The 57,671-nt window shown below is 43.5% G+C and carries 54 protein-coding genes and 3 pseudogenes (1 of these 57 running past the window's edge); 36 read left to right on the top strand and 21 right to left on the bottom strand.

What is annotated here, in order from left to right; all coding sequences use genetic code 11:
• Nucleotides 1–993, top strand: the 3' portion of a protein-coding gene (locus BN1765_RS00785; protein ID WP_050613426.1) for an IS110 family RNA-guided transposase. Its footprint begins 243 nt before the window's first position; the window shows 993 of its 1,236 coding nt (coding positions 244–1,236); its start codon lies off the left edge, out of view; its stop codon occupies nucleotides 991–993.
• A gap of 160 nt (nucleotides 994–1,153) precedes the next feature.
• Here the strand turns inward: BN1765_RS00785 and BN1765_RS00780 are convergent, their stop codons facing one another.
• A complete protein-coding gene (locus tag BN1765_RS00780) occupies nucleotides 1,154–1,630 on the bottom strand; it encodes a GNAT family N-acetyltransferase (RefSeq protein WP_050613425.1) in 477 nt (158 codons plus the stop codon).
• Between the two features lie 200 nt (nucleotides 1,631–1,830).
• On the opposite strand from BN1765_RS00780, the gene BN1765_RS00775 reads away from it, so the two are divergent.
• Both BN1765_RS00775 and BN1765_RS00770 read left to right on the top strand, forming a co-directional pair.
• The gene (locus tag BN1765_RS00775) at nucleotides 1,831–2,541 is read left to right on the top strand and encodes a CPBP family intramembrane glutamic endopeptidase (protein ID WP_050613424.1); all 711 of its coding nucleotides are present in this window, start codon (nucleotides 1,831–1,833) and stop codon (nucleotides 2,539–2,541) included.
• Nucleotides 2,542–2,782: 241 nt separating this feature from the next.
• Nucleotides 2,783–3,745 carry a DNA/RNA non-specific endonuclease gene (locus BN1765_RS00770; RefSeq protein ID WP_050613423.1) on the top strand — a complete coding sequence of 321 codons (963 nt, stop codon included), beginning with the start codon at nucleotides 2,783–2,785 and terminating at the stop codon, nucleotides 3,743–3,745.
• Nucleotides 3,746–3,956: 211 nt separating this feature from the next.
• Here BN1765_RS00770 and BN1765_RS00765 read toward each other — a convergent pair whose 3' ends face one another.
• On the bottom strand, nucleotides 3,957–4,394 hold the full coding sequence (locus tag BN1765_RS00765; protein WP_050613422.1) for a GNAT family N-acetyltransferase: 438 nt from the start codon (nucleotides 4,392–4,394) through the stop codon (nucleotides 3,957–3,959).
• A gap of 394 nt (nucleotides 4,395–4,788) precedes the next feature.
• Between BN1765_RS00765 and BN1765_RS00760 the strand changes: the two genes are divergently transcribed.
• A complete protein-coding gene (locus BN1765_RS00760) occupies nucleotides 4,789–7,299 on the top strand; it encodes an NEW3 domain-containing protein (RefSeq protein WP_050613421.1) in 2,511 nt (836 codons plus the stop codon).
• 49 nt (nucleotides 7,300–7,348) lie between these two features.
• Here the strand turns inward: BN1765_RS00760 and BN1765_RS00755 are convergent, their stop codons facing one another.
• Both BN1765_RS00755 and BN1765_RS00750 read right to left on the bottom strand, forming a co-directional pair.
• Nucleotides 7,349–9,013, bottom strand: coding sequence for a glutamine--tRNA ligase/YqeY domain fusion protein (locus BN1765_RS00755; RefSeq protein ID WP_050613420.1), 1,665 nt, complete (start codon nucleotides 9,011–9,013; stop codon nucleotides 7,349–7,351).
• 302 nt (nucleotides 9,014–9,315) lie between these two features.
• Nucleotides 9,316–10,164, bottom strand: a complete 849-nt coding sequence (locus BN1765_RS00750) for a DegV family protein (RefSeq protein WP_050613419.1) — start codon at nucleotides 10,162–10,164, stop codon at nucleotides 9,316–9,318.
• A 410-nt stretch (nucleotides 10,165–10,574) separates the two neighbouring features.
• Between BN1765_RS00750 and purU the strand changes: the two genes are divergently transcribed.
• On the top strand, nucleotides 10,575–11,474 hold the full coding sequence (gene purU, locus BN1765_RS00745; RefSeq protein ID WP_050613418.1) for a formyltetrahydrofolate deformylase: 900 nt from the start codon (nucleotides 10,575–10,577) through the stop codon (nucleotides 11,472–11,474).
• Nucleotides 11,475–11,499: 25 nt separating this feature from the next.
• Entirely contained in the window at nucleotides 11,500–12,090 is a 591-nt protein-coding gene (locus BN1765_RS00740) for a histidine phosphatase family protein (protein ID WP_069203054.1), read from the top strand.
• A 550-nt stretch (nucleotides 12,091–12,640) separates the two neighbouring features.
• Here BN1765_RS00740 and BN1765_RS00735 read toward each other — a convergent pair.
• Nucleotides 12,641–13,102 (bottom strand): hypothetical protein, encoded by a 462-nt coding sequence (locus tag BN1765_RS00735; protein ID WP_147554129.1) that lies wholly within the window; start codon nucleotides 13,100–13,102, stop codon nucleotides 12,641–12,643.
• Nucleotides 13,103–13,304: 202 nt separating this feature from the next.
• Between BN1765_RS00735 and BN1765_RS00730 the strand changes: the two genes are divergently transcribed.
• From BN1765_RS00730 to BN1765_RS00705, 6 genes are all read left to right on the top strand, one after another.
• Nucleotides 13,305–13,655, top strand: a complete 351-nt coding sequence (locus tag BN1765_RS00730; protein ID WP_050613415.1) for a lmo0954 family membrane protein — start codon at nucleotides 13,305–13,307, stop codon at nucleotides 13,653–13,655.
• A 397-nt stretch (nucleotides 13,656–14,052) separates the two neighbouring features.
• The gene (locus tag BN1765_RS00725; protein WP_050613414.1) at nucleotides 14,053–14,700 is read left to right on the top strand and encodes a PspA/IM30 family protein; all 648 of its coding nucleotides are present in this window, start codon (nucleotides 14,053–14,055) and stop codon (nucleotides 14,698–14,700) included.
• Nucleotides 14,701–14,830: 130 nt separating this feature from the next.
• Nucleotides 14,831–15,562, top strand: a complete 732-nt coding sequence (liaF, locus tag BN1765_RS00720; RefSeq protein ID WP_050613413.1) for a cell wall-active antibiotics response protein LiaF — start codon at nucleotides 14,831–14,833, stop codon at nucleotides 15,560–15,562.
• Nucleotides 15,559–16,596: a sensor histidine kinase gene (locus tag BN1765_RS00715; RefSeq protein WP_050613412.1), complete on the top strand. Its 1,038-nt coding sequence runs from the start codon at nucleotides 15,559–15,561 to the stop codon at nucleotides 16,594–16,596. The genes liaF and BN1765_RS00715 overlap by 4 nt, the downstream gene beginning before the upstream one ends.
• A complete protein-coding gene (locus BN1765_RS00710; RefSeq protein WP_050616639.1) occupies nucleotides 16,586–17,221 on the top strand; it encodes a response regulator in 636 nt (211 codons plus the stop codon). The genes BN1765_RS00715 and BN1765_RS00710 overlap by 11 nt, the downstream gene beginning before the upstream one ends.
• Before the next feature lie 88 nt (nucleotides 17,222–17,309).
• Nucleotides 17,310–18,491, top strand: coding sequence for a class I SAM-dependent methyltransferase (locus BN1765_RS00705; RefSeq protein ID WP_230199489.1), 1,182 nt, complete (start codon nucleotides 17,310–17,312; stop codon nucleotides 18,489–18,491).
• A gap of 36 nt (nucleotides 18,492–18,527) precedes the next feature.
• On the opposite strand, the gene BN1765_RS00700 is transcribed toward BN1765_RS00705, so the two are convergent.
• Nucleotides 18,528–19,574, bottom strand: a complete 1,047-nt coding sequence (locus BN1765_RS00700) for a lactonase family protein (RefSeq protein WP_050613411.1) — start codon at nucleotides 19,572–19,574, stop codon at nucleotides 18,528–18,530.
• A 152-nt stretch (nucleotides 19,575–19,726) separates the two neighbouring features.
• Between BN1765_RS00700 and BN1765_RS00695 the strand changes: the two genes are divergently transcribed.
• From BN1765_RS00695 to BN1765_RS19735, 8 genes are all read left to right on the top strand, one after another.
• Nucleotides 19,727–20,446, top strand: a complete 720-nt coding sequence (locus BN1765_RS00695; protein ID WP_230199488.1) for a CBS domain-containing protein — start codon at nucleotides 19,727–19,729, stop codon at nucleotides 20,444–20,446.
• A gap of 434 nt (nucleotides 20,447–20,880) precedes the next feature.
• Nucleotides 20,881–22,176, top strand: a complete 1,296-nt coding sequence (locus BN1765_RS00690) for an ABC transporter substrate-binding protein (RefSeq protein WP_050613409.1) — start codon at nucleotides 20,881–20,883, stop codon at nucleotides 22,174–22,176.
• Between the two features lie 99 nt (nucleotides 22,177–22,275).
• Nucleotides 22,276–23,136 (top strand): carbohydrate ABC transporter permease, encoded by an 861-nt coding sequence (locus BN1765_RS00685; protein WP_050613408.1) that lies wholly within the window; start codon nucleotides 22,276–22,278, stop codon nucleotides 23,134–23,136.
• Nucleotides 23,136–23,951, top strand: a complete 816-nt coding sequence (locus BN1765_RS00680) for a carbohydrate ABC transporter permease (RefSeq protein ID WP_050613407.1) — start codon at nucleotides 23,136–23,138, stop codon at nucleotides 23,949–23,951. The genes BN1765_RS00685 and BN1765_RS00680 overlap by 1 nt, the downstream gene beginning before the upstream one ends.
• Nucleotides 23,952–23,990: 39 nt before the next feature.
• Complete coding sequence (locus tag BN1765_RS00675; protein ID WP_050613406.1) at nucleotides 23,991–25,019, top strand: LacI family DNA-binding transcriptional regulator; 1,029 nt, start codon at nucleotides 23,991–23,993, stop codon at nucleotides 25,017–25,019.
• Nucleotides 25,020–25,131: 112 nt separating this feature from the next.
• A complete protein-coding gene (locus tag BN1765_RS00670; RefSeq protein WP_050613405.1) occupies nucleotides 25,132–25,596 on the top strand; it encodes a CBS domain-containing protein in 465 nt (154 codons plus the stop codon).
• 203 nt (nucleotides 25,597–25,799) lie between these two features.
• Complete coding sequence (locus tag BN1765_RS00665) at nucleotides 25,800–26,186, top strand: MarR family winged helix-turn-helix transcriptional regulator (RefSeq protein WP_050616637.1); 387 nt, start codon at nucleotides 25,800–25,802, stop codon at nucleotides 26,184–26,186.
• Between the two features lie 527 nt (nucleotides 26,187–26,713).
• Nucleotides 26,714–28,284 (top strand): IS3 family transposase gene (locus BN1765_RS19735; protein WP_147554128.1). Its coding sequence is split into 2 segments (ribosomal slippage): nucleotides 26,714–27,356 and nucleotides 27,356–28,284, totalling 1,572 coding nucleotides; the frame shifts between segments, so codons are not numbered across the junction.
• Between the two features lie 225 nt (nucleotides 28,285–28,509).
• On the opposite strand, the gene BN1765_RS00650 is transcribed toward BN1765_RS19735, so the two are convergent.
• The gene (locus tag BN1765_RS00650) at nucleotides 28,510–30,057 is read right to left on the bottom strand and encodes an ABC-F family ATP-binding cassette domain-containing protein (protein WP_050613403.1); all 1,548 of its coding nucleotides are present in this window, start codon (nucleotides 30,055–30,057) and stop codon (nucleotides 28,510–28,512) included.
• Nucleotides 30,058–30,374: 317 nt separating this feature from the next.
• On the opposite strand from BN1765_RS00650, the gene BN1765_RS00645 reads away from it, so the two are divergent.
• Complete coding sequence (locus BN1765_RS00645; RefSeq protein WP_050613402.1) at nucleotides 30,375–32,543, top strand: DNA topoisomerase III; 2,169 nt, start codon at nucleotides 30,375–30,377, stop codon at nucleotides 32,541–32,543.
• A gap of 14 nt (nucleotides 32,544–32,557) precedes the next feature.
• Nucleotides 32,558–33,034, top strand: coding sequence for a Cys-tRNA(Pro) deacylase (gene ybaK, locus BN1765_RS00640; protein WP_050613401.1), 477 nt, complete (start codon nucleotides 32,558–32,560; stop codon nucleotides 33,032–33,034).
• Nucleotides 33,035–33,249: 215 nt separating this feature from the next.
• On the opposite strand, the pseudogene gsiB reads toward ybaK, so the two are convergent.
• Both gsiB and BN1765_RS00630 read right to left on the bottom strand, forming a co-directional pair.
• Nucleotides 33,250–33,498 (bottom strand): annotated as a pseudogene (gsiB, locus tag BN1765_RS00635) (glucose starvation-inducible protein GsiB); the annotation flags it as partial.
• A 449-nt stretch (nucleotides 33,499–33,947) separates the two neighbouring features.
• Nucleotides 33,948–34,772, bottom strand: a complete 825-nt coding sequence (locus BN1765_RS00630; RefSeq protein ID WP_050613399.1) for a YitT family protein — start codon at nucleotides 34,770–34,772, stop codon at nucleotides 33,948–33,950.
• A gap of 177 nt (nucleotides 34,773–34,949) precedes the next feature.
• On the opposite strand from BN1765_RS00630, the gene BN1765_RS00625 reads away from it, so the two are divergent.
• Nucleotides 34,950–36,044: a PRK06851 family protein gene (locus BN1765_RS00625; RefSeq protein WP_050613398.1), complete on the top strand. Its 1,095-nt coding sequence runs from the start codon at nucleotides 34,950–34,952 to the stop codon at nucleotides 36,042–36,044.
• Nucleotides 36,045–36,143: 99 nt separating this feature from the next.
• Nucleotides 36,144–36,477, top strand: a pseudogene (locus tag BN1765_RS00620) (DUF6176 family protein).
• Between the two features lie 31 nt (nucleotides 36,478–36,508).
• Here the strand turns inward: BN1765_RS00620 and BN1765_RS00615 are convergent.
• Nucleotides 36,509–37,867, bottom strand: a complete 1,359-nt coding sequence (locus BN1765_RS00615; protein WP_050613397.1) for a YjiH family protein — start codon at nucleotides 37,865–37,867, stop codon at nucleotides 36,509–36,511.
• 255 nt (nucleotides 37,868–38,122) lie between these two features.
• On the opposite strand from BN1765_RS00615, the gene BN1765_RS00610 reads away from it, so the two are divergent.
• From BN1765_RS00610 to BN1765_RS00600, 3 genes are all read left to right on the top strand, one after another.
• Nucleotides 38,123–39,019: an aldo/keto reductase gene (locus tag BN1765_RS00610; RefSeq protein WP_050613396.1), complete on the top strand. Its 897-nt coding sequence runs from the start codon at nucleotides 38,123–38,125 to the stop codon at nucleotides 39,017–39,019.
• 43 nt (nucleotides 39,020–39,062) lie between these two features.
• Nucleotides 39,063–39,926 (top strand): Cof-type HAD-IIB family hydrolase, encoded by an 864-nt coding sequence (locus tag BN1765_RS00605; RefSeq protein WP_050613395.1) that lies wholly within the window; start codon nucleotides 39,063–39,065, stop codon nucleotides 39,924–39,926.
• A 79-nt stretch (nucleotides 39,927–40,005) separates the two neighbouring features.
• On the top strand, nucleotides 40,006–41,058 hold the full coding sequence (locus tag BN1765_RS00600) for a PQQ-dependent sugar dehydrogenase (RefSeq protein WP_050613394.1): 1,053 nt from the start codon (nucleotides 40,006–40,008) through the stop codon (nucleotides 41,056–41,058).
• 206 nt (nucleotides 41,059–41,264) lie between these two features.
• On the opposite strand, the gene bshB2 is transcribed toward BN1765_RS00600, so the two are convergent.
• The 4 genes from bshB2 to BN1765_RS00580 all read right to left on the bottom strand — a co-directional run bounded on the left by bshB2 (nucleotide 41,265) and on the right by BN1765_RS00580 (nucleotide 43,860).
• A complete protein-coding gene (gene bshB2 / locus BN1765_RS00595; RefSeq protein WP_050613393.1) occupies nucleotides 41,265–41,936 on the bottom strand; it encodes a bacillithiol biosynthesis deacetylase BshB2 in 672 nt (223 codons plus the stop codon).
• Between the two features lie 26 nt (nucleotides 41,937–41,962).
• Nucleotides 41,963–42,310, bottom strand: a complete 348-nt coding sequence (locus BN1765_RS00590) for a YojF family protein (RefSeq protein WP_050613392.1) — start codon at nucleotides 42,308–42,310, stop codon at nucleotides 41,963–41,965.
• 169 nt (nucleotides 42,311–42,479) lie between these two features.
• A complete protein-coding gene (gene pdxK, locus BN1765_RS00585; RefSeq protein WP_050613391.1) occupies nucleotides 42,480–43,292 on the bottom strand; it encodes a pyridoxine/pyridoxal/pyridoxamine kinase in 813 nt (270 codons plus the stop codon).
• A 247-nt stretch (nucleotides 43,293–43,539) separates the two neighbouring features.
• Nucleotides 43,540–43,860 (bottom strand): YflT domain-containing protein, encoded by a 321-nt coding sequence (locus BN1765_RS00580; protein ID WP_050613390.1) that lies wholly within the window; start codon nucleotides 43,858–43,860, stop codon nucleotides 43,540–43,542.
• A gap of 286 nt (nucleotides 43,861–44,146) precedes the next feature.
• Here BN1765_RS00580 and BN1765_RS00575 point away from each other — a divergent pair, with 286 nt between their 5' ends.
• The 3 genes from BN1765_RS00575 (at nucleotide 44,147) to BN1765_RS00560 (ending at nucleotide 45,969) form a co-directional block, all read left to right on the top strand.
• Nucleotides 44,147–44,860 (top strand): uracil-DNA glycosylase, encoded by a 714-nt coding sequence (locus tag BN1765_RS00575; RefSeq protein ID WP_050613389.1) that lies wholly within the window; start codon nucleotides 44,147–44,149, stop codon nucleotides 44,858–44,860.
• A 269-nt stretch (nucleotides 44,861–45,129) separates the two neighbouring features.
• On the top strand, nucleotides 45,130–45,411 hold the full coding sequence (locus BN1765_RS00565; protein ID WP_050613387.1) for a YwdI family protein: 282 nt from the start codon (nucleotides 45,130–45,132) through the stop codon (nucleotides 45,409–45,411).
• Between the two features lie 183 nt (nucleotides 45,412–45,594).
• On the top strand, nucleotides 45,595–45,969 hold the full coding sequence (locus tag BN1765_RS00560; RefSeq protein ID WP_050613386.1) for a DUF423 domain-containing protein: 375 nt from the start codon (nucleotides 45,595–45,597) through the stop codon (nucleotides 45,967–45,969).
• Nucleotides 45,970–46,078: 109 nt separating this feature from the next.
• Here the strand turns inward: BN1765_RS00560 and gerQ are convergent, their stop codons facing one another.
• The 3 genes from gerQ to hemQ form a co-directional block, all read right to left on the bottom strand.
• A complete protein-coding gene (gene gerQ / locus BN1765_RS00555) occupies nucleotides 46,079–46,618 on the bottom strand; it encodes a spore coat protein GerQ (RefSeq protein ID WP_050613385.1) in 540 nt (179 codons plus the stop codon).
• 182 nt (nucleotides 46,619–46,800) lie between these two features.
• Nucleotides 46,801–47,232 (bottom strand): cell wall hydrolase, encoded by a 432-nt coding sequence (locus BN1765_RS00550; RefSeq protein WP_050613384.1) that lies wholly within the window; start codon nucleotides 47,230–47,232, stop codon nucleotides 46,801–46,803.
• 186 nt (nucleotides 47,233–47,418) lie between these two features.
• Complete coding sequence (gene hemQ / locus BN1765_RS00545; protein WP_050613383.1) at nucleotides 47,419–48,168, bottom strand: hydrogen peroxide-dependent heme synthase; 750 nt, start codon at nucleotides 48,166–48,168, stop codon at nucleotides 47,419–47,421.
• Between the two features lie 329 nt (nucleotides 48,169–48,497).
• On the opposite strand from hemQ, the gene pta reads away from it, so the two are divergent.
• Together pta and BN1765_RS00535 are read left to right on the top strand one after the other, a co-directional pair.
• Nucleotides 48,498–49,475: a phosphate acetyltransferase gene (gene pta, locus BN1765_RS00540; RefSeq protein ID WP_050613382.1), complete on the top strand. Its 978-nt coding sequence runs from the start codon at nucleotides 48,498–48,500 to the stop codon at nucleotides 49,473–49,475.
• A 313-nt stretch (nucleotides 49,476–49,788) separates the two neighbouring features.
• Complete coding sequence (locus BN1765_RS00535; RefSeq protein ID WP_050613381.1) at nucleotides 49,789–50,625, top strand: octanoyl-[GcvH]:protein N-octanoyltransferase; 837 nt, start codon at nucleotides 49,789–49,791, stop codon at nucleotides 50,623–50,625.
• A gap of 106 nt (nucleotides 50,626–50,731) precedes the next feature.
• Here the strand turns inward: BN1765_RS00535 and BN1765_RS00530 are convergent, their stop codons facing one another.
• Nucleotides 50,732–51,490 (bottom strand): RsfA family transcriptional regulator, encoded by a 759-nt coding sequence (locus tag BN1765_RS00530; RefSeq protein WP_050613380.1) that lies wholly within the window; start codon nucleotides 51,488–51,490, stop codon nucleotides 50,732–50,734.
• 383 nt (nucleotides 51,491–51,873) lie between these two features.
• On the opposite strand from BN1765_RS00530, the gene BN1765_RS00525 reads away from it, so the two are divergent.
• The 4 genes and pseudogenes from BN1765_RS00525 to BN1765_RS00510 all read left to right on the top strand — a co-directional run.
• A complete protein-coding gene (locus BN1765_RS00525; RefSeq protein WP_050613379.1) occupies nucleotides 51,874–52,095 on the top strand; it encodes a YuzB family protein in 222 nt (73 codons plus the stop codon).
• A gap of 139 nt (nucleotides 52,096–52,234) precedes the next feature.
• On the top strand, nucleotides 52,235–53,536 hold the full coding sequence (locus tag BN1765_RS00520) for an HD domain-containing protein (RefSeq protein WP_050613378.1): 1,302 nt from the start codon (nucleotides 52,235–52,237) through the stop codon (nucleotides 53,534–53,536).
• 152 nt (nucleotides 53,537–53,688) lie between these two features.
• Entirely contained in the window at nucleotides 53,689–54,198 is a 510-nt protein-coding gene (locus tag BN1765_RS00515) for a YwgA family protein (protein WP_147554127.1), read from the top strand.
• Nucleotides 54,199–54,674: 476 nt separating this feature from the next.
• Nucleotides 54,675–56,012 (top strand): annotated as a pseudogene (locus BN1765_RS00510) (ABC-F family ATP-binding cassette domain-containing protein); the annotation flags it as partial.
• Between the two features lie 225 nt (nucleotides 56,013–56,237).
• Here the strand turns inward: BN1765_RS00510 and BN1765_RS00505 are convergent.
• The 3 genes from BN1765_RS00505 to BN1765_RS19725 form a co-directional block, all read right to left on the bottom strand.
• Nucleotides 56,238–57,122, bottom strand: coding sequence for an IS3 family transposase (locus tag BN1765_RS00505; protein ID WP_230199552.1), 885 nt, complete (start codon nucleotides 57,120–57,122; stop codon nucleotides 56,238–56,240).
• 5 nt (nucleotides 57,123–57,127) lie between these two features.
• Nucleotides 57,128–57,406, bottom strand: a complete 279-nt coding sequence (locus BN1765_RS19730) for a helix-turn-helix domain-containing protein (protein WP_230199551.1) — start codon at nucleotides 57,404–57,406, stop codon at nucleotides 57,128–57,130.
• Nucleotide 57,407: 1 nt separating this feature from the next.
• Nucleotides 57,408–57,671 (bottom strand): helix-turn-helix domain-containing protein (locus tag BN1765_RS19725; RefSeq protein ID WP_147554125.1); only part of this gene is annotated, 264 nt, incomplete at its 5' end.

The following is a 57,671-nucleotide window of genomic DNA, read 5'->3' as shown; positions in this document are numbered from 1 at the left end:
TTAATCATTGTGAATCCTCTTATTTCATACAAAGCGAAAAGTTCGAGTTTACGTAAAGTCAAAACAGATATAATAGATGCCCATCACCTCTGCGAGCTGTATTACAAAGAGGATTTAGAGCCCTATAAAAAGCGTGGCATTCAGCTTTTAAACTTGCGTAATCTGACGAGACAGCACGAGAATTTGACGGGTATGTTTGTCCAAGCGAAGTTACAATTTCAATCTGTGCTGGATCAAGTGTTTCCTGAGTATGTAGGCGTGTTTGGGGAATTGTATTCGGATGTCTCTTTGCGTACTTTATCAGCCTTTCCAACCTCTAAAGAAGTGTTGGCAGCTGGTGAAGAGACCCTTACCGTGAAGATTCATGAACTGTGCAAGAGCCGATCTCAGAAATGGGCCAGTAATCAGGCGAATAAGCTCATACAAGCAGCTAATCGAAATCCATTTCAGCAGACCCTGTACCACAGCCATCTGATTAGTTTAGAGATGCTTATTGAAATTCTTCTGGAATATAAAAAGCATCTATCCAAACTTGAAGAAGAGATAGATGCTTTAGCAAAAAATATAGAAGAATATAAGATTATCCAATCCATTCCTGGTATCGGCGAAAAAATCGCGGCAACGATTATTTCTGAAATTGGGGAAATAGATCGGTTTAATCACTCTAAGAAATTGGTTGCCTTTGCAGGAATTGACCCTAGTGTATTCGAGTCGGGTACCTTTAAAGGTACAAAAAATCGAATCACCAAACGAGGTTCCAGCAGGCTTCGGCATGCCTTATTCACAGCTGTTCGTTGCGCCATTCGAGATGCCCGTAAAACCCGAACGACCAAAGAACTCATCCCTCGAAATAAGAGATTACGTGAGTTTTACGATAAAAAACGTGATGAAGGAAAGCCTTATCGGGTATCCATTATTGCCTGTGCAAACAAGCTTTTACATTGGATTTACGCTCTTTTGAAAACCAAAACATCCTTCCAAGATATTGCTTAAAATAAAATTTCACACATCTTCAAGTAACTTCCATTTTGTTGGAGGAAGTTTATTTGTCATGCCTTATTTTCAGTATAACATGCGTACATTATATTTTTGAGTGAAATGATTGACAAACTATTAGCTGGTTTAATTGATTAAGAACAATAAAATATGTATTTTATAACTTTAAATTCATAATGTACTGTTCACCGATTATGCCCACTTTTCTAATTCCTGTATCTTGAAATCCAACTTTTAGATACAGTTTTTGAGCAGCTATATTTTTATGATTAACAGCTAAAACAATTTCATTACAGTCGGGGAATTCATCAGCAACGAATTTCCTTAGTAATAACATAGCTTGCTTAGCGTAGCCTTTTCCTTGTTTGACTTGATTAATTGATAATGCTGTTAGCAACATAGCCTGCGGATTATCCGAATAGTCCTTCACTCTGTCAGTTGCGTGTAATAAAAAGAAACCAACTGGTTCTCTATCATTAAGTATAACAATCCGATACTGCCCTTCTGTTACTTCTTTATAATTGCCTGGTAACGAAGTAAATTGAACTTGCTCTTTAGGAAGTTCAAAAGAATCCAAAATATCACTATATTCATCCGAAAAGTAAACTAACTCTAAATAATCAGTTTTATCCATTTGTCATTCCCCCTTAATTTCATAATACGATAAGAACATATGTTTTGTAAATTAAAGTAAGTAGAAGATAATTCTTCCGCTAACCTACCCTTTAGCCGCATAAAAGCCTAGCTTTCCAATCGAATATTTACTTATTTTCTAGTTAATGGGAAATTATTTTGATAAAATTGTATTATTCAGAATTAAAGGGAGTTGTGATTTTGAGGAAATTCATCCAGAACAAATACATATGGGTTTTTGTTACATATCTACTTATCTTTATTTTTGTACCTTATGGAATGAAATTTATTCTTTACTTGTTAGAAGCAGGGCCAGAAAAGGATGTATCTTTTGGAGAATATCATCTTAATTCTATGATGGTTCTAGTCATTAATATCCTTTTATTACTAATAATATTAGCATACATCAGTGTTCTCTATCAGAAAACTTCTTTATTTCAGTGGAGAAAGCCAAAAGTGAAAGGAAAAGACTTTCTTTATGCTGTATTTGTTTTTTTAGGAGGAAAAATGATAGCAGCAGTTTTTCTCATAATTATTAGTTTCTTTTTCGACTTTAATTTGGAATTTACTTCACGAAATCAGGATGCCGTAGAAGAAATGATGCGTACTAGCTATATAGCGTTTTTTCATATCACCATACTTGCTCCCATTATAGAAGAATTTTTCTTCCGTAAGATTATTATTGGACATATATTCTCTCAACATAAATATGTAGGTCTCATAATTAGTTCTTTATTATTTGGCGGAATGCACGTTGTTACGAGTTTCACCTTAATTGGTATGATCATATATAGTTCAATAGGTTTTAGCCTTGGTTTGGTTTATATAAAGACGAATCGTTTAGAAGCCTCCGTTGTAGCTCATAGTTTTAATAACTTGATTCCTTATCTATTGTTGCTTATCGTACGATGAATGATTAGTAAGTATTATGTTACCACACTTAGGACATTTTTATTATTTGACAAGTGAGGACTTCCTTTTCTTTGGAGTCCTTTTTCATATGTGATATAAAGACTTATAGAGTAACCTGCCACGTTCGTTAAGAGACTGTGAATTTGTACGTCTATGATCTGGCGAAGGGTATGGAGAAAAAGCAAATAAAATTATGTGATAAAATATTACATGTTATAAAGTTATGATGAGGAGTCTGAAAATGAAAAAGAAAATAAACTATTTAGCCTTACTTTTAATGATTTTCTTTATAGTTGGTTGTACGAATGTAGAAGATGCATCCATGACAGATGGAAAAATAGATTCACAAGAAGTAACAAACGTTAATAAAACGGAAAACAGCAAAAAAGAAGAAAAAAAAGAAACTAACACTGCGGTTGTTGATGAAGTAGCAGCAGAAAAAACACCAACTCAACCAAATGATGAACGGTTTTCAGGATACAAACTGATCGAAGTTGATGGCGGTAATTTGTCTGGCCATCGCGAACCAAATGTCGTCGTCGACATTGGCTTTGGCGACCGTGAATACTGGGCATTTACGAATAAATACGGGCAGCTGGTGCGCGTCATTGCAGATGAAATTGTTTTACAAGATGACCGTAACGAACCTGTCTTATCGTCTGGCAGATACTACCATGATGAAGCGAAAGTTCCTGGTGTCGAAAGAGGCGATTTAGATGAAGGGCATATCATTGCTGATTCGCTTGGAGGGGTATCGAATGCTTATAATATCACCCCACAAAATAGCACACTCAACCGACACGGAGATCAGGCTTACATGGAAGATGCAATTCGCAAGGCAGGCGGAGCCACTCAATTTGAAGCAATCATTACCTATCCGAATACGGAAACGCAGATTCCTTCACGTTATCAGTACACCTATACGTTAATGGGCAACAAGGTTGTTGATACATTTGAAAACGTCAACCCTGATAAAGTCAACGAATCACTGGGTTTGACAGGCAGCAAACCTTCTAGTTCTTCAACGAATTCAAACAAAACGAATTCAAACAAGAATGATCTTTCTAGTGTCGATACGAACGGTGACGGACAAGTGACGATTCAAGAAGCAAAAGACGCAGGTTACAGTATGCCGATAACGAGAGACCATTGGTTATACCCTTATATGCGAGATAACGATCATGACGGTATGGTAGGTGAATAAGCGCCTAAAACCTTGGGTAAGACCACATATTCAATAACCTTAAGCTTGGGATATCCCAAGCTTATTTGTGTGTTAATTGCGATTTTTAGTTTTCTTCATATTGTCTCTATTTCTTTCTTCCGTTAAACTGCCCGATCGTTAAATAAAAAAAGTGCTGATTACAGCCCTAGATATTGGAGTAAAGCTCCCGTTAGTGTAGATTTAGAGTTATTTATAGTGGCAAACTCATTGTAATTGTTCTGATGTTAAATCCTAACTTTTCATACAGTTTAATTGCTTGATTTCCTGCAAATACACTTAGACGGACTTCTGAATATCCATCTTGTTTCAGATAATCAATACCTGTTCTCAGTAACATTTTTGAAATTCCTTTTCCTCTAAATTCTTCTAAAACAAATAGTTCATAAATAAATCCATTTATCTTATCGGTAAATTGATCTTTACTTGTCCCTATTAGAATCCAACCCATTAATTGATCATTTTCTATTGCAATTAAGTAATAGTTTCCTTTCTCTAAGAGGGGTTCGATAAGTTGTTCAATTTTTTGATTAGTGGGTCTTACTTCACCTAACGTACCATCAAATACAGCTTGTGGAGAAAGCGATAAAACCCTTTTAAGTTCCAAATCATTTGGTTTTTTTATATCCATTAATTGAGTACAATCCTTTCATATCCTTTTTAGGTGACAATTAGAGCCTGGTTTATATTCTTTTCGATCCTAAAAAAAGAAATCCTTCTTCCGCTAATCTGCCCCTTTAGCATCAGAGCCGTCAAATTGGCAGTTAGTTCTTAGGCGATCTGTAGGTAACCGGTTTTTTAGCCATGTAAAAGAGCGATTTAAACGGTATCTGGCTTTTGAAAGGGTTCTAAGACTAAAGCTTCATTTTACTTTAAAAAAGAAAGAAAAATGTAAAATATATCCTTTTTATATGTGTGATAGGTATATAATCAAAAGAAAGCATAAGGGCGATTTGCAAAATTTGTTTCTTGGTCGCGGACAATGGTTTTCTTTTTCCAAACAAAACAGGAAAGGTTGTGTATGGATGAAAAAGGCATTGATTTTTTTTCTTGCGTTTTTATTGATGGCATATGCGATTCCTCCCTTTGTGAAGGCAGAAAAGAATGAAATCGATGAAGTTGCTTTATGGAATGCAGTCAAACCGTTAGAAACAACGGTTACTTTTTTGAATACCGGTGCCCATCCTGATGACGAAAGGAGCGATTTGCTGGCCTATCTTTCAAGAGGCTTAGGTGTCAAAACGGCAAGTTTAATCGCCAATAGGGGAGAAGGCGGCCAAAATGAAATCGGCAAAGAGCTTGGGAACGGATTAGGAATTATCAGAACCTATGAAATGAAGGCTGCTGCCAAAGTTACAGGGGTAAAGGCCTATCATTTGAGCCAGACAACGTCTGATCCAATCTACGATTTTGGCTTCAGCAAAACGCCGGAAGAAACATTGGCGAAATGGGGAGAACAGCTAACGTATGAAAGGCTTATTCGCTTTATCAGGACCTATAAGCCCGATATCGTCATGCCTTCATTCCGGAATGACCGCACGCAGCACGGCCACCACCGCACGATGACGATTTTAAGTGAAAGAGCGTTCAAGGATGCCGCAGATCCTGCTGTTTTTCCCGAACAGCTGCGGGAAGGCCTCACAACTTGGCAGATTAAGAAATTATATTTGAGCGCTGAATCAAAGGAAACGGCCACAACGAGCTTGGAAATTGGCATGGTTGACCCCGTTTACCAGATGACTTATCCTCAGTTGGGAGAAGAGTCCAGATTCCTTCATAAAAGCCAAGGGATGGGTTCAAAGATTCCTGCTGAACCAAGAAAGGTGTATTTAGAGCTGGCAAAATCAGTTCAGCAAACCCCGTCTGATTCGCTTTTTAAAGGCATTCCTTATAATCTGGCTGAGTGGGCCGGCCGCTTGCCAAGCAGTCAACCAAAGTTAAAAGTAGCATTGCAGAATGTGCAGAAACGGTTGGACCGTATAGTGGACGCTTACCCTCATACAACCAAGATTGCGAAAGAATCGCATACAGCCATGAAGGAAATCAACGCCATTCTTAAACAGATTAAAAGCGCAAAGCTGGATGCAGATCTGAAGGTGAATCTGGAAAACAAACTGGCTATAAAGCTGGATCAACTGTCAGAGGCCAGCTATGAGGCAGCGAACCTAGATATCACTGTACACTTTGACAGTGATATGGCAAACCGGGGAAGCACCCGGAAAGCAGAAGTGAAGCTGGTCAATAACGGAAAAGAGAATCTGAAGGAGACAAAGGTTGCGCTAAAGGTGCCACAAGGGTGGAAACAACCGAAGGAAATCTCGGTAAAAGCTTTGAAACCGGGAGAATCATTCCAAACAACCGTCAGCGTGGGTATTCCAAAAGATGCAGCCTATTACCATCCATACCAAGAACCTGCCGTATCGGCTGAGGTGGCCTACACACTGAATGGCATCCAAAATATCCATAATCATCAGCTGGAAGGAACCTTTGCGGTATTGCCCGAGGTAAGTGTGGAAATGTCTCCGGAAAGCACCATGCTGAATACACAGGCATTAGGGCAGCCGATCTCCGTCCAAGTAAACGTGAAGAATTACGCGGAGAAAGGAGGCCAGGCAGCCGTATCATTGAATACCCCACAAGGATGGAAATCGGAACCTGGCATCCAAAACGTCTCTTTTAACGGCAAGCTGAAAGAGAAACAGCTTACCTTCAAAGTGACACCGCCGGATACGGTTAAAGAGGGAACGGTGAATGTGTCAGCGCAAGCCAAGATGGACGGGAAGCTATTCACAACCAATATTCAAGAAATCAATTATGACCATATAGGGAAGCTCTATCAACTGAAAGACAGTTCTTTAAAAATCAGTGCATTTCCCTTAACGGTGCCAAAAGGGTTAAAGGTGGGCTATATCGATAGCGGCTTTGATACAGTGGCTGATTCGCTGAAAGAAGCAGGATTCACGATTGAAAAAATCAGTGAAAGTGAACTGCCAACAGCAGATTTGGCACAATATGATTCCATCATTGTCGGCATTCGCGCCTATCTTTCCCGCAAGGATTTAGTAGCAAATAATAAACGGTTATTGGACTATGTGAAAAATGGCGGCCATGTCGTCATGCAATACCATAAGCCGGGCGACGCTTGGGATGAGAATGCATCAGCTCCTTACAGATTGAAGATAGGGAACCCTTCCATCGAGTATAGAGTGACCGATGAACAGGCGAAAGTCACTATGCTTCATCCCGAAAGCCAGCTGTTCAACTATCCGAACGCAATAACCGAAAAGGACTGGGATGGCTGGATCCAAGAGAGAGGATTATATTTCCCGATGGCGTGGGATTCTCACTATGAAACGATGGTCAGAATGGGTGATCCGGGAGAAGAGCCGTTTGACAGCGGCATCTTGAAAGCCGATTATGGCAAAGGGACGTATATCTACACAAGTTTGGTTTTCTACAGACAAATCCAGGACCAAGTCCCAGGCGCATATCGAATATTTGCCAATCTCATCAGCTACGGGACCAATGGAAAATAAGCCATACAAAAAGCTCCGTCACATTTTGTGACGGAGCTTTTTAGCACTTTTACAGTTTAAAGGAGCTCTTCAATGAAACAATCAAGTTGAAAACCAGATGGTCTTCTTTCGAAAGTTTTGGATCCACATTGAAATAGCCATGGCGGAAGAATTGGAATTTGTCTCCTGCTTTTGCATCTTTCATATTCGGTTCAACATAGCCTTGGTGGATTTCAAGTGAATTCGGGTTGATTTGCTCAAGGAATGTCTTTTCTGAAGCTTCCTCTGATTCTTCATCGCTCTTCAGCAATGGATTAAAGATACGGAACTCGGCTGGGACAGCTTGTGAAGCCTCAACCCAGTGAAGCGTACCTTTCACTTTGCGGCCTGTGAAGCCCGTACCGCTTTTTGTTTCCGGATCGTACGTACAATGAATTTCGATAACGTTGCCATTCTCGTCTTTGATGACTTCTTCACATTTGATGAAATAAGCGTGCTTCAAGCGTACTTCATTGCCTGGGAACAGGCGGAAGTATTTCTTCGGCGGATTTTCCATGAAATCATCTTGTTCGATATAGATTTCACGGGAGAACGGAATTTGGCGCGTACCCATTTCTTCGTTCTCTGGATTGTTTTCTGCTTCAAGCATTTCCACTTGTCCTTCTGGGTAGTTAGTGATGACAACCTTCAGCGGCTTCACAATACCCATTGTACGTGGGGCTTTCAGCTTAAGGTCTTCGCGTACAAAGTGTTCAAGCATTTGGACATCCACCACGCCGGATGATTTGCTGACGCCGATTTCGCGGCAGAAAGTACGGATGCTTTCCGGTGTGTATCCACGGCGGCGCAATCCGGAGATTGTCGGCATACGCGGATCGTCCCAGCCGTCAACGATATGCTCGTCGACCAATTGCTTCAGCTTCCGCTTACTCATGACCGTGTCAGTCAAATTCAGGCGGCCGAATTCATATTGATGCGGGGTATGCTCCATTTCGCATTTTTCAACTACCCAGTCATATAGAGGGCGTTGATCCTCGAACTCAAGCGTACAAATGGAATGGGTCACACCTTCGATTGCATCTTCTAATGGATGGGCGAAAGCGTACATTGGGTAGATGCACCATTTATCTCCCGTGTTATGGTGTGTGCTATGTGCCACACGGTAAATGACAGGGTCGCGCAGATTAATATTAGGCGAGCTCATATCGATTTTGGCACGAAGCACTTTCTCGCCGTTTGCGAATTTGCCTTCCTTCATTTGCTTGAAGAGTTCTAGGTTTTCTTCGACTGTACGGTTGCGGTAAGGGCTCTCTTTGCCTGGTTCAGTCAATGTGCCGCGGTACTCACGGATTTCATCTGCAGACAGGTCATCCACATAAGCCAGTCCTTTTTTGATCAACAAGACCGCTTTATCATGCATGATATCGAAATAATTAGAGGCGAAGAACAGGTTGTCCCATTCATATCCAAGCCATTCTACATCTTCCTTGATACTGTCCACGTACTCTTGGTCTTCCTTCAGCGGATTGGTATCATCGAAACGAAGATTTGTTTTTCCGCCGAATTCGTCGGCAAGACCGAAATTCAGGACAATACTTTTGGCATGGCCGATATGCAGATATCCATTGGGTTCAGGCGGGAAGCGAGTAATGATTTCATCATACTTGCCGCTTTTCAAATCTTCACTTACGATCGTCTTGATAAAATTAGAAGCGTTAGGTGTATGTTCACTCAATATATTCAACCTCTTTCGTTCTGAAGTATTATTTAAATTATATAGAAGAAACACGCTTTTTACAAAGTATGTATATGGGCGGGTGCCAAGCACGAGTCCTGGCTTTGCCTTTTAGAGTTTACGAGTTAATATACCACAAAAAAAGGGACTTTTCTAATATGGGCTGTTGCCGGAAAGAAAGGCCATATAAAGTGAAACTTTGATTGGTGGGGAGCTCTTTCATCCTCACCAATCATCAGAATGGAATAAAGAAAACCTTTCCCGGCATAAAAGTGTATACCAAGAAAGGCTTTCTTGAATGATTATTCTTCATTTGCCCAGGCGATTACAATGGTGCCTTCGCCTGAGTGTACGGAGACAGTGGCACTCAGCTCGGAAATAATAACTTCTATGCCGGGATAGGTCCGCAGCAATTCTTCTTTATATTCATTCGCTTTATCAGGTACATTGCCGTGCATAATGAAAATTCTAGGAATCGGGTTTCTTTGATAGGCCTTATGGAAAAGCTCCAACATCCGTTTTGCTGCTTTTTTCTCGGAACGGACCTTTTCGAATAACTCGAATTTGCCGTCAATAATCCGGATGATCGGTTTGATTTTCAGTAGGTTGCCAAGCAGATATTGCGTGCCTGACATCCGGCCGCCTTTATAGAATTGGTCTAGGTTGCCGAGGACCATATAGTTCTCGATTTTATAAGCGTCTTTTCTGAGCGTTTCGGCAATCTCCGGTACATCCATATTTTGTTCGTTCAGTTCCATCCCTAGCCAAATAAGACGAGTGATCGCGATGGCCATCGCCTTGGAATCCACGACCTCCACAGGAAATCCGGCCATTTCGCCGCCTGCCCGGCAGCTTGATAATGTGCCGCTTAAATCAGCAGAAATATGGACAGCAATGGCTGCATCATATTTTCCCTTAAAGCTCTCGAAAAGCTCTGCGAACTTGCCGACAGGAGGCTGAGAGGTTTTGGGAATTTCTTGGTCTTCCTTGATACTGCTATATAATCGGTCCGTTGATAAATCGATCCCGTCTTCATATGTTCCGGAGCTGAATGTGATACTCAGCGGGACCACATACAAGTCAGGATGGTTCTTCAAATCTTCAGGAATGTATGCAGTACTGTCCGTTACCCATGCAATTTTTTTACTCATTTGTTTCTTTCCTTTTTGTGTTATTTTCCGATAGGTTGTGCTGATACTTACTATTTTTTGTTTTGATGTTAATATCATACCTAACTAAAATGTACTTACCTCTATTGTACTTGATTTAAGGCAAGTTCTCTATGGTGTATATAAAGAAAAGCATAAAAATAAAGGACAAATTGTGAGAGGATTTGTCAAAGGATTCTTACCCTGAAAAAGCGAATATGAAACGTTAATAAGATTTTTGCCTGCAATAGAGAACGCTATTTTGGCAAAGTTTCAATACGTAAGACTCTAGAGCAGCTTTTATTCTGTGCGTTATGGATATAAAAACTAATTTAGTTGAATATTTGGAATATATACAAAATGATACTTGGTAACGGTATAATGTATAACTAAAAGCGAAGGCGGGGATATGGATGAATGAGATGGTGCAGCAACAATTAAAGGCATTTCAGCACCAATATCGAAATAGGGCGGTGCTGTTGATTAAATGCCCGGACCAGCCGGGAATTGTTTCTGCGGTATCCGCTTTTCTTTTTTCCCATGGGGCCAATATAGTGGAATCAAACCAATACAGTTCAGACCCGGATGGCGGGACTTTCTTTCTGCGGATGGAATTTGAATTGCGGCAGTTGAGCAATCGGCTATTTTCCTTAAAAGAGGATTTTTCCCGGATAGCCGAACGTTTCGGCATGGATTTTTCCTTTCGCCGCATCTCCCATTTGAAGAGGATGGCCATTTTTGTGTCAAAGGAAGCCCATTGTCTTTTAGAGCTGCTGTGGGAATACCAAAGCGGAGATTTGCTGGCCGATATTGCCATGGTCATTTCGAATCATCCGGATGCGAAAGATCTTGTCGAGCCTTTGGGCATCCCTTTCTATTATCTGCCGGCCAATAAGGAAATCCGTAGCCAGGTGGAACAGCAGCAGTTGGACCTCCTGCGGGAACACCAAATAGAAGTCATCGTCCTTGCACGCTACATGCAGGTTTTGACACCGAAATTTGTAGAGCAGTACCCGAACAGCATCATCAATATCCACCATTCTTTCTTGCCGGCATTTGTGGGGGCAAGGCCGTATGAAAGAGCGTATGAGCGCGGCGTGAAGCTCATTGGCGCCACGTCCCATTATGTGACGAACGACTTGGATGAAGGCCCGATCATCGAACAGGATATAGAAAGGGTGGACCATCGCAATCATGTGGATTCTTTGAAAAAGATCGGCCGTTCCATCGAAAGGAGGGTGTTGGCGAAAGCGGTTAAATGGCATCTAGAGGACCGGGTGATTGTCGTAAAGAATAAAACGATCGTTTTTTAGGGAAGGAGCCAAGATTGTGATTGATATGGAAAAGAGGCAATTACCCGGCACAATATCTTTAATCAGGCACGGGGAATCCAGCTGTTCTCCCTTGAAAAAAGCAGATGCCAGGCAGTATGCTGCATGGCTGGACGATTACGACCGCAAAGGCATCCAGCTGCCGGAGGAGATGGCGTCCGAGAGCAGGGAGGCATTGTTGCAGGCAGACGTTCTAATAAGCAGCGACCTGAAACGAGCCGTAGAGTCAGCCGCTTATTTGCATCCGCAGGCAAACGTGCAACGTGACAGTCGATTGCGTGAAGTACGCATTCCTTCTCCTGCATTCTCCTTTTTCGGTTGCAGGATGGGTACTAATCGTTGGAATGTGATCATGCGGCTGGCTTGGATTGCCGGTTACAGCGGGAAGGAAGAGTCATTCAAGCAAGCCAAATGCCGCAGCCAAAGCATAGCCCAACACCTGGCCGCACTTGCTTCATCAGGGAATGTAGCTGTAGTGGGGCATGGCTTTTTCAACCGGATGATTGCAAAAGAATTAAGAAAGAACGGCTGGCAGCCTGTCGGAAAGCATGGAGACGGCAATTGGGCCTGTTCGGTATATGAGTGGGCCATCAAATAAAACTCAGGGAATCTCATATTAAATGTGTGGGATTCTTTTTTTATCCTGTTTCAACGTGTGAAGGAAGTGAAGAAGTACAAATAGGTGATTAAGTGCCAGTAAGAATGAAAGGTGGTCAAAGAATGCCTGAAAACCTCGCCAATCAACATTTCACTTTATATTCCATCTATCATACAATAGGCTTATTTACTAGTTTTTAGGAACGTTTGTTCGTATTTGTGGTATGATAGATGAACAAAGGGATAGGGCCTATAAGGGGACGCATCAGGAGGAGGTGATACCTTGACAGTATTTGAGACATTAATGTTCTCTGTCACTTTTGCAGGGCTAGTCATAACAATTCTGTCATTTAATCAAAAAAAATAAACCCGCTTCCATAGTCTGATAGGAAGCGGATACACAGTGGAAGTGCTGTCCCCTTGTACGGCTCAAACCCATGTTGGCCTCTATCGTGCGGCAACACGATGGGGGTTTTCTTGTTTCTTTCATTATACGGCAACGCGTCCGTGATGCCTACTTTTTCAATAGAACAGACACAGTTGAAGCTTCGTCACTTTCTGTTTTTTTGAATCAGCATAGAAGAGGCGGGAGGAATCGTTGAACGGATGAAGTCTATCTCTTTTGTTGAAACAGCAGGCACGTAAATGTCTCCTCCATTGTGGCTAATATGAAAAAGGTTTTTCTTGCCTTGCATCAGATTGACCGTGAACCATTTCACTTTTTCATCTGCCAACAGCTCTAATTCATCCTCAGCCAGGTAATCCTCGCATAAATAGTGGACCACATGCTCTGACAGTGGTCCTATCGCAGACATTTCAGATCCTTCAGGGCGAAAGCGGAATGTGGGAAGCGAACGCTTCATTTCAGCAATCAGGTCGGCTTCTTCCCGCCAAACGCGTATTTCCACTGTGTCGCAATCCTTCAAGAAATAGGCCAACAAAGGAACCCAGTGGCGAAAAGGCTCTTCATCAGGCAATTCCTTCAAATCAGCAGCTAAATAGTATCCCATCATTTCTTCCCCCTTTATCAAACCACTATACCATAGGCAACAGGCACATTTGTATGGGCCGCACCTTCTGACCGTTGATATACCAAGGGCCGGCAGAAAGGTTTAGCCTCAGTAAGACCCAAGTCTTACCGTAAAATATAGCCGAAGTCGATTATAAAGAATTCAGATAAAAGCTAAGATAGAGACAAGAAAGGAGGAGCGATCGATGAAAAAACTCGGATTGCTTATAGTCGGAGGGATCGCAGCGGTCATTCTATTGGCGAATGTGGGCCCGATGATCGCGCTAGCTATAACATTGGTACTTGGATACTTGGTAGTTAAAGAATTCATGAAAGCGAGCAGTACGGTGGCTAAAATCATTTGGGGATTAATCGCCCTGGCATTTGCAGGAGCAGCAATCTCTAACTTCCCATCCCTAATCGGACTGATCGCAGCGTATGTCCTATATGTTGTCTATAAAAAATGGAACAGCAACAAAGTCCATCCCACACAAACAACAAACAACGATGATCCTTTCAACAACTTCGAAACAGAATGGGCAAAACTAAATAAGTAAAAAAGAAAAGCGGAAATGACCGTTTAGGGACGTACAAACTGGAGCGTTTTTCTTGAGATAAAGGAATCACAGAGAGCAAAGCGATCTGATGATGACTTATCGTAGAGAAAAAAGTGAAGTTTGCTAGTCCCTGGTCATTGGAGCTAGACACCAAGAAAAGCGGAAGACCTCCGTTTAGCTCCGTACAAACTGGAGTGTTTCTCTTCGAAATAAAGGAAACACGGTGAGGAACGAACCGATGTTGACTTATTGAAGAGAGAAATGCGAAGTTTGCTAGGAGCTGGAGGACTGCAGCTAGATCAAAAAAGAAAAGCGGAAGGGCCCATTTAGCTCCATACAAACCGAATCCGGATCCAAAAAGAGAATCTTAAAAATCATTTAAAGGAGAGAAACCATTATGTCAAACTTATTTTCACGCATTAAATATACCGTATCAGCCGAATTGAACGATTTAATGGACCAAAAGGAAAAGAAAAATCCAATTGCTTTGTTGAATCAGTACTTGCGTGAATCTGAACAGCAGACGGAAAAAGTAAAAACACTGGTCGAGCGCCAATATTTATTGAAAGAGGAGTTTACCCGTGAATACGAGGAAGCGAAGCAAATGGCCGAAAAGCGGGCTTATCAGGTAGAGGTTGCCTCTAAAGCGGGCGAGGTGGAACTCTATGACTTCGCGCTTGCTGAGAAAAATCATTACGAAGAGCGTGCAGCACGCTTGGAAGAAGCCATTCGGAATGCTGATATCCAATTGAATAAGTTGGAGAAAAAGTATATGGATATGAAACATAAACTGAAAGATATGCAGCTTCGCCGTATGGAAATCATGGGCCGTGAGAACGTGGCAAAGGCAAACCGCAAAATGGACCATGTGTTGGGAAATGAGCATTCCGGCGACCAAGCAACGAAACGTTTTGATGAAATGGATCAATATTTATCCAAGCTTGAAAACAAAGTGAATGAAGATTATATGCGCAGCACAATCGATGCCCGCATTGCCGAGTTAGAAAAACAGGCAAAAAATCAGGAAAGTGGCTTAATTTCATAACATAGTCATGGTATTCTAGAAAAGGTGCAGTATAACGCTGCGCCTTTTCCATACATACTAAATAAACGGTGAATCATTTATATAAACGAAGAGCAAGCATGTTTCAGTATTATTGAAAGGGGGAGGCCGCATGATGCATCAATCGAAGACAGACCTAATCAGATGGATAGCCGCTTTTGCGATTGTAGTCCTATTAATTGAAATTACTTTTTTTGATCAAGGTCTCCTCTTTTCATTTGCTGTTTCTGGTATCCTCATTTATTTTGGCCGGAAAAAATGGCACCGAATGATCGGAAAGATGGCAGCTATCATTGGCGGCATCAGTTTACTGGTGACCATTTCCAATATGCTGACATTTAAATTGCTGTTGATCGGCTTGCTGACCGCTATGGTCTATAAATTTTTTCAATCGAAGAAAAAACCGGAGATCTATACGCCTAACTATGAGGAAAAAGGCACGGCCTCTCCAGAAACCCTCCATTCCAAACCTCTGTTATTCAAGAACACTTTGATTGGCGGGCAGATGACACCTGACCAGGTATATGAATGGGAAGATATCGATATCCAAAGCGGCATCGGCGATATCATTATTGATCTGAGCAATACGGTTTTGCCTAAAGGAGAAGCGACGATTGCCATCCGCAATGTGATCGGCGGCATTAAAGTCTATGTGCCGTATGAAGTGGAGGTAAAGGTTGTCCATTCGGCTTTAGCGGGTTCATTGACGCTGCTCGGCAACCGTGAACAGCGGCTGCTGAACCAGAGTGTGATGTATTATACGAATAACTATGAGGAAGCTCCGCAAAAAGTGAAGATTATTACGACCACGCTGGTGGGGAACTTAGAGGTGAGACGGATATGAACATTATGCAGCGGCAGGTTCTGCTCGGGATGCTCTATTCGTTTTGTCTCTCCTTGTTGTTTTTGGGCATCTTTTTGTATGTGTATCCTGTAAAAACGCTCCGCGAACTATGGGAGAAGGAATTTTTTGATGTGCCGTTTATCGTGGGCTTTCCGGCCGTTGGCATCCTCATCGGGGCTGTCACGGGAGCCTTTGTCGGCTATGGCTGGCATAAACAGTTAAGTGAAATTAGCGGCAAAATTGCAGATATGAGCATAGGCAAACCTTTTGTCTCCAATGACAAAAACATCGAGGAAATTTCAAACGTATATGAAAAGATGAATAAACTGCAGCAACATGTGACGGAGCAAATCACGGTTTCCCAAAAGTTATCGAATGAACGCACAGAGGAGCAGGAAAAACGCATCCAGGAAATTGTTTCACAGGAGCGTAATCGATTAGCAAGGGAGCTGCATGATTCGGTCAGCCAACAATTGTTTGCCGCGAGCATGCTTATGTCGGCGATCAACGAAAATCCATCCAATGGCCAGAACACAAGGCAGCTTCAGCTTGTCGAGGAGATGATCCATCAATCGCAATTGGAAATGCGCGCGCTTCTCCTTCATTTGCGGCCCGTGCCTTTGAAAGGCAAGTCCCTAAAAGAAGGAATGGAAGAACTGTTGATGGAATTATTGCAAAAAGTGCCGATGAAAATCACCTGGAAAGTGGAGGACGTCCAAATGGATAAAGGGGTGGAAGACCAGCTTTTCCGCATTGTCCAGGAGGCCCTCTCCAATACTCTCCGCCATTCCAAGGCTGAAACGGTGGAAGTGCGATTGTTCGAGCGGGAGGACACCATTATCATGATTATATCGGATGATGGCGTCGGCTTTAATGTCCAGGCATCAAAAGCCGGATCTTACGGTTTGCAGAATATGCACGAACGGGCTCTTGAAGTGGGAGGGACCTTGAAAATAGCAAGTGTACTGAACAAGGGAACCCGCTTGGAGGTCAAGGTTCCTGTATTAGCAAAGGATGATGAAAATGGGAATTAGAGTCTTATTTGTAGATGATCATGAAATGGTGCGAATCGGGGTATCCGCGTATCTTTCCTCACAGCCTGATATCGAGGTAGTCGGAGAAGCATCGGATGGCGGGGAAGGTGTCGAAAAAGCGCTTGAGCTAAAGCCTGATATCATCCTTATGGACTTGGTCATGAAGGAAATGGACGGCATCGAGGCGACAAGGAAGATCATTGAACAATGGCCTGAAGCAAAAATCATCATTGTCACCAGTTTCCTGGAAGATGAGAAGGTCTATCCAGCTCTTGAGGCCGGAGCGACCAGCTATATGCTGAAAACATCCAAAGCAAGCGAAATCGCGGATGCTGTCCGGGCAACTTACCACGGACAGTCTGTTTTGGAACCGGAAGTGACAGGTAAAATGATGCAGCGCATGAGGAAGCCAAAGCAAAGTGAGCTGTATGAAGAATTGACCAACAGGGAAATGGAAATCCTTCTCTTGATGACAGAGGGGAAGAGCAACCAGGAAATCGCCGATGAATTATTTATCGCCCTGAAGACGGTGAAAGTGCATGTATCCAATATTTTGAGCAAATTGCAGGTGCAGGACCGGACACAGGCGGTCATTTATGCCTTTAAACATGAGCTTGTGAAGTAACAGGCCCATGCTTTTTATGACATCAGAGAGGCTGGAAGACAGGGAAGTCGTCTATTCAGTCTTCATCCAGGAAAGGGGTTGAAGGGATATGAAGGATGCTTTGCATTCGATTTGTACGTTGTCGCGCCATTTGGAGGAAGCGGGCGTTCCCTATACATGGCTAGAAGAAGCCGCTATGATCGTGCAAGGAATCAATACGCCTTACGAAGCGCTTGAAGTCAGCGTCCAGTGGGATCTGTTCGCGGCATGCGAAAAACAGTTCGCTCAAGCGATGAATTCAGCTACGCAAAAAACACCATCTAAAGCTTCTTTTGGCATCCGATGGGAGGAGCAGGACATCATTATATCCTGCAGATTTAATACCACTGTCCGGACAGATCCGTATCGTATTGAGATGGAGATTGGCGGTCAAAACGTTTATTGCCGGTCATTATATGCGTATTTATATGGGTCTGATTTCCTTGGGCATAAGCAGTTCATCCAGGAACAGCTGCAGGAAAAACAGCGTACGTTCACCCAAGTGAATGAAGAAGCGTGGAACCAGAATAACTACCAGGCTTTATTGGCCCGTTACGGAGAACCAGCAGAGCTTGCCGGTAAAATCAAGGCTAACCCGGAATGGCGGTTATTCCCTTTTTATCCGTATATGAAGGATCTGAAAGGGAAGAAAGTGCTCCATTTGTTGGGGTCGAACGGTGTGAAAGCAACGGCTATGGCTCTGTTGGGAGCAGATGTGACGGTGGTTGATTTTTCAAAGGAAAATGCCGCATTTGCGGAGGAGTTGGCGAAGAATGCCAACGTGTCGGTGAGATATATCACATCTGATGTCTTTTCGCTGGATGAAGATATGCTGGCGGAACGCTTTGATTATATTTTGATGGAGCTTGGTGTCCTTCATTATTTCATTACATTGGAGCCATTGATGGAACGGATTAAAGCACTCCTTGCTGAAGAAGGGTCTTATATTCTGCATGAGTTCCATCCAATTTCCACAAAGCTGATCACTTCTACGGGCAAAAAGCATAAAGTCACCGGGAATTATTTTGACGCTAATTTGACCTATCAGCACGTGGCATTCTCTAAGCATATGCCGGATGGGGTCCAGGAAGAATTGAAAGAGACGGTTCACCGTAAATGGACATTGGGCGAAATCATCACCAGTGTCGGCAGTTCGGGCATGAGGATTACAATCCTTGAAGAAGAACCAAACCATAAAATACATGATATCGGCTTGCCGAAAACCTATACATTAGTGGCCAAAAAAAGCTAGCTTTCCATGTGGAAGCTAGCTTTTTGGCAGTCAGGCTCATTTAGCCAAGAATTTAACACATACAGGGTAAGGAACTTCTGTATCCGCTGAAATCAGAGTGAGCAAACCGGTTTCTGGATTACGCTCATAAAGAACCAGGTTATGGGATTCCTGGTTGGACGCCACGATGAATTGTTTGCTTGGGTCGAGCTCGAAATCGCGCGGCCAACTGCCTTCCGTTGAAACGAATTCGACCAGCTGCAACTCGCCGGTAGCAGGGTCCACTGAAAAGATGGCAATGCTGTCATGGCCCCGGTTGCCGGCATATACAAATCGGCCATCAGAGCTTAGATGAATGGCGCTGCCTTGGCTGTTTTCAGTAAAGTCCTCTGGAATCGCTTTGATATATTGTTTAATGGAGAAGCTTCCATCTTCTTGATTATAATCAAGGACAATCACTTCGTTGCTTAGTTCAGTCATGACATAGGCATACTTTCCGTTCGGATGGAATGCAATATGTCTAGGGCCACTTCCTGGTTTGACCGCTAATGTATGCTCTTCTACTAATTGATGGTTTTCAAGCTTATATGTTTTGATTTGGTCGATTCCAAGGTCGACCGCCACAATGAACTTGCCATCCGGAGTAAAATCAGTAAAGTGGACATGGGCTTTTTCCTGTCTGTCAGGATCCGGGCCATTGCCGGTATGCTGAGCGGTGGAAGAAGCAGCCTGCAGCTCGCCTTCAATGACAGGCAATGCTTCCACAGTGCCGCGGTGATAATAACCGGCTATTACATGCGTATGGTCCTCGCTTGCAGCTACATAACAAGGTGAGGAACCTTCTGATAACTGGATGTTTTTCAATTGCAACTGTGGCTGGTCCTTCTGGATGCTGTAGGCGGCCACACCCCCCAGCTCGCCTTTTTTAGCAGTTGCATATAATGTGTGCTGGTCTTTGCTTAGATTGACATAAGTAGGATTCTCAACCTCTGCCGCCAGCTCTACCCCGCTTAAGCTTTTCTTTTCGGTGTCCAATGTGAAGGTATAAATGCCTTTGCTGTCACCTTTTGTGTACGTTCCCACATAACCTCTGTAAACGGTCATGAAAAATCCCTCCAAGTCTATGTTCTATATCGTATAGTTTCATTTTTACATAAAACTCTTTATCTATATACCCTATTTGCTCACGGTATGTTTAATGAATTTACAAACATGGGAATAGTGATTACAAAATATGCCGTAGGAGAGCGATGAAGATGGCAGTAGAGTCTATGAACCGGTCAGAACGGTTCGAAACAGCATTTAATAGAATCCATAAAGCCCTGCTTAAGACCGTCCGGGGGGCAAGAAGCGATAAATTCACAGACTTAGTATACAAGGGGAAATCCCATGGGTTCATCCGATATTATGAACCTGATTTATGCCAGTTCGCAAAGCTCCGGAATGCCATGGTGCATGAGAAAATCGATCAAGACTATTATATTGCGGAACCCCACAAAGATATCGTCGAGAAAATTGAATCGATTGCCGATGAGTTTGAAAAACCGCCATTGGCCTTGACAATCTCGACCAAACCCGTCTATTTCTTTTATGAGAGCGACCAGCTTAAAGACGTGCTGGACATCATCAAAAAACAATCTCATTCCACTTTTCCCATTTACAATGCGAAGGAAGAATACAGCTGGTTATTGACTGCGTCGGAAATCGTAAAGTATCTTGCCGACCATTTCGATGAAGATAAAAGAGAATTGAACCGGGTGAAAATCCGCGAGCTTTACAGCACAAAACACAAACGCAATATCACATTTGTTTCTCAGAACGCCACTGTTTTTGAAGTGGAGGATATATATGAAGAATACCAGAAAAAGAACCGGAAACTTTCAGGCGTCCTGATTACCCGATCAGGAGACCCTGGTGAAAAACCAAACGGGATCATCACCTCCTGGGACCTGCTGGAAGCGGAAATCAGCGAATAGGTGACCTGGGATTGATTCAGATAAGATTGGAATCAACTGAAGGGTGACTTGCGTTAGGAGCTCATGATGCTAAAACGCCCACCAGAAAGGGAGCTTCTGGTGGGCGGATATCAAACGTTGCTTCCTATTTGCATATAGTCAACGAAGCTTGCGAAAAAGTCTTTCATACATAGTATCCTTGAAGTTATATGGCACATAACATCCTTTAGCGAAAGCAAAGGATAATTTTTGATTCTGTATTGTTAAAAATAAACATACATGGTATATTAATCCTGTGATTATGCAAACGTTTTCACTGTTTGGTTCATTAATAAGATTCTCTCCGTTCTCTAGCTATTATTCATAGACTTGTAATGCAGAATAAGAGGATCAATATCATGCTATCCAGTTGTGCAAACGTTTTCCTTAAAACATATAGATAGGTGGGGAATGTAATGGGTAAGAAACGTTTTTTTGCAGTTATGTTTTCGGTCTTGTTGCTTGTTGCAATGTCATTGGCAAGCTGTTCGTCTTCTAAAAGCTCATCCGGCACTAAAGATCAGATTACGCTTGATGTGTTTCAATTTAAAGTCGAATTTAAAGACCAATTCCAAAAAGTAGCGAAGAAATACCAGGATGAACATCCAAACGTGAAAATCAACATCACAACTGTTGGCGGCGGGCAGGATTATGGCGCTGCGCTTAAATCAAAGTTCGCCTCAGGAAAGGAACCGACCATATATAATATAGGCGGCCCACAGGATGTGGAAGACTGGAAAAACAAATTGGCTGACCTATCCGATACGAAAGCTGCTTCAAAAGCTTTGAAAGGTTCTTTGGACGGTGTATCAACCGGCGGCAAGGTGCTTGGCCTGCCTTTCAACCAAGAAGGATACGGCTTCTTATACAATAAAGAGGTTTTTGAAAAAGCGGGCATCCAGCCTGACAGTATCAAAGACTTTAACAGTCTGGAAAATGCAGTGAAAATGATTGATTCCAAGAAAAAAGAATTGGGATTAAAAGCGGTTTTCGCTTTGCCAGGCAAAGAAAAATGGGTAACGGGCCTTCATTTATCGAATGCATTCCTAGCACCTGAGTTTGATCATAATGTTCTGGACGCCTACAAGTCCAAAGAAGTCAGCTTCAAATATGGAGATGCTTTTAAAAAGATACTAGATTTACAGAATGATTATTCCGTACAGCCAACGGTCTCACTGGATTACTCTCAGCAAGTGGAAGAGCTTTTCTCTTTAGGAAAAGTGGCTGTCATCCAGCAAGGTAACTGGGTCTACGGCTCTATCGCAAGTATCGACCAAAAGTTTGCTGAAGAAAAGGTCGGTCTTCTGCCGATTCCGGTCCAAGGCTATAAAGAAGATAGCGTACCGGTCGGAATCCCGATGTACTGGGGAGTCAACAGCAATAAGGATAAGAAAGAAGTAAAAGAAGCGAAGAAATTCCTGGATTGGCTCTATACATCTGATGAAGGGAAAGAGTTTGTCCTGAATGATTTTAAATTCATACCGGCCTATGAAGGTTATGATGCCTCCAAAATCACCGATCCAATTTCCAAAGCTGTTTACCAATACGCAACAACCGGCAAAACAATCGGCTGGACATTCATGGGCTATCCGACTGGCTGGGGAGAGAATAAGCTAGGAGTCAATATACAAAAATACTTAAGTAAAGAATCAAAGTGGGATGACGTTATTAAAGAATCCAAGAAATCTTGGAAAGAAGACCGTTCTAAATAATAAGAATGGAAGCAAAGCGCCGGCAGAATCTGTAGCTTTGCTTCCATTCACTTTACGGATAATTATTTAGTCAGAGAACTATTGGGGAGGGAAATTGGAATGCGCACACGCAGCCTATCATATTGGTTGTTCCTGGCTCCTGTTTTAATCGCATTGACATTGGTCGTACTTATACCTTTGATGTATGGGATCTATTATTCGTTTACTGATTGGAATGGAATAGAGGTCGGCCAGTTCATCGGCTTTAAAAATTACATAGATATTCTGGAAGATAAGGAATTTTTGGCTTCCCTTAAATTTACGGTGCTGTTCTCGATTGTTTCTATCATTTTGATCAACGCCATCGGTTTGGGATTGGCATTGCTAGTTACTTCAAAAATCAAAACAAGTAAGCTGCTTCGCACTATTTTCTTTATGCCGAATTTGATTGGAGGCTTGATTCTCGGCTTCATTTGGCAATTCATTTTTATAAAAGTGTTTTCCGGAATAGGGGATTTGATTGGAATGGAGCAGCTGCAAGGATGGCTGTCGACAACAAAAACAGGGTTTTGGGGCTTGGCCATCTTAATGAGCTGGCAGATGGCCGGTTATATCATGGTCATCTATATTGCCCACTTGGAAGGCTTACCGAAGGAATTGCTGGAAGCAGCAGAGATAGACGGAGCGAACCGCTTCCAACGTTTTCGTTATATCATGTTTCCTTTGGTCGCACCGGCTTTCACGGTAAGCATGTTCCTGACACTCTCGAATTCTTTCAAGCTTTATGACCAGAATTTGTCGCTTACCGGCGGCGGTCCGTTCGATTCCACCCAGATGGTTGCAATGGAAATTTTCAAGACGGCATTCGGTGAAAGCCAAATGGCTTATGCGTCGGCTAAAGCAGTTGTCTTTTTCATCTTTGTTGCCATCATTTCACTGGTCCAAGTGTACTTCAATAAGAAAAGGGAGGTAGAGATGTAATGGGCAGAAAATACAGATTGCCTCTTGAAATCATCGGAATCATACTGGCATTGATTTGGCTGTCGCCTTTTTATCTATTGATCATCAATTCATTCAAGACAAAAAGAGAGATATTCGGCAATACATTAAAATGGCCGGAGAGCTTCAATCTGGATAATTACATCGAAGCTTTCCGTGAATTGGATTTCCTGAGGACTTTTTTTAACTCTGTTTTGATTACAGTCATATCTGTTGCGGTGATCATTATTTTTTCATCGATGGCGGCTTATGCCCTTTCAAGGAATAAAGGAAAGATGAGCGCTTTTTTATTCATGCTATTCGTGGGCGCTATGCTGATTCCCTTCCAATCTGTGATGATTCCCTTGATTTCCTTGTTCGGTAAATTCGATATGCTGAACAGGCCGGGCATTATCTTTATGTATCTGGGCTTCGGGTGCAGTTTGTCCATTTTCCTTTACCACGGGGTGCTTTCTGGAATACCGAGAGCGCTGGATGAAGCAGCGACAATCGACGGCTGCAATAAATTCCAGGTTTTTTGGTATATTATTTTTCCAATGCTGAAGCCGATTACGGTCACGGTGGCCATTCTGAATACCATTTGGATCTGGAATGATTATCTCTTGCCGTCGCTTGTCATTAACCAGGAGGGCATGGAAACTATTCCACTGCGGATGTTTTTCTTCTTTGGAGAGTACACCAAGCAATGGCACTTGGCTTTAGCTGGCTTGACATTGGCGAGCATCCCTGTCATCATCGCCTACTTTTTTGCGCAGCGCGAAATAATTAAAGGGGTTTCAGAAGGTTCCGTAAAATAATAGATATAGAATAAGCTTTTGTTTTTAGAGGAGGACACAATGGACATTACGATCAAGGATGTAGCCAGAGAGGCAAATGTGGCCACTTCGACGGTTTCGAGAGTGTTGAAGGACAGCCCTGCCATCAGCGAGGCTACGAAACAGAAGGTAAGAGAAGTGATGGACCGCATGGGCTATTATCCGAATTTCCAGGCGCAGAGCTTGGCTGGGCGTAACACGCAGACAATCGGAATCATCATGCCCAACTCGGCGTACCACTCTTTCGGCAATCCTTTTTTCTCTGAAGTGCTGCGGGGCATTTCCATCTATGCCAGTGAGAAGAAGTACGGCTTGTATTTATCCACGAGTGCAACTGAAGAGCATATGTATGAGGAAGTAGTGGCGATGGTTCAGGGCAAACGGGTCGATGGCATCTTGATGCTCTATTCCAGGAAAAATGATAAACTGATGACCTATTTAGAGGGCGCTACTATTCCGTTGACGGTCATAGGCCGCCCTTATAAAAAAAGCAACCGTATCACATTTGTGGATAATGATAATATTGATACTACCAAAAAAATCACTTCCCACTTGATCAAGCTTGGGCATCGGCGCATAGGTTTTATCGGGGGGAGCCTTGAATTTGTGGTGACAATCGATCGGCTGCAGGGATATAAGGATGCTTTGAAGGAAGCAGGCATCGAAGTAGACTCGCGGTATATCATCCATAATGAAGAGATGAAGAGGAAGAGAGAGGATCTGATGAATCTTTTTCTTTCACAGGATAAAGCGCCCACTGCATTGGTGGTCCAGGATGATTTGACAGCCTATGAAATGATTTCCCTTCTTGAAGCAAGTGGCATCCAAGTGCCAGACGATGTATCCATCATATCATTCAATAACCATAGCTTATCCGAGCATTCCCGGCCAGCTTTGACTTCCGTCGATATCCATATCTTCCAGCTTGGTTATGAGGCAACCGGTTGCTTAATCGATCAGATTAAAAACCCGGCTACTCCAGTCAAGCGTATTATTATTCCGGCTGATTTGATCATTAGAGATTCATGTACTCCTTTTTGCCGGGAATAATCAGGGAAGTTTAGGTGGAGGAGCCCGAGGGAATAAGAAATTGAATGTTTTGTTACTAGGGCGCCTCTGCATCATAATTAAGGGTATACTATAGGTAAGGAGGGTGATTAGGATGTTTGTCAAAGATTTTATGATCAAGGATGTTGTTTGCGCTCATCTCGATATGACGCTAAAGGACCTGCTGAAAAAAATGATTGATTGCAAAATAGGCGGCATGCCGGTCGTAGATGCCAACGGGACATTGGTCGGAATGGTCAGTGATGGCGATATCCTTCGCCACTTAGCGCCTCAGAAGCAATCTGTTTATGATTTCTTTACAATGATTACATATATTCCGGAAAAGAAATTAGATACAACGGTATCCGAACGCATGAATGAAACAGTAGAGACAATCCTCGCGAACCGAAAAATCATAACACTTTCTCCGGACGATGATTTAAATGAGGTGGTAGCAACCATTTCTAAGCATCACTTTAAGAAAATTCCGGTAATCGATGAGAACGAAAAGGTGATTGGAGTGATCTCCCGCGGGGATGTGTTGCGCATGATTTACCAAGGCATTATCGAAAATCTTTAATAGTATAGCGATACATATGTGAAGAGAGCGGAATATCACCGCTCTCTTTTAGATTATAGGCGATTTGCGGCCAAAACGATTGACATGCAAAATTATTTAGAATAATATCATCTCATATTCGAGATAATTAAAGTGGATGCATATGAAAAAAGGAGTGTACCATCGTGAAACGTACAGAATTATCGTTGAAAGCATTAATTGTCATGATGCGTTCATCTCAGACAGTCCAGGATAAAATAAAAAATGATATGAACCAGTATGGATTAAACCCCACAGAATTTTCCGTATTGGAGCTTTTATACCATAAGGGTGACCAGCCTATACAGCATATAGGAAAGAAAATTCTGCTTGCGAGCAGCTCCATTACCTACGTGGTCGACAAGCTGGAGAAAAAGGAATATGTTGTCCGTAAAGCATGCCCTACAGACCGTCGAGTGATCTTCGCCAGCATCACAGAAAAAGGGCGGGCATTCATGGAAGATGTATTCCCGAAACACACGGAAGTGATCGAGGACATATTTGGCGATCTGAGCGAAGAACAAGTGGAAGAACTCATCATTTTGCTTAAAAAAATAGGCTTAAAGAAGTAAAAATTTTTTGTGTATATCTCAGTATGGAGATTTATTGATTAAACATAAATGCAGGTTTTAATCACAAGAACCCCCTTCCGGTTTCCCGGAAGGGGGTTCTATATGTGCTATGAAGAAAAGTGTGGAGGGGGTATGGTATTTATTTTTGTACGTACCTCACCGTGTTTCCTTTATCCCGTTTTAAGGGACAGTAAGGAAAGATAGGTCAAGAAGATTAACTGTCCCTTAAAACCCGAATGGTTCAACTAATGCTCAGAAGAACCACTGAGCAAAGTTTCACTTTTTCTCAAAGAGAAACGCTCCAGTTTGTACGGAGCTAAACGACCGTTTCCGCTTTTCTTGATCTAGCTGCAGTGACCAGGGACTAGCAAACTTCGCACCTTTCTTCTACGATAAGTCAACATCGGCTCGTAACCTCGCCGTGTTTCCTTTATCTCAAAGAAATGTACTCCAGTTTGTACTGATATGCTCCCCATTAGGTAGACAGATAAAAAAACTAAATCTGTTTAGCTAAGGGGAGTATTTTTATGGCACGAAGTAAGCACCCATATGAATTGAAATTAACGGTTCTTGATCTATTAAGCCAAGGCCATACTTCTTTACGTGAACTGAGTAGGCAATTTCAAGTATCACACAAAACAATTAAACGTTGGAAGATCAGATATGAAACGTTTGGAGAAGAAGCCCTTAAGGAAGCGACTACATGGACCCGGTATCCAAAAGAATTAAAAATGGCAGCCGTGCAAGCCTATTTAGATGGAGGCTGTTCGTTGGCGCAGGTGATCGCCAAATATGGAATTACCAGTGAGTCAGTTTTAAGGAGATGGATTAAACAGTATACTAGTCATAGTGAATTAAAAGATTCGGGTAAAGGAATGAGCCAATCTATGACTAAGGGAAGAAAAACAACCTTACAGGAACGACTTGATATCGTTTCTTATTGTCTAAGCCACCAGAAAGACTATCAGTTAACAGCTGAAATCCATCAGGTGTCTTATTACCAAGTGTATAGTTGGACAAAGAAGTTTGAAGAAGAAGGCAAAGAAGGATTAAGAGATAAACGCGGTCGGACAAAGAGCGAAGCTGAATTAACACCTGATGAAAAAATGAGATTACAGATGAGACGATTAGAAAAGGAAAACGAACGCTTGCGGGCAGAAAATCTATTCTTAAAAAAGTTAGAGGAAATCGAAAGGAGGCGTCGTTAGCGAAGATTCGCCACAAAATCCACTATCAAGCGATTCAAGAATTACACGAGAAAGACCATCTCCCTATTCTTTTATTATGTGAGATTGCGGGCGTTTCGCGCGCAGCTTATTACAAATGGCTTCAGCGTTCCCCTTCCAAACGAGAGACAGAAAACCGTTCAATCCTGGAAGAAATCCAAGCGATCTATACACAGGTAAATGGCATTTATGGATACCGTCGAGTAGCCTTAAACATCAATCGGAAACGCCAAGCTGAAAACAAACCAAAGGTGAATGTGAAACGCATATACCGCCTTATGAATATAAGGGGGTTAAAGTCGGTCATCCGCCGAAAACGAAAACGGTATGTGTCTTCGCCTGCCCAGCACTTAGCTGAAAATAGGCTGAATCGGGAATTTACAGCTGACAAACCGAATGAAAAATGGGTAACGGACGTGACAGAACTCAAGTATGGCCAGTCACAAAAGGCTTATTTAAGTGCCATTTTGGACCTTTATGACGGCTCCATTGTCAGCTATGTATTAAGCCATTCGAATAATAACCCATTAGTATTTGATACACTTAATCAAGCAATCTCATCGTTAAAAGAAGAAAAGCCTTTGATTCATAGTGATCGTGGCTATCAATACACATCGCATGGGTTCAAGGAAATCATCACTAAAGCCAAATTAACACATAGTATGTCACGGGTAGGGAAATGCATCGACAACGGACCCATGGAATCGTTCTGGGGCACATTAAAATGTGAAAAATATTATCTACATACATATAAGACGTATGAAGCGTTACAAAAAGCGATTGATGAATACATAGATTTTTATAATAATGACCGTTTTCAAAAACGATTAAACGGCTTAAGCCCATTAGAATTTAGGGCTCAAGCCGCTTAAAGCATTTTTGTTATTTCGGCTGTCTACTTGACAGGGAGCAGTTCATACGTCCCTAAACGGTCACTTCCGCTTTTCTCGATCCAGCTGCAGACCTCCAGCTCCTAGCAAACTTCGCGTTTCTCTCTTCAATAAGTCAACATCGGTTCGTTCCTCACCGTGTTTCCTTTATTTCGAAGAGAAACACTCCAGTTTGTACGGAGCTAAACGGAGGTCTTCCGCTTTTCTTTATTCATTCGCCCATTGTTCTACGTTCCAGGTTTTTGTTACCCAGTCTTGGTAGAAGTCTGGTTCGTGGGAGACGAGTAGGACGGTGCCTTTGTAGGCGGCTAGTGCGCGTTTTAGTTCTTCTTTTGCAGTTACGTCTAAGTGGTTGGTTGGCTCATCGAATAGGACCCAGTTGCTTTCTTCCATCAGCAGCTTGCAGAGGCGGACTTTTGCTTGTTCTCCTCCGCTTAGCTGGTTCATCGGGCGGGAGATGTGTTCGTTCTTCAAACCGCAGCGCGCCAAAGCGGCCCGCACTTGGGCTTGTTCCATACTTGGGTATGCATTCCACACGACATCGATCGGTGTGCTGTTGTCCGCTTTTACTTCTTGCTCAAAGTAAATCGGATACAAGAAATCGCCTTTTACCACTTTTCCGCTGAGCGGCGGAATCACGCCAAGGATTGTTTTCAGAAGCGTTGATTTACCGACGCCATTGCAGCCGACAATGGCAATTTTCTCGCCGCGTTCGATTGTCATGTTTAATTTATGGGGAAGCAGGGGATGGTCATATCCTATTTGGAAATCCTTTCCTTCGAATACCCAGCGGCTGCTTGCGCGCGTTTCCTTAAATTCGAACGTTGGTTTTATTGCTGTTTCAGGACGGTCGATCCGTTCCATCCGGTCCAGTTGCTTCTGGCGGCTTTTGGCGCGTCCGGTTGTCGAGTAACGGGCTTTATTTTTGGCGATGAAATCTTCTTGCTTCTTAATGAATTCCTGTTGTTTTTCATAGGCATTTATGTGCTGGTTTTTGTGCAATTCAGCCAGCTCCAGGAATTTTTCGTACGTTGCTGTGTAGCGTGTCAGCTTGGCGAATTCCAAATGGAAAATGACATCCGTTGATGCATTCATGAATTCCGTATCATGGGAAATCAGGATAAACGCATGCGGGTACTCTTTCAAGTATTTGGACAGCCATGTGATATGTTCTTCATCCAAATAGTTGGTAGGCTCGTCCAAAAGAAGGACCTGCGGCTGTTCAAGGAGCAGTTTCGCCAATAATACCTTGGTGCGCTGGCCGCCGCTTAGTGCAGCTACATCGCGCTCAAGTCCGATGGCATCCAGCCCCAGACCGCGTGCAGCATCTTCAATTTTAAGGTCAAGTGAATAGAAACCGCCTGCATCCAATTGGTCTTGCAGCTCGGCCATGCGCTCCAGCAATTCTTCAAGCTCTTCGGGAGTTGCTTCGCCCATTTTCGCTGTTACTTCATTCAGTTCCGCCTCTACGTCAAACAGGTGGGCAAAAGCTTCCTGCAGGACATTGCGGATTGTTTTGCCGGGAGTCAGATTTGTATGTTGATCGAGATAACCATACTCTACGCCGGGTGTCCATTGGACTTTGCCGGTATCGTAAATCATTTGTCCGGTAATGATATTCATCATGGTCGATTTGCCGACACCGTTAGCGCCGACCAATCCGACATGTTCGTTATTTAATTGGAAAGAAACATTCTTAAATAGCATTCTGTCGCCAAAGCTGTGGCTCAGGCCTTCTACTGCCAATAAACTCATATATAGTCAACTCCTGAAATTTTCATACTCACGTTCTTCCTATTGTATTCGAGAATGTAAAACCCTGTAAAGCGATTAAAGCCATTATATCAAAAGGAAAAGAGATCTCTATCGGCTAAGAAAGATGGCGTGTTTTCAGATGGCCATTCGCTATCCTTCATTTCATAAATGATTTGTGAGATACTGTTGCTAATAGAGTTTTCCCATGCCAACCGGCAAGAACGTAGGAAAAACAAAGACCAGCCAGGAACGGGCCAATCGCCGAGGGTAAGATGAAGGCGGTGGACGTTTCACTGAATATGAAGGGAATGTAATGCGTGAGTAAAACGTTAGTATTAGCAGAGAAACCCTCCGTGGGTAGAGATATAGCAAAAGTGCTCGGTTGCCAGCAAAAAGGCAATGGATATTTAGAAGGGAAACAATATATCGTCACTTGGGCACTCGGCCATCTAGTGACATTGGCGGAACCAGAAGCGTATGATGATCGGTATAAATCATGGAAAATGGAAGATCTTCCGATGCTTCCGAAATCATTGAAGCTCGTTGTCATCAAGAAGACGGGCAAGCAGTTCCAGGCCGTGAAATCACAGTTGAACCGCAAGGATGTCAGTGATGTGGTTATCGCAACGGATGCTGGCCGTGAAGGGGAATTGGTGGCCAGATGGATCCTTGAGAAAGCGAATGTGAAGAAGCCTGTAAAGCGTTTATGGATTTCTTCGGTAACAGACCAGGCGATTAAACAAGGCTTCCAGCGTCTGAAGAACGGCAAGGAGTATGAGAATCTGTATGCGTCAGCACAGGCCAGAGCAGAAGCGGATTGGCTTGTCGGAATGAATGCTACAAGAGCTCTGACAACAAAGCATAATGCCCAATTGTCCTGTGGACGGGTACAGACGCCGACACTGGCTATGATCGCCCGCCGGGAAGAGGAAATCAAAACGTTTAAGCCTAAGTCCTATTACGGCTTGAAGGTTAAAACGGACAATGGCCTTTCACTGACATGGAGAGACAGCAAAAATAATGAGGCACGCACATTTGATGAAAATTATGCGGAAAGCCTCCAAAAGAAAATCAGCCATCAAAAAGGAAAGATTGTTGAAGTCAAAAAGACAAATAAAAAAACGTATGCCAATAGTTTATATGATTTAACAGAGCTACAGCGTGACTGCAATAACATATTCGGGTATTCCGCTAAAGAAACGCTGTCTATTACCCAACGGCTCTATGAACAATATAAAGTAGTAACATATCCGCGGACCGACTCGAAGCATTTGACGACCGACATGGTTGGGACGCTGAAAGAGCGCCTGGAGGCAGTATCTATTAAGCCGTATGCACAATGGGCATCCAAGATTCTCCGCCAGCCAATTAAGACAAGCAAGTCATTTGTCGATAACAGCAAGGTTTCAGATCACCATGCGATCGTTCCTACCGAGCAATCCGCTTTCTTTCCGAAAATGAGCGATAAAGAAGTGAAAGTGTATGATTTGATCGTCAAACGGTTCCTGGCTGTCTTCATGCCGCCGTATGAGTATGAACAGACAAGCATTACAGCCAGTATTGCCGAAGAAACATTTGTTGCTAAGGGGCAGCGTGTACTTCGAGCCGGCTGGAAGGAGCTGTATGACCATGGTGATTCAGCTGAGGCGTCATTGCCATTGGTGAAACAGGGAGATACATTTGCGGTTGATTCGGTTTCATTGACACATGGGGAAACAAAACCGCCGGAACGCTTTACCGAAGGTACGCTTTTGTCTGCAATGGAAAACCCAGTGAAATACATGAATGGCGAAAGTAAGGATTTGGTGAAAACCATCGGCCAAACAGGCGGATTGGGCACAGTCGCTACGCGGGCGGATATTATTGAGAAACTTTTCAACTCCTTCTTGATTGAGAAAAGAGAAAAAAGCATTTACATGACTTCCAAGGGCAAGCAGCTATTGGAATTGGTTCCCGAAGAATTGAAATCACCGGCACTTACAGCCCAATGGGAGCAAAAGCTTGATGCCATCGCTAAAGGAAAACTGAATAAGAATGCATTTGTGGCGGAAATGAAAGACTATGCCAAGAAAGCGGTGCATACTGTCAAAAACAGCAAGGAAAAATTCAAGCACGACAATATTACCGGCAAGCATTGCCCTGATTGCGGCAAATTGATGCTTGAAGTGAACGGTAAAAAAGGGAAAATGCTGGTATGCCAGGACCGGGAATGCGGTCACCGCAAACGGATCAGTACATTGACGAATGCACGCTGTCCGGTATGCCATAAGAAATTAGAGCTGCGCGGAGAAGGGGAAGGCCAGATTTTTGTATGTAAATGCGGCCATCGCGAGAAGATGAGCGCTTTCCAAAACCGCCGCAAAAAAGGCAATTCGAAAGCTGCCAATAAGCGGGATGTTTCACAATACATGAAAAAACAGAACAAGGATGAACCAATCAATACAGCATTGGCTGATGCATTAGCTAAACTGAAATTTGATAAGTAGGAGGTTCGGGCAAAATGGCTAAAGGAAAAACAAATGCCATGCGCATACTTGATGCAGGAAAAATTCCATATGAGATGCATACGTATGAAGCGGGAGACGGCAAGATTGACGGCGTCTCTGTTGCAGAGAAGGTAGGCAGGGATCCGGCAATAGTCTATAAAACCCTGGTTGCCCAGGGAACAAGCAAGCAAGTGTATGTATATGTCATTCCAGTTGCAGAAGAGCTGGATTTAAAAAAAGCAGCTTCTGTCGCAAAGGAAAAAAAGATTGAAATGATAGCGGTGAAAGACATTCAAAAGCTTACGGGCTATATCCGTGGCGGATGTTCACCTGTCGGTATGACCAAAAAGTATCCTACCTTTATCGAAGTGGCTGCCGAAACGCATGACACCATCATTGTGAGCGGCGGAAAAATAGGCACACAAATTGAATTGAAGCCGGCTCTGCTGGCTGAAGTGACAGGTGCGGACTTCGTTGAGCTGATCAAATAAGGTAAAACGTTGACCGGTGGGAGCCTAAAGCGCCAATTAGATGGGATAAAAGGAACTGGAATCTGATCATGCAGGAGTCCCGTCATTCTATTCGTGAATGGTTTAAAAATAATATTCCATAAAAAAGAGGCCGGCTTAACGAATTGTACGAGACAATTCGTAAGTCGGCCTCTTTCATGGATAGGGATCTGAAGCCATATCCAGCAAAAAGATTAGTCTCTGTTTTTGCTGCGGGCTTCTCCGCCTTTTTCTCCAATTTCTTGGTAGAATTCTTTATCGTGGTTTTTAGAAGTAGCTTCTCCGCCTTTTTCCCCGATTTCTTGGTAGAATTCTTTATCGTGGTTTTTAGCTGTAGTTTCTCCACCTTTTTCTCCGATTTCTTGGTAGAATTCTTTATCGTGGTTTTTAGCTGTAGTTTCTCCGCCTTTACGTCCTGCTTCTTCTCTACTCATTTTGTCTGCCATTAGTAATCTCTCCTTTATTGTTTTGTTTGTTATAGTGTTTATATAGCCGTTTTGACGATTGTCAAACGTGTTTCTAGTGAATGTAACATCCCTTTAATGAATATGTAATAGAGCACAAGGGCAAACGAGAAAAACACCGTGTTTCTACGGTGTGATCCCTAACTTAAGCGATGCCTTTTAGGTATCGAATCCCTAATTTTCATAAGGCTATTTTCTAAAGTAGTGGTTGGTTTTACATAAGGTGAGTGATTAATCATAAGGTTGATTGATAGGAGGGGAAGGTGCGGGACAGGTGAGAACCCACAGACGCTTTGCGCCGAGGATGATCACTGCCCGCCCCGCGGAAAGCGAGCATCTTGGAGCGGGTATCAATTGTTGCTCACATTATTCTTGGAGCTTCTCCGTTTTTAAAAGGAGTATGAAAGCAGTTTAAGCTGTTTTTTAATTCATCAAATGAAATTTTTACTCAGAACATCGCGGACATCATGGACGATGATAAAAGCGTCCTCATCAATGCCTTCGACGATTTTCCGTAAATACGTCAGTTCTTGCTTGCGAATGACGACATAGAGAATATCGCGGTCGCGATTACTGTAATAGCCTTTCCCCTTAATGATCGTCAAGCCCCGGTTAATTTTGCCTGACACCTCTTTGGCTATTTCGCCGTGCTTGTCCGATATAATCGTGATGGATTTTTTAGTATCGAGCCCTTCGATCATATAGTCCATCACCTTAGTGGCGATGAATAGGGAGACAATTGTCACCAGCATTTTTTCCAGCCCAATGACGTAAGTGGATCCTATGACAATAATCAAGTCAAAAAACAGGAGGGCATAGCTGATATTCCAATGCAGATATTTGCTGGCAATCTTGGCAAGAATGGTAGATCCGGCGGATGTACCGCCTGCGCGTACAATGACGCCAATTCCCGCACCCATAAATATCCCGCCAAAAATACAATTAATGAAAACATTATCTGTATGGACACCCCAGCTCTCTGTCAGACTCAAGAATATAGAACTGAAGATAATGAAAATAATCGTATACAAAATGGTCTTCCGGTCGAGAAATTTATAGCCGATCACGAGAAGAACACTGTTGATCAGCAGATTCATAACGCTTGGCGGCCATTGGAATAAGTAATAAAGAACAATGGTAACGCCTGTTACACCGCCTTCGGCAAGGTTGCCGGCTATGATGAATGAGTTGACGGCTATAGCGAATAGGAAGGAGCCCACCATGATCATGAAGAGCTCGCGTGCATATGTTTTCATATGAATCCCCTTCCTTCTTAGAGTAGTTGAATATATAAGCACATCAAATTAGTATAGCCCCAACTGTAAGGGGATGCAATGCCATCAACGGTCCATAAAGCTAGGCTTTCACCTACGAAAGGGCAGGTGCATAGTATGGATGTGAACAGACTACTGCCAAAAAAGGAGTGTTTCTTTTTGAGTGAACGCATACGCCACTATTTTGCGGGGGGCAATACGGCATACGGATTCCACAGTTTATATGAATCCAACTTAGAAGGATTGAAGAAATTATTCATACTTAAAGGCGGTCCGGGAACCGGCAAGTCGACACTGATGAAACATATTGCCTCTGTTTTTGAAGATCAAGGTTATACGCTCCAACTGCTGCATTGCTCATCGGATCATGAATCGTTGGACGGCATTATTATCAATGAACTGCGTGTTGGCATGGTGGATGGCACGGCTCCGCACATAATAGAACCAAAACTGCCGGGTGCGGTCGAACAATATGTGAATCTGGGAGAAGCGTGGGATGCGGAGGCCTTGGCCGGCAAAAAGGATGAGATCGAATGGCTAACCGAACAGATTTCTCTTTCTTTTCAGAATGCCTATGAATCATTCGCCCAAGCGTTGAAGATCCATGATGAATGGGAAGCGATTTTTATCGACCGGATGGACTTCGGCAAAGCGGATGCATTGAAGGATGAATTAATCCACATGCTTTTTGGCGACCAGCGGAAAGAAAGGATCGCTGATGTAAGGCACCGTTTTCTCGGAGCGGCTACGCCAAGTGGAGCAATCGACTATGTACCGAATTTGACAGCGGATGTGGAACGCCGCTATTTTATAAAAGGTCGTCCAGGCTCGGGCAAATCGACGATGCTGAAAGCCATCGGCGCAGAAGCGGAGCAGCGCGGATATGATGTAGAAATATACCATTGCGGCTTCGACCCTAACAGTTTGGATATGGTCATCGTCAGAGATCTTGGATTCGCTATATTTGATAGCACCTCTCCGCATGAGTACTTTCCGGATAGGGACGGAGACGAAATCGTCGATGTCTATGAAAGATGCATAGAAGCGGGGACTGATGAAGATTATAGAACGGATATTGAGCATGTGGCAAAGCGCTATCGTAGAAAGATGGATGAAGCCACCGCCCACCTGGCAAAAGCCAAAAAACGCCACGATGAGCTTGAGGCTCTGTATGTGAAAGCGATGGATTTTACAAAAGTGAAGGAAATCGAAGACAGCTTGGTCGGCATTATTCAAGAAATGGCAATGAGCTGAATGCATTTTAAGGTAAAGTTGCTCAGGAACAGCCAAAAGGAAAGGGCTCCATCTTCCAGGATGAAGCTCTTTTTTTCCTGAAGGGATGGGGCGATGGCTATTCAAGTGGAATTGACAAGATTTAAAGTGAAAAAAGGAAAATCCGAAGCGGTCGATCGGTGGATGAAACTGCTGAATGACCAGATGCCTTCGGTCCTGCTTACACTCCAAGATGAAAAAAACCATATTCCGGGAAAGGCAGGGCGAAGATGAGTATCTGTATTGGTATTCAGTCCAAGGGGAAGGCGGACTGGCGGTTGAGGATTCCCATCATGAGATAGACAAGCAGCATCTGGCTTTTTGGGAAGAATGCATCGACTCGGACACGGAGCCGGTGGACTTGCAGACAGCAGTCAGCATGATACAGGAAAAGGTTCTCGCTTCCATGACATAAAAAAAACGGGCGGATTGCCCGTTTTTTTTATTTAGAAGATCAGGTTGGCGATTAATACGATAACCGGCAACGTAATGATTGTCCGCAACAGGAAAATGATCATAAGATCTTTCATCTTAACCGGTATTTTCGATCCAAGAAGCAGTCCGCCTACTTCAGACATGTAGATCAATTGAGTCACCGATAGTGCGGCAATGACAAACCGGGTCAGCTCGCTTTCGATGCCAGTTGCCAAGACAGATGGAAGGAACATATCAGCAAAACCGATCAGGATGGTCTGTGATGCTTCCGCTGCTTCCGGCAATTGCAATAATTCAAGGAGCGGAATGAATGGCATGCCCAGCCATTGAAAAACAGGCGTATAGGTAGCGACAATCAATGCCAAAGTCCCCATGGCCATGACAATCGGTGCGACGCCCATCCATAGGTCAAGCACATTCCGGCCTCCGTCAACGAGAAACTCTTTCATCCCTTTATTTTGGGCAGCACGCTCAACAGCCAACTTAGTTCCCCAAGTGAAAGGAGTATATCCTTCAGGAATCATCTCGCTGTCTTCGTTGGCAGGGGTGCCATCAATATGTGTGTCTTCCATGCGTGATAGCGGCGGAATTCTCGGCATGATGATGGCTGCAACCAATCCAGCTATTAAGACTGTTAAATAATAAGGAATGAACATATGGCCAAGGTTCACCTGAGAAATGATGACCAGGCTAAAAGTGATGCTTACAACAGAAAAAGAAGTACCGATAATAGCTGCTTCTCTTTTCGTATAAAATCCTTCTTCGTATTGCTTGCTTGTCAGCAGGATACCGATTGTACCATCACCTAACCATGATGCCGCACAGTTGACGGAAGAGCGTCCTGGCAGCTTGAAAATGGGGCGCATGATTTTGGTGAACAAGGCTCCGAACATTTCCAACAGCCCGAAATTCAATAGTAAAGGCAACAACAGGCCGGCAAAGAGAAAAACAGCAAACAGTGTCGGCAATAGACTGAAAAGGACAGTCCCGCCTGTATCTTCAGACCAAATCCACTCCGGGCCGATCTTCGCAAGTGTCATGACAGCGAAGACAGCGCCAAGAATACGTGCAAGTGTCCATGCTATATTGACATCAAAGAGAGAAGTGAAAAAAGCGCTCTTCTTGATAAACGCGATGTCCATTGTCTTTGCCGCTATCGTGAATATAGAGGTTAAAACAATAATGAATGTCATTATATAAGGGATGCTATCTCCTAAAAATGTTTTTAATCCTCCTGCCAGAATGGCGATAGGGATGGTTATCTCACCTCCATAAGGGATGGGAGTCATAAATAACACTACACCAATAAGAGATGGAACAAGAAATAGGAGGATGGATGACTGTAAATATTTTCTTATGGATGCGATCATTTTTTCACCTCTATTGTTATTGTAAATATGTTTGATTTTTTATATATATTCATTTTACTGTATAATAATTATTTTTTCCATGGTTAATTATCAATGTTTTATGCATAAAATGTGGCAGTTTTATACTTTTTAATTAATGGCGTGGCATTTTATTGTGCAGCGGCTGGCCTAATGGATTTAGAAAACCCATAGGGAAATGTGTATAATATAGGGGAAATTAGATTACTGTACGCCAACTATGAAGGAGTGGAGAAGATGGAGAGAGTGCAACTGACTGAGGATCTGCAGTTTTCACGCATTATTCATGGCCATTGGCGAATGGCTGACTGGCAATATGGCAGCCAACAAATTCTGCGTGTGTTGGAAGAATGCCTGGAAATGGGCGTGACAACCATGGACACTGCCGATATCTACGGGCAATATACTTGTGAATCTTTGTTTGGGCAAGCATTGGCTTTGAAGCCGAGCCTCAGGGATTCGATTGAAATTGTCACTAAATGCGGCATCAAGTTGACCAGCAAGGAAGGGGTAGGCATCAATCATTATGATTCCAGCAAGAAGCATATTATAGAGAGCGTAGAAGCCTCTTTGCTCAATTTACATACAGATTATCTGGATGCTGTATTAATCCATCGTCCGGATGTACTTACGGACCCTGAAGAAGTCGCCGCAGCCTTTTCTGAGCTGAAGCGGGCAGGAAAAGTAAGAAGTTTCGGAGTTTCCAACTATACGCCTTCGCAGCTTAATATGCTGCAATCTTATTTGGACGAACCACTGATCACCAATCAGGTTGAGGTGTCATTGCTCGTGCGTGACCAGTTCGAGAATGGAACATTGGACCAGGCTATAGAAAAAAGAATGCCTGTGATGGCATGGTCGCCGCTTGCGGGAGGACGGATATTTACCGGTGAAGATGCCCAAACCTTGCGTGTCCAGAAGGCATTAAAGAAAACAGCGGCCGAAATGGGCACAGAAAATATGGATCAAGTGCTGTATGCATGGCTGCTGAAGCATCCAGGCAAAATCATGCCAATCGTCGGTTCAGGGAAAGTAAAGCGCATCCGCGCGGCTGTCGGGGCCCTGCAATTGAAGATGACAAAAGAACAGTGGTATGAATTGTGGGTTGCTTCAAGAGGAAAGCCTGTAGATTGAACAGCAGGCCCAACAGAAATGAAAAGAGAAGGAAGTGCTCTGTGTGATAAAGTGTATTGCAAGTGATATGGATGGAACATTATTGAATAGAGAAGATAAGATTAGCCAATCCAATAAGGAAGCGATTGAAAAAGCGCAAGAGATGGGAATAGAAGTAGTCATCGCTACTGGCCGTTCCTATGTGGAAGCCCGCCATGTATTGAATGAGGCCAATCTTAACTGTCCAGTCATCTCAATCAATGGCGCAGTCGTTTGGGGAGAGGACGGCAAGGTGGTAACCTCTAATCCAATGAAGATGGAAGATGTGAGAACGGCTGCTGCTATTCTTGATGAAGCGGGCATTTTCTATGAGGTATTTACAAATGAAGGAACATTCTCCTGCAGCAAGGGACACTCCGTTGCCACAATCGTGGACATCATGGTATCGGCATTCCCAGACCTTGATCCGGCTTTTGTAGCCATGAAGGCCACAGAACGGTTTGAATCAGGCTATATTCATGCGGTCGACAGCTATAAGGAATTATTCGAACGGGAAGATTTAGAGTTCTATAAATTCCTTGCTTTTTCCGGCGAGCTCGATACATTGACTGGCTGTGGAAAGACCATCAGTGACAGCACCTCTCTGGCCGTGAGTTCTTCCGGTAAAGAAAATCTTGAAATTACAAGCCTTGAGGCACAAAAAGGAATCGCATTGGAAAAGTTTGTTGCAGCACGCAATATTTCGTTAAGTGAAACAATGGCGATTGGAGATAGCTTCAATGATGTGTCAATGTTCAAGAAAGCGGGCAAAGCGGTTGCCATGGGCAACGCCATAAGCGAAATCAAAGAAATCTGCGATGAAGTGACGTTGCCTAATGATAAAGATGGTGTCGCTCATGCCATCTTGAAGGCAATCGCTGAACAATAAAGTTTCCGGTCCCAATAAGGGATCCATCCGGGCAGTCGGCAACCAGAACCAATTTGCATGGGTGAAGGGGTTGTTTGTAGTGCGTCTATGGATTGTCTTTTTATCGGTTTTCCTGGTCCTATTGGCCGCTTGTCAAGAGAAACCGTCTGAAGAAGGAAGTGGCCCTCTAAAGAAAGACGTGCCGACTACAAGGTTGGCTGCAGATTTGCATACTCCTTGGTCGATTACAAAAGAAGGAGATACATTTTATATCAGCGAGCGGTCCGGATCAGTTGCGGAAATAAAAGATGGTGTGGTCACCCGGAAGCAGTTGGAGCTGAAGGAAAAGCTGTCCACCCAACCTGAATCCGGTTTCCTTGGTTTTGAATTGTTTCCGGACTTCCGGCAATCGCAGAAGGCGTACGGTTATTATACGTATGACCGTGATGGCATATCTGCAAACCGTGTGGTCGTCCTCCAGAAGCAGCAGGAAAAATGGCAGGAGCAAGAGACACTGCTTGACCGTATCCCCAGCGGCCAGTTTCATCACGGGGGCCGCCTGAAACTGGGTCCTGACGGCTGCTTATATATTACGACAGGCGATGCGCTTCAGGAAGAACGTGCGCAAGATAGGGGCTCCTTAAATGGGAAAATTCTGCGGGTGGATCTGGCAGGCGGAATCCCTGCCGGAAATCCTTTCCCACATTCGTCCATTTATAGTTACGGCCACCGGAATCCACAAGGGCTTGCTTGGGATGGCCAAGGCAATCTGTATAGCAGCGAACATGGTTCAGCAGCACATGATGAAATCAATATCATTCAGGCAGGCAAGAATTATGGTTGGCCGTTGATTAGCGGCAGCGAGCAATCTCCCGGCCTCCAACGCCCTATTATTCACTCCGGTGAAGAGACATGGGCGCCTGCTGGGGTTGCTTACCATCAAGGCTTTTTGTATATAGCTTCGTTGCGCGGCGAATCGGTTAAACAGTATGAAATCCGTACAGGCAAATGGAAAGATGCTGTGAAAGGGAAAGGCCGTATCCGCGATGTCTATATAGAAGGAAATACGCTTTATTTTATTACGAATAATACGGATGGCAGGGGTACCCCTGCCCCCGGCGATGACGGCCTATTTAGCTTGGACATCCAGTAAAGGAGCCTACAGAACAGAGATTTTCCACGGGAATTCTCTGTTTTTTTGTGGCAGTGCATAATTGGCCTCTCTATCCAAGCAGCGGATGGACGAAAAAAAACCGCCCATACAGGCGGTTCCAAAAAGGGGGGGATACTTTGGAAAGTTAAACATATAAAGAGTATACCCCGCTTGTTTTCTTTTTATACAATGTAGCTTTAAAAAAATTACCCTTCGACTGGATAAGTCCAGAATTCTTCGATTTGCAGCCTTTTCAATAAATCTGGATCCTTTTTGAGGAGCAGCTCTTCCCATTGCGCGGTCATTAGTTGGGTTTGCGAGCTATGCGCTTTAATGGCTGCCATTTTTACATCCTGCATATCGCTGACATCATTGACCACATCGGGTTTCCCTAAATCTTCCAACGAATTATGGGCAAAGGCAACGGCATGGAATACAGGGCGTTTTTCTTTATCCATTCTTCCCAATGCCGCGGCAACCGCTCTTCCTGTAGCTTCGTGGTCCGGATGGACGCTATAGCCAGGGTAGAAGGAAATAACCAGTGAGGGATTCAGTTCATTGATTGCGGAGGAAATCATGTTGACAAGGTATTCTTCGCTCTCGAACTCTACTGTTTTATCCCGGATGCCCATCATGCGAAGATCTTGGATGCCCATGATTTTCGCGGCATCTTGAAGTTCTTTTTTGCGGATTAGCGGAAGTGATTCACGTGTGGCAAATGGAGGGTTTCCCAGGTTTCTTCCCATTTCCCCTAAAGTCAAACACATATAGGTCACTGGCGTCCCTCTCCGTGTATGTGTAGCAATGGTACCGGAAACACCAAAGGCTTCGTCATCGGGATGGGGGAATACAACGAGTACTGCACTTTCTTGATTCATTATAAAAAATCTCCCTTCAATAATCCTTAGTTAAACGGTTTTGAACTAATCTCTAAGGCAACGGCTAGGCGGCCCTCATCATCCAGTCCGGCGAGCAGCAAACGGTTTTGGCCATCGATTTCAAAATGGTTGACACCTTCAGCATAGACCCATCCGATTGATAATTTAAGCCCGACTCTATATGGTCCTTCACCCATGATTTTTCCGTGGGAATATTCAACTTGGGCATTGCGGATATAGGCGCCGGCAGAATAGCTCCCGCCTCCGAAATGGGATGCATACGCTCCATTGGTCGTTTCTAAATGTATATAGACAGGTTGTTGCTGGAAAGAATCAATCGCTTTTTGTACGGCTGATACGTCTATTGGTTTCATATGAATAGCTCCTCCTTCATTGACAGATTTATTTTAGCCACTTGAACGAAAAACAATCGTAGTGCTTGTGGCATGGTTTTCTTTATCTTACTAGATGGCGATGGATTTTGCTAAAAGATACACTCGGCAGGCAAAAAATAAGCCCGGCATTCCGCCGGGCTTGTCTTCATTATGATTGTTTGCCGTACAATTTATAGGCACCGTGCATAGTGGGCCCTACATATTCATTCAGTTTCCATGAATGTCTAATGGCTTCTGTAACGAAATCCTTTGCGACGTCGATCGCTTCTTCCACGCTCTTGCCCAATGCCAATTCAGCAGTAATGGCAGCCGCGAATGTACAGCCGGCGCCGTGTGTATAAGGCGTGTCGATCAGGTCATTTTCAATGACTTTATGCTCTTTGCCGTCAAATAACAGATCAATCGCTTTTTCGGTGCCTTTCAATTTGCTGCCGCCTTTGATGATGACATATTTTACGCCAAGGGCATGGATTTTTTCAGCAGCTTCTTTCATTTCGTCCACCGTAGTGATGGCTTTCATATTTGCCAGCTGTGCCGCTTCGAATAAATTTGGCGTAGTGACAGTGGCAAGGGGGAGAAGGGATTTTTGATAAGCAGTCGTGTGTTCAGGGAAGAGGGCTTCATCTTCGCCTTTGCATACCATAACAGGGTCAATGACTACATTTTTAAGATTATGTTCTTTGATCTTCTGTGCCGCCATTTCGATGATTTCAACAGATCCTAACATGCCTGTTTTCATAGCATCTACACCGACGGAAAGAATGGTGTTTAATTGCGCCTCTAATGTTTGGATATCAATCGGGAAAACCTGGTGTTTCCAATGGTCTTTCGGATCCATGGCAACAATAGTCGTCAGAGCCGTCATGCCATATACACCAAGCTCCTGGAATGTCTTTAGGTCAGCCTGCATGCCGGCGCCGCCGCTTGAATCAGAACCGGCGATCGTTAATGCTTTTTTCATAGTCGTACGTATCCTCCTCTAGTTATTAAAAGTAATTGGAAGGGCTTAACAGTCAGCGTCAAGGGTGCAGCCGCATATACATTCAGTTTAATTCTTTCTTAAATTATAATACTATACTGTAATTTTACAAGATTTTAATTATATGGTGCATGGCTATTTCTCGGCTTAGTAAGGCTGATGCAGAGAGTCTGCAAAGACAGAGAAAAACCTCTTTCCGCTAAAGGCGGGAAAGAGGTTTTGGAGTGGTTTATTGAGCAACTACAATAACAACCTTGCCGTAGTCAAGCTGTTCTTCGTATTTGGCTGCTTCGTCTGCAGTCAAACCGAGGTTTTGCATTTTGGAGCGAAGTTCATCGCCGCGGGAGCGGAACATGTTGCCCATGGCATCCAACATGCCTTGTTCCTTGATTCCCACACTCTCTGTATCGGTGTTTTCAGTCAAATGTTCGGAACGGTCTTTGTCGTGGGCGAAGATATAAATATTTTCTTTCGTGTATCCTGAAGCATTTAATTCATCAATTTTTTCTTTTGCTTGTATTCCGTTTTCGACAACTTCTACTTTATTCATATAAACATTCCTCCTAAGAACTTTTTTAAGAGTGATCGTAGGCTGTGCAATCGTTTAGTAGTGTTGCTGCGCTCATACTGTATATATAGCCGGGATAACCATCTATAAAACATGTTAATGCCAAAAACAAAAAATAATGGACTAATCTTTTGTTTATCTTTTTCCAAAAAGGAGCTTGGCGAAAACCATCCCTCACGATATTCTTTGCGAGTCAGACAGATAGAGAATATAGAGCTGTTAGGTTACAATGAGAATACAATTAAGAATGAGCAAATGAGGGAAAACGATGTTATTGCCACACTATATTCATTCTTCCTGGAAACCATTTCTTACGGAAGAAATAGTAGATGAATTAAAACAGATCGAGGCGCAAATCGGCGACAATTATAACCCCGTCGACCGGGATAAGGTCCTTCGTTTTTTGGAAACAGACCTGAGCCGGGTCAAAGTGATTTGGCTGGGGCAGGATGTGTACCCAGCGAAGGGAGTAGCCACCGGACGGGCATTCGAAGTAGGGAATATGGAAAGCTGGTTCCAGCCTTTTCGGCAAGTGTCATTAAAGAATATCATCCGGCTGCTCCATAAAGATCAACAAAATATAGAAGAATATAAAGAGATTAAAAGCTTTCAACAGATCAAGGAAGAAATGCTTGAAGGCCGATTTACAATCAGTGAGCCCCATCAATGGTTTGATTGCCTGGAAAAGCAGGGAGTATTATTCCTAAATACCTCATACACATGCGAGATAGGCAAACCGAATAGCCACCGGGCCATTTGGGAGACATTCTCCCAGCAGGTAATGTCTTATATATCTGCTTTCAATCCAAAGATTGTTTGGTTTTTATGGGGGAGGGAAGCGCAGAGTAATAAAGCGTTCATTAAGGAAGGCATTTTCTATGAAAGCCGTCATCCGATGATGTGCAGCGCAAAGTATGAAGATGATTTTCTGAAATTTTCCGGCTTCAAGGAAACGGCGAATAAGATCAATTGGCTTTGCTGAAGAAATTTGTGTTCCACGTGAAACCAAGGAGAGCCGAATAGGGGGGAGAAGGATGAAAAAACAGGAGCGGGTGAATTGTATGAAATGCAGATTCTATCACATCACTTGGGATCCTTCTTCGCCCAGAGGATGTAAAGCTTTTGGCTTTAAGACAAAAAGAATGCCTTCTGCCGTTGTTTATAGCTCCTCCGGGCAGGAATGCATGAAATATACTCCCAAATAACGGATTAGGAATAGCTTGTTATCATAAATAAAAAGAGGTGAAAGTTATGGAAGTCTCCACTCAAAAGGTGTTAAAAAAGATGGAGGATTTGCTTTTGAAGGCAAAATCAGCTCCAAGTTTTGAAAAACAACAAGCTTATGTGTTGGCAATAAAGGCATTGTGCGAATTGATCGCTGAAGATGAACAACTGGCAGAAAGACCGACAGTGCCTCTTCGGCAACCTGATATAGACAGGCAGCCAATTAGGCAAATGCCGACGACAGAGACCGTTATCAGCAAACCAATGTCATTGGAAGATGCGAATGGTTCGTCCTTGCTGGATTTTTAATGGTAAAGCATTTTTGCTTGTGGAAGAGAACGCGTTTTTGTAAGTGGATGACATCGCTTGTTCACAGGGGAAGAACAAGATCGTGTTCTTTGGGCGAAATGTATGATTAAATAGAAATATACGAATATATATTATTTTTAAACAATATTTTCGCAGGACTTAAATATGAAAGTGGGGGGAATCATGAAACTATTTTTTATATTCGGTGCTGCATATGCCGCACTTTCTGTCGCATTGGGGGCTTTTGGAGCCCATATCCTCGATGGGAGGATTCCGGCAAAATACGTAATAACATGGGAAAAGGCAGTTACATACCAGATGTTTCATGCAACCGGGCTGATGATTGTTGGCTTGCTCGCTGGAAAATATGGAATGAAGCCATCGCTCAACTGGTCGGGTTGGCTGATGATTATAGGTGTCATTTTATTCTCAGGAAGTTTATATGTACTGAGCGTTACACAGATCAAAATGCTTGGTGCCATCACGCCAATTGGGGGAGTAAGTTTCATCGTAGCTTGGATTCTCCTCATTGTGGCAGTCTATAAAGTGAAACTTTAATCGCTCCCACTCTTGAGTTGAAGGAGTTTTAGTGCCGGTTAAAATAGAATAAAATGGTATAAAAAAATCCCCTTGTGAAAGGGGATTTTTTGCGCGGTCTCCACTATGGTCAGCGTGGAGAATAGGTAGACATTGGCGCGGCAGTATTGAACGGATAGTCGTACTCGATTTCCTCATCGAATGTAATGTAATCGAGATAGACCATCAATAATAGATAGCGGATGCCTGTTTGCGGGTCGCTCAGGATAATATGGTCTCTGCCGGCCGCTTCAATGATGCCTTTGAATATTTTTGCATTCCATTCATTGTTGTTTTCAAATGTCATATAAACGGTGGCCAGCTTGCCTTTATTTAAGCGAAGGATATTCTCAACATATGATTGCTCGATTGGAAGCATACCGGGGACCTGAACACCGGTTGTCGGTGCGTTCTGGGTCGGGACAAGCAGGCTGCCGGAAGCTGCCAACGGTCCTCCCTGGTAGCCTGTGCTTTGGCCTGCCTGCTGCTGGGCCTGCTGTTGTGGATACATAGTAGGCTGCTGCGGAGCGCCTTGCATGGTGTTGTAATATGGAACTTGCTGTTGCGGCTGGCGCTGCGGCGGTGCTGAATAACCATAATTAGCGTACGGATTGGAACCGGATTGATTCATGCTTTTAACCTCCAATTCATCATCTTCGATTTGTCCTTGCCTTCTTTTTGAAGCTAAACGTTGATGTACGCCTGTTATTGGTCAATAGCAGGCCGCGGAGAAAGCATTATGTGAGGGTGAAAAAGGCAGCAGCCGCGCCCCCTTGGCAGAAGACAGGGCTGCCTACTTGGACGATTAAGAATTCAGAAGGTAGAGTAGACGCCTGGACAGTCGTCTCCATTAGGTTCAAAGAAGCAGTGGTTTTTATATCTGCCGGAGTTCGCCTGGTTATACCAGGTAGGCGGGCAATCTCCTTCTGGGCGGAAAAACCATAAAGCATAAGACGCGGGGTGATAGCGGTTCCCCTTGATTACTTTGCGCGCTAATTCAATATCTTGTTCCCGTGCCCGCTGATAGAAGTAGCCTTTTTGGGTTGCTTCAAACCCGCCTGGACTTTGAAAAACCATCTGATTCATATTGGTGACTTGCTTAAAATCAAGACAGTTTGCCCTGATCCTGTTTACGCCTACGTTGCCGACCATCAGCATGCCCAATTCCCCTTCTCCTTCTGCTTCAGCCCGCATCAGCCGGGCCAAAAGCTTTACATCTTCCTCGTTATAAGGAATAACACCCATTTGTCCACCTCATTCGTCTGTTGGATCTGGCTGTGAGTAAACCATTCTTTGAAAAAAGCCATAAGGAACCCTTACTGTTCTAACTATATGCCTGGTGAAGGCCTTTAATGCCAAAAAAAAGATGCCAGGCATGGGTATGACCGTTCCTGGCATCTTTACGTTTTATATCTATTAAGCCGCAAGTGATCAGACTTGCAGGAAGGATGCTACTTTTTCCTCTGTTAAAAGGTTGCCGACATAGAAGGCTCCGAATTCGCCGTAGCGCGCACTCACTTCGTCGAAACGCATCTCATACACGAGCTTTTTAAACTGAAGAACATCGTCAGCAAAGAGTGTAACGCCCCATTCGTAATCATCAAAGCCGACAGAGCCCGAAATGATCTGCTTTACTAAACCGGCGTATTTACGGCCAATCATACCGTGGGAACGCATCATGGCCCGGCGCTCGTCCATCGGCAACATATACCAGTTATCATTACCCTGGCGGCGTTTATCCATTGGATAGAAGCACACATGCTTGGACTTTGGCAGAACAGGATATAGGCGGGAAATGACATATGGATTTTGATAAGGGTCTTCATCTGAATCGGAAGGAAGATAATTGCTTAATTCGACAACAGATACATATGAGTAGGCTGGAACTGTATATTCAGCCAATTTTGACTTGTTGAATTCAGTTTCAATCTCATTCAATTCTTCCATTGTAGGTCGAAGAATCATCATCATAAAATCAGCTTTTTGGCCGACGATTGTATAAAGGGCATGGCTTCCGGCTTTTTCGTTTTCAGTTTTCTTCCATTTTTCAACTAGTGCCAAGAACTCTGCAATAGCAGTTTGGCGTTCATCGCTGGACAGCATTTTCCAGATTGTCCAATCGATTGTGCGAAAATCATGCAGGCAGTACCAGCCGTCCAGTGTTTGTGCAGCTTCACTCATTTTTTATCACTCCCATGATTACCTTCTTTTTACTTCCTAACTATACCATAAGACCCTATAAAAACAGTTCTCAACGGCTCACAGACATATAATTGTTAGAATTATCTTTGTATTTTCCAGCCTGTAAATCAGGGGGAGAAACCTAAGCCCTTAGAAGGAACAATGTTTCAATATCTTCCATTAAGGAAAAGAAGGATAGAAAAGGCTGGATATATAGGTATAGCCATTTTTAATTATTCGGAGAAATCGCTTTTTTTCATTTAGATGCATAGAAATTTCCGTTTGGACAGAGTATGCTAATACGTATAGAAATGAAGGAGGATCCTATCGTGAGTGATTTATTTCCAGCTTTGAAAGAAAGAGTGACAGGGCAAAACATCAAGATTGTGTTTCCTGAAGGCAAAGACACACGAATCCTTGTAGCTGCGGGAAGATTGGCTGCTGAAAAAATATTGACGCCAATCCTAATCGGCAATATTGCGGATATTGAGAGCAAAGCGGATGAACTGGGGGTTTCCCTTGATTCGATTGAAATATATGATCCAGAGAATTTTATCATGTTGGAAGAACTTGTATCGGCTTTTGTTGAACGGCGCAAAGGGAAAGTGACGGCCGAGGAAGCTCGAGTGATTCTAAAAGATGCTAATTACTTTGGAACCATGCTGGTTTATGTAAACAAGGCGGATGGGCTTGTCAGCGGAGCAATGCATTCAACGGCGGATACGGTCCGGCCGGCTTTGCAGATTATTAAAACGAAAGAGGGCGTCAGAAAGACATCAGGTGCGTTCATTATGGTGCGCGGTGACGAGAAATACGTCTTTGCCGATTGTGCGATCAATATTGCTCCGGACAGCAATGATCTAGCAGAAATTGCTGTCGAGAGCGCTAAAACGGCCGAGATGTTTAATATAGAACCGCGGATAGCGATGCTTAGCTTCTCGACGAAAGGATCAGCCAACTCTCCGGAAACGGAAAAGGTTTCCAAAGCGATCGAATTAGCGAAGATGCAGAGTCCGCTGCTGATCATTGATGGCGAGTTCCAATTCGATGCGGCATTTGTTCCTTCAGTAGCTGCAAAAAAAGCTCCTGATTCTCCGATACAAGGAGATGCGAACGTATTTGTATTCCCGAGCCTTGAGTCTGGCAACATCGGCTATAAGATCGCCCAGCGTTTAGGCAATTTTGAAGCTGTTGGTCCAATCCTGCAAGGGTTGAACCGTCCTGTTAATGACCTTTCACGCGGCTGTAATGAAGAAGATGTGTATAAATTGGCACTTATTACAGCAGGACAAGCGTTGCAACGATAAAGTAAACGTTGGTCGGCAGGGGACATTCAACCAACCGAAGTTCTGACTGGGGCTTGAGACCCGCTTGCACTTCTTCATTTTCACTCTCGTTGCGAAGTGGGAGTAATAGCGATTGTTAGAAGGGGAATAAAGACATTATTTTTTGTGAATTGATATAGGAAGCAACGGGCAATGGACTTTCCTTTGCCCGTTCACTGTGACAGGCGATACGTTAAACGTCTAAGCGGCAGTTAACGCCTTGCTTTTTTAATAGAAAGCGATGGTGCTATGGCTGCTTTTTCATATTTTATAGTATAGAAGAGGTAGGGATCATATGAACGAGGGTCATTCTTTATTAAATCAAGAATCATGGCGGGTCATCGATCAGTCAACGATGGGTGAATCATTCTCGGCTTTGCAGTCTTTTGCCATGGATGATACGCTCTGCCATGTTGCAGGGCAGGGCAAGTCGCCTGCGACAGCGAGAATATGGGTGCACCACAATACGGTCGTATTGGGGATTCAAGACAGCAGACTGCCTATTCTAGAGAAGGGGCTTGCGTTTCTGCAGGAGCAAGGATATCGGGCGATTGTCCGGAATTCAGGCGGTTTGGCTGTTGTCCTTGACGAAGGAGTGCTCAATATTTCACTAGTGTTCACAGAGCAGTCCAAGCGGATTGATATCAATCGTGGGTACGATACGATGGTTGAATTGATTCGTTATATGTTCCGGCAATATGATTGCAAGATTGAAGCGAGAGAAATTGTTGGATCCTATTGTCCGGGCAGCTATGATTTAAGCATTAATGGGCGGAAATTTGCCGGCATATCCCAACGGCGCATCCGAAACGGAATTGCTGTCCAGATCTATTTGTGTGTAAACGGCAGCGGTTCGGAGCGGGCTGCCATGATCCGCGATTTCTACCGGGTAGCGATTGGAAACGAAACCACCAAATTTGCTTATCCGGAAATCATTCCGGATGTGATGGCGTCGTTGAGTGAATTACTGGGCGTGCAATTGTCGGTGAATGATGTCACCCTTATGTTGCTTAAAGCTTTACAGGATTACGGCGGCACTGTGTTTGCTTCTTCTCTTACTGAAGAAGAAGCAAATCTGTATGAAAACTATCTCATTCGCATGCAAGAGCGAAATGATAAAGTGAACCTTTAATCGATTATTCGAATAGAAGGCTAAAAAGAGCAAACGCCCCTCTCCATGTAGGAAAGGGGCGTTTTATATATGAATAGATGTTACATCATTTCTCCGGATCGGACGTTCATTCAGCTACTTTTTCCAGATTCCCGTTCCGATCCATTTTGAACTTTGTGTTGTGCTGGGGGGCTTCCTCCTCCAATAGCACCAATTTGCGCGCCCGGTTCATGATTTTCATGATGGTTTCATAATCTTCCTGTATTGTTTCCGAGCTCTCTTCCATCGTAGTAATCTTATGCTGAAGTTCTTCCGCCATGTTTTTATAGCGGTAGAGTTCGTTTTTCAATTCACGGATTTCGCCTTTCAATCTTTCGTTCTCTGCCAAGATCGCTTCATTGTGGAAGCTTTGTTTATTCATAGATTGCAAAAAGGCAATGATATCCTCGAGTTGGAGAGAAGAGGAAAGAGGCGCTGTAGGTGTAGACTGTGGCTGTTTTTCCTCGGAGTAAAGCGGCTGTTCCGTTTTTGGCTCTTCTTCCAAAAAGTTGAGTGCAGGCGGCTGTTCCAATAAACCTTCCATTGCCTCTGACATGTTTGCCGGTACGGGAGGAGAGTATAATAGTTTCTTTTTGCCCCCCTGCTCCTTGCCTAATAGGCGGTGCCTTTGTTTACGCTGTTTTTTGGCTAGCTGCAGCGCTTTTTCATAGTTATGGCGTACAACTGCATTCCAGCGGAAACCGCATGCTGCAGAAGTGCGGTTCAGCTTGTCGCCCACTTCTTCAAATGCGTTCAATTGTGTGCTTCCTTCACGGACATGGCGTAAGACTGTTTCCGCCAGCAATAAATCATCTTCTTCTGTCCAAGCATCTTGTCTAGTTTTCATTTCTTCTCTACCTCTCATTCATATCTTTTTTGGCTTCCGGATTCAGGGAATTTCTGCTAGTCCTATTGTGTACGAGTTGTGAAGTTTTTATACATCAGCTTGAAAGGATAGTAGTTTTTGAAAAAGATTGTTTTCTAAAAGAGTGCCGGGAAAGCTTCAAAGGCCTGTCCTATAAGCGCTTAAATGTGCTTTTGACTTTGAAGGGAAGGTGGAGTAAAATACGCTTAGTGTTGAATGAACTGCACGTTTTTTAGGAGGCAAACGTCCATGCGGATCATGCCTTTTTTTAAAGAACGTTTATATAGTATTTCCGTTTATAGATGCCGATTATTCGCTCTCTCGGCACGGCAAACAAGAAATAATAGTAGAAAGGGATGAATAGGATGGCCAATGAATTCAGAATCTGTGATGAATGCCAAGCAACAAACATTAAAACGCTTGTTCCAAAGTTGAAAAAACTTGATCCTGATGCATCGATTGATATCGCATGCCAATCATACTGCGGACCGGGCAGAAAAAAATCCTTCGCCTTTGTGAACAGCCGTCCAGTAGCGGCACCGACAGAGGATGAGTTGATCGAAAAGGTCCAAGCGAAGATTAAATAAAAAGAAATCGTGGAATATAGATAAAGAATGCCTATTGTGAAAAGACATAGGCATTTTTTTATGTTTATATTTTTCATTGGAAACAGCTTCAATGGTAAAATAATAAAAAAGCATGCCAGTATAAAAAGAAGAGGTTACTATGACATATTCTAAAGAGAAATTAAGCGAAGAAAAGGTATTTAAAGATCCAGTGCACCGCTACATCCATGTGAAAGACAGAGTGATCTGGGATTTAATTGGTACTCGTGAATTTCAAAGACTGCGCAGAATAAAACAACTGGGAACCACTTTCTTTACTTTCCACGGAGCGGAGCATAGCCGTTTTAACCATTCACTCGGTGTATATGAAATTGTGCGCCGAATCATTGATGATGTGTTCGACGGCCGCCCTGAATGGAATGGGGATCAAAGGCTGCTGTCGCTTTGTGCAGCCTTGCTCCATGATCTTGGCCATGGCCCGTATTCCCATTCGTTCGAGAAGGTTTTTAATTTGGACCATGAACATTTCACCAGGGAAATTATATTGGGAGATACAGAGGTGCATAGGATTTTAGCGAAAGTGTCCCCAGAGTTTCCGAAGAATGTGGCGGAGGTCATCGCCAAGACGTATTCCGATAAACTGGTCGTCAGCCTGATTTCGAGCCAGATTGATGCCGACAGAATGGACTACCTGCAAAGGGACACCTATTATACGGGCGTCAGTTACGGACATTTCGATATGGAAAGGCTGCTCCGGGTCATGCGGCCGAGAGAAGACCAGGTTGTCATCAAAAGCAGCGGCATGCATGCGGTCGAGGACTATATTATGAGCCGTTACCAAATGTATTGGCAGGTCTACTTCCATCCTGTTTCACGTAGTGCGGAAGTGGTCTTAATCAAAATCCTGCACCGCGCCAAAGAATTGTATAACAAGAACTATGTGTTCAAGCAACAGCCAGGGCATTTCCTGTCTTTATTCGAAGAAAAGGTGACTGTCCAGGATTATCTGAAGCTCGATGAAAATATAATGATGTTCTACTTTGAAGAATGGGAAAACGAAAAAGATCCAATCCTGAGTGATCTTTGCAGCCGATTTGTCAATCGCCGGCTTTTTCAATATATCGAATTTCAGCCATCGCAAAAAGGCATGACCATGCTGATCGAATTGACGGGATTGTTCAAGAAGGCGGGAATCGACCCTTCCTATTATTTAGTGGTGGATTCCTCTTCCGACCTGCCGTATGATTTTTATCGTCCCGGTGAAGAAGAAGAACGGCTGCCCATCCATCTATTGATGAATAATGGTGATATCAAAGAACTGTCCAGGGAATCTGAGATAGTGGATGCCATCAGCGGCAAAAGACGGACAGACCACAAGTTGTATTTTCCGGCCGACTTTTTGAATGATCTCTCAACCAAAAAAATAATCAAAAAACAAATCCGTGCACTTTTGGGGCTTTGACAGAACCGGAAGTGGAGGGCCAACATGGATCGGCATGCCTTTAGGGTGTCTTTTAATCGACATAATAAATAGGAAAAGCAAGGGCTGCGGGCCACATTATTGAAAAGGGCAGCCGCTTTCTGATGTCTACGTTTTTGATAGGAGGAACGAACGTGTTTAATGAACATGCTAAGATCATTCATGCAATCGCTGCTGTCGGCGAAATTGCCGGGCGTAAAAAACTTCAAAAAATGATCTATATAGCCAAAAAAATTTCTTTTCCATTCCAAGAGAAATATGAATTTCATTATTACGGTCCTTATTCGGAGGAATTGACTCTTAAAATTGAAGAACTGTGCGACTTGGGTTATCTGAATGAAGTAAAGGAAAAAAAGGGCGGCTACCAACTCTACTGCTATTCGCTGTCGGAGGAAGGCAAGGAATTTTTGCAGCTGTACAAGATGGACATGCCTCGTTTGGAATTATGCCTTCAAGATATGAATGCGCAAAATGCCCGTTTCCTTGAACTGGTATCAACCGTCTTGTATTTCGACACTTTGGAAAAAGAAGAAGTGGCGGAAAAAGTATTTACGTTAAAAAGCAAACAGAAATATACACTGGAAGAAATCGACGAAGCATATGCATACATTGAAAGTTTAAAGCAAAAAGCGAAGGCCCATTGAAAGGCCTTCGCTTTTTGGGGATTTCCTTATAAGAAAGGTGCTCCAGTTTGTACGGAGCACCTTTCTTGGTGTCTAGCTCCGAACACCCAACGGCTAGGTGACTTCACATTTTTCTCTACGATAAGTCATCATCAGATCACTACGTTCGCTGTGATTCCTTTATCTCAAAAAAAACGCTCCAGTCCCTACGCAGCTAAACGGGTGTTCTCCGCTTTTCTTGATCCAGCTGCAGGGCCCAGCGACTAGCAAACTTCACGTTTTTCTCTACGATAAGTCAACATCAGCTCTCTACGTTCGCTGTGTTTCCTTTATCTCAAGAAAAACGCTCCAGTTTGTACGTCGCTAAACGGGTCCTTCCGCTTTTCATTGTCTAGCTGCAGACCTCCAGCGCCTAGCAAACTTCGCACATTTCTTCTACGATAAGTCAACATCGGTTCGTTCCTCACCGTGTTTCCTTTATCTCAAAGAAAGGTANCGATCAACATACAAATCTGACTCCCGGCAAAACAATCCGCAATGTCCTGCAGGAAGCTTTTGCCCACCTGTTTGACGTAGAGGCGGAACTGAATGAAGTAACAGCGAAAATGGGCGAAGCAACTCCCGAAGAGCTTGAAGAATTGCTGGAGCGCATGGCCGAGCTGCAAGACCAATTGGATGCAGGCGGTTTCTATTCACTTGACCTTAAAATTGAAGATGCTGCACGCGGTCTGGGGCTGGATGCCATCGGACTTGAGCGCGATGTAGCTGCACTAAGCGGCGGCCAGCGCACCAAGGTATTATTGGCGAAACTGCTCCTTGAACAGCCGCAGGTCCTTCTTTTGGACGAGCCTACCAACTATTTGGATGAAGAACATATCACATGGCTGTCCAAATACTTGAAAGAGTACCCGCATGCGTTTATCCTGATTTCCCATGATACGGAATTCATGAATGCATCAACGGATGTCATTTTCCATTTGGAATTCGCCAAGCTGACACGCTACACAGCAACGTACGAAAAATTCCTGGAGCTGGCTGAATTGCACAAAAACCAGCACATAAATGCCTATGAAAAACAACAGGAATTCATTAAGAAGCAAGAAGATTTCATCGCCAAAAATAAAGCCCGTTACTCGACAACCGGACGCGCCAAAAGCCGCCAGAAGCAACTGGACCGGATGGAACGGATCGACCGTCCTGAAACAGCAATAAAACCAACGTTCGAATTTAAGGAAACGCGCGCAAGCAGCCGCTGGGTATTCGAAGGAAAGGATTTCCAAATAGGATATGACCATCCCCTGCTTCCCCATAAATTAAACATGACAATCGAACGCGGCGAGAAAATTGCCATTGTCGGCTGCAATGGCGTCGGTAAATCAACGCTTCTGAAAACAATCCTTGGCGTGATTCCGCCGCTCAGCGGAAAAGTGGTAAAAGGCGATTTCTTGTATCCGATTTACTTTGAGCAAGAAGTAAAAGCGGACAACAGCACACCGATCGATGTCGTGTGGAATGCATACCCAAGTATGGAACAAGCCCAAGTGCGGGCCGCTTTGGCGCGCTGCGGTTTGAAGAACGAACACATCTCCCGCCCGATGAACCAGCTAAGCGGAGGAGAACAAGCAAAAGTCCGCCTCTGCAAGCTGCTGATGGAAGAAAGCAACTGGGTCCTATTCGATGAGCCAACCAACCACTTAGACGTAACTGCAAAAGAAGAACTAAAACGCGCACTAGCCGCCTACAAAGGCACCGTCCTACTCGTCTCCCACGAACCAGACTTCTACCAAGACTGGGTAACAAAAACCTGGAACGTAGAACAATGGGCGAATGAATAAAGAAAAGCGGAAGACCTCCGTTTAGCTCCGTACAAACTGGAGTGTTTCTCTTCGAAATAAAGGAAACACGGTGAGGAACGAACCGATGTTGACTTATTGAAGAGAGAAACGCGAAGTTTGCTAGGAGCTGGAGGTCTGCAGCTGGATCGAGAAAAGCGGAAGTGACCGTTTAGGGACGTATGAACTGCTCCCTGTCAAGTAGACAGCCGAAATAACAAAAATGCTTTAAGCGGCTTGAGCCCTAAATTCTAATGGGCTTAAGCCGTTTAATCGTTTTTGAAAACGGTCATTATTATAAAAATCTATGTATTCATCAATCGCTTTTTGTAACGCTTCATACGTCTTATATGTATGTAGATAATATTTTTCACATTTTAATGTGCCCCAGAACGATTCCATGGGTCCGTTGTCGATGCATTTCCCTACCCGTGACATACTATGTGTTAATTTGGCTTTAGTGATGATTTCCTTGAACCCATGCGATGTGTATTGATAGCCACGATCACTATGAATCAAAGGCTTTTCTTCTTTTAACGATGAGATTGCTTGATTAAGTGTATCAAATACTAATGGGTTATTATTCGAATGGCTTAATACATAGCTGACAATGGAGCCGTCATAAAGGTCCAAAATGGCACTTAAATAAGCCTTTTGTGACTGGCCATACTTGAGTTCTGTCACGTCCGTTACCCATTTTTCATTCGGTTTGTCAGCTGTAAATTCCCGATTCAGCCTATTTTCAGCTAAGTGCTGGGCAGGCGAAGACACATACCGTTTTCGTTTTCGGCGGATGACCGACTTTAACCCCCTTATATTCATAAGGCGGTATATGCGTTTCACATTCACCTTTGGTTTGTTTTCAGCTTGGCGTTTCCGATTGATGTTTAAGGCTACTCGACGGTATCCATAAATGCCATTTACCTGTGTATAGATCGCTTGGATTTCTTCCAGGATTGAACGGTTTTCTGTCTCTCGTTTGGAAGGGGAACGCTGAAGCCATTTGTAATAAGCTGCGCGCGAAACGCCCGCAATATCACATAATAAAAGAATAGGGAGATGGTCTTTCTCGTGTAATTCTTGAATCGCTTGATAGTGGGTTTTGTGGCGAATCTTCGCTAACGACGCCTCCTTTCGATTTCCTCTAACTTTTTTAAAAATAAATTTTCTGCACGCAAACGTTCATTTTCCTTTTCTAACCGTTTCATCTGTAATCTTATTTTTTCATCAGGCGTTAATTCAGCTTCGCTCCTTGTTCGTCCACGTTTATCTCTTAATCCTTCTTCGCCCTCTGCTTCAAACTTTTTTGTCCAGCTATATGCTTGGTAATAAGACACCTGAAAAGTGTCAGCTGTTAACTGATAGTCTTTCTGGTGGCTAAGACAATAAGAAACGATTTCAAGGNGTATACTGGTTAATCCATCTCCTTAAAACAGACTCACTGGTAATTCCATATTTAGCGATCACCTGGGTCAACGAATAGCCACCATCTAAATAGGTCTGTACGGCTGCCATTTTTAATTCTTTTGGATATCGGGTCCATGTAGTCGCTTCTCTAAGAGCTTCCTCTCCAAACGTTTCATATCTAATCTTCCACCGTTTAATGGTTTTGTGTGATACTTGGAATTGCCTACTCAGTTCACGTAAAGAAGTATGGCCTTG

Origin of the sequence: Bacillus testis, from assembly GCF_001243895.1 — a bacterium.
GTDB lineage: Bacteria > Bacillota > Bacilli > Bacillales > DSM-1321 > Bacillus_AD > Bacillus_AD testis.
Note: the sequence above shows the minus strand (reverse complement) of the source record. Positions and strands in the feature narration are given on the sequence as shown.

Excerpts from the sequence above, each read along its gene's own strand:
- BN1765_RS00780 (WP_050613425.1), bottom strand. The coding sequence starts at position 1,630 with ATGGATAAAACTGATTATTTAGAGTTAGTTTACTTTTCGGATGAATAT.
- BN1765_RS00770 (WP_050613423.1), top strand. The coding sequence starts at position 2,783 with ATGAAAAAGAAAATAAACTATTTAGCCTTACTTTTAATGATTTTCTTT.
- BN1765_RS00765 (WP_050613422.1), bottom strand. The coding sequence starts at position 4,394 with ATGGATATAAAAAAACCAAATGATTTGGAACTTAAAAGGGTTTTATCG.
- BN1765_RS00760 (WP_050613421.1), top strand. The coding sequence starts at position 4,789 with ATGAAAAAGGCATTGATTTTTTTTCTTGCGTTTTTATTGATGGCATAT.
- BN1765_RS00750 (WP_050613419.1), bottom strand. The coding sequence starts at position 10,164 with ATGAGTAAAAAAATTGCATGGGTAACGGACAGTACTGCATACATTCCT.
- purU (WP_050613418.1), top strand. The coding sequence starts at position 10,575 with ATGAATGAGATGGTGCAGCAACAATTAAAGGCATTTCAGCACCAATAT.
- BN1765_RS00740 (WP_069203054.1), top strand. The coding sequence starts at position 11,500 with ATGGAAAAGAGGCAATTACCCGGCACAATATCTTTAATCAGGCACGGG.
- BN1765_RS00735 (WP_147554129.1), bottom strand. The coding sequence starts at position 13,102 with ATGATGGGATACTATTTAGCTGCTGATTTGAAGGAATTGCCTGATGAA.
- BN1765_RS00730 (WP_050613415.1), top strand. The coding sequence starts at position 13,305 with ATGAAAAAACTCGGATTGCTTATAGTCGGAGGGATCGCAGCGGTCATT.
- BN1765_RS00725 (WP_050613414.1), top strand. The coding sequence starts at position 14,053 with ATGTCAAACTTATTTTCACGCATTAAATATACCGTATCAGCCGAATTG.
- liaF (WP_050613413.1), top strand. The coding sequence starts at position 14,831 with ATGATGCATCAATCGAAGACAGACCTAATCAGATGGATAGCCGCTTTT.
- BN1765_RS00715 (WP_050613412.1), top strand. The coding sequence starts at position 15,559 with ATGAACATTATGCAGCGGCAGGTTCTGCTCGGGATGCTCTATTCGTTT.
- BN1765_RS00710 (WP_050616639.1), top strand. The coding sequence starts at position 16,586 with ATGGGAATTAGAGTCTTATTTGTAGATGATCATGAAATGGTGCGAATC.
- BN1765_RS00705 (WP_230199489.1), top strand. The coding sequence starts at position 17,310 with ATGAAGGATGCTTTGCATTCGATTTGTACGTTGTCGCGCCATTTGGAG.
- BN1765_RS00700 (WP_050613411.1), bottom strand. The coding sequence starts at position 19,574 with ATGACCGTTTACAGAGGTTATGTGGGAACGTACACAAAAGGTGACAGC.
- BN1765_RS00695 (WP_230199488.1), top strand. The coding sequence starts at position 19,727 with ATGGCAGTAGAGTCTATGAACCGGTCAGAACGGTTCGAAACAGCATTT.
- BN1765_RS00690 (WP_050613409.1), top strand. The coding sequence starts at position 20,881 with ATGGGTAAGAAACGTTTTTTTGCAGTTATGTTTTCGGTCTTGTTGCTT.
- BN1765_RS00685 (WP_050613408.1), top strand. The coding sequence starts at position 22,276 with ATGCGCACACGCAGCCTATCATATTGGTTGTTCCTGGCTCCTGTTTTA.
- BN1765_RS00680 (WP_050613407.1), top strand. The coding sequence starts at position 23,136 with ATGGGCAGAAAATACAGATTGCCTCTTGAAATCATCGGAATCATACTG.
- BN1765_RS00675 (WP_050613406.1), top strand. The coding sequence starts at position 23,991 with ATGGACATTACGATCAAGGATGTAGCCAGAGAGGCAAATGTGGCCACT.
- BN1765_RS00670 (WP_050613405.1), top strand. The coding sequence starts at position 25,132 with ATGTTTGTCAAAGATTTTATGATCAAGGATGTTGTTTGCGCTCATCTC.
- BN1765_RS00665 (WP_050616637.1), top strand. The coding sequence starts at position 25,800 with ATGATGCGTTCATCTCAGACAGTCCAGGATAAAATAAAAAATGATATG.
- BN1765_RS00650 (WP_050613403.1), bottom strand. The coding sequence starts at position 30,057 with ATGAGTTTATTGGCAGTAGAAGGCCTGAGCCACAGCTTTGGCGACAGA.
- ybaK (WP_050613401.1), top strand. The coding sequence starts at position 32,558 with ATGGCTAAAGGAAAAACAAATGCCATGCGCATACTTGATGCAGGAAAA.
- BN1765_RS00630 (WP_050613399.1), bottom strand. The coding sequence starts at position 34,772 with ATGAAAACATATGCACGCGAGCTCTTCATGATCATGGTGGGCTCCTTC.
- BN1765_RS00615 (WP_050613397.1), bottom strand. The coding sequence starts at position 37,867 with ATGATCGCATCCATAAGAAAATATTTACAGTCATCCATCCTCCTATTT.
- BN1765_RS00610 (WP_050613396.1), top strand. The coding sequence starts at position 38,123 with ATGGAGAGAGTGCAACTGACTGAGGATCTGCAGTTTTCACGCATTATT.
- bshB2 (WP_050613393.1), bottom strand. The coding sequence starts at position 41,936 with ATGAATCAAGAAAGTGCAGTACTCGTTGTATTCCCCCATCCCGATGAC.
- BN1765_RS00590 (WP_050613392.1), bottom strand. The coding sequence starts at position 42,310 with ATGAAACCAATAGACGTATCAGCCGTACAAAAAGCGATTGATTCTTTC.
- pdxK (WP_050613391.1), bottom strand. The coding sequence starts at position 43,292 with ATGAAAAAAGCATTAACGATCGCCGGTTCTGATTCAAGCGGCGGCGCC.
- BN1765_RS00580 (WP_050613390.1), bottom strand. The coding sequence starts at position 43,860 with ATGAATAAAGTAGAAGTTGTCGAAAACGGAATACAAGCAAAAGAAAAA.
- BN1765_RS00575 (WP_050613389.1), top strand. The coding sequence starts at position 44,147 with ATGTTATTGCCACACTATATTCATTCTTCCTGGAAACCATTTCTTACG.
- BN1765_RS00565 (WP_050613387.1), top strand. The coding sequence starts at position 45,130 with ATGGAAGTCTCCACTCAAAAGGTGTTAAAAAAGATGGAGGATTTGCTT.
- BN1765_RS00560 (WP_050613386.1), top strand. The coding sequence starts at position 45,595 with ATGAAACTATTTTTTATATTCGGTGCTGCATATGCCGCACTTTCTGTC.
- gerQ (WP_050613385.1), bottom strand. The coding sequence starts at position 46,618 with ATGAATCAATCCGGTTCCAATCCGTACGCTAATTATGGTTATTCAGCA.
- BN1765_RS00550 (WP_050613384.1), bottom strand. The coding sequence starts at position 47,232 with ATGGGTGTTATTCCTTATAACGAGGAAGATGTAAAGCTTTTGGCCCGG.
- hemQ (WP_050613383.1), bottom strand. The coding sequence starts at position 48,168 with ATGAGTGAAGCTGCACAAACACTGGACGGCTGGTACTGCCTGCATGAT.
- BN1765_RS00535 (WP_050613381.1), top strand. The coding sequence starts at position 49,789 with ATGAACGAGGGTCATTCTTTATTAAATCAAGAATCATGGCGGGTCATC.
- BN1765_RS00530 (WP_050613380.1), bottom strand. The coding sequence starts at position 51,490 with ATGAAAACTAGACAAGATGCTTGGACAGAAGAAGATGATTTATTGCTG.
- BN1765_RS00525 (WP_050613379.1), top strand. The coding sequence starts at position 51,874 with ATGGCCAATGAATTCAGAATCTGTGATGAATGCCAAGCAACAAACATT.
- BN1765_RS00520 (WP_050613378.1), top strand. The coding sequence starts at position 52,235 with ATGACATATTCTAAAGAGAAATTAAGCGAAGAAAAGGTATTTAAAGAT.